At 39.6% G+C, this 57671-nt stretch carries 51 protein-coding genes, 1 tRNA gene and 2 pseudogenes (2 of these 54 cut by a window edge); 29 read left to right on the forward strand and 25 right to left on the reverse strand.

Annotated features, from left to right (window positions below):
• From OK344_RS07280 to OK344_RS13465, 3 genes and pseudogenes are all read left to right on the forward strand, one after another.
• Nucleotides 1–331, forward strand: the 3' portion of a protein-coding gene (locus OK344_RS07280; RefSeq protein ID WP_265144175.1) for a cation:proton antiporter domain-containing protein. It extends 29 nt beyond the left edge of the window; the window shows 331 of its 360 coding nt (coding positions 30–360); its start codon lies off the left edge, out of view; the stop codon is at nt 329–331.
• 347 nt (nt 332–678) lie between these two features.
• Entirely contained in the window at nt 679–1905 is a 1227-nt protein-coding gene (locus OK344_RS07285; RefSeq protein ID WP_265144176.1) for a cation:proton antiporter, read from the forward strand.
• Between the two features lie 280 nt (nt 1906–2185).
• Nucleotides 2186–2512: pseudogene (locus tag OK344_RS13465) on the forward strand (IS982 family transposase); the annotation flags it as partial.
• A 38-nt stretch (nt 2513–2550) separates the two neighbouring features.
• Here the strand turns inward: OK344_RS13465 and OK344_RS07290 are convergent.
• Nucleotides 2551–3513, reverse strand: a complete 963-nt coding sequence (locus OK344_RS07290; RefSeq protein ID WP_265144177.1) for an SPFH domain-containing protein — start codon at nt 3511–3513, stop codon at nt 2551–2553.
• A 762-nt stretch (nt 3514–4275) separates the two neighbouring features.
• Entirely contained in the window at nt 4276–5190 is a 915-nt protein-coding gene (locus tag OK344_RS07295) for a M23 family metallopeptidase (RefSeq protein ID WP_265144178.1), read from the reverse strand.
• 211 nt (nt 5191–5401) lie between these two features.
• On the opposite strand from OK344_RS07295, the gene OK344_RS07300 reads away from it, so the two are divergent.
• From OK344_RS07300 to OK344_RS07320, 5 genes are all read left to right on the forward strand, one after another.
• Nucleotides 5402–6409: an NAD(P)H-dependent glycerol-3-phosphate dehydrogenase gene (locus tag OK344_RS07300; RefSeq protein ID WP_265144179.1), complete on the forward strand. Its 1008-nt coding sequence runs from the start codon at nt 5402–5404 to the stop codon at nt 6407–6409.
• A gap of 81 nt (nt 6410–6490) precedes the next feature.
• Nucleotides 6491–7996 (forward strand): malate dehydrogenase (quinone), encoded by a 1506-nt coding sequence (gene mqo / locus OK344_RS07305; RefSeq protein ID WP_265144180.1) that lies wholly within the window; start codon nt 6491–6493, stop codon nt 7994–7996.
• A 51-nt stretch (nt 7997–8047) separates the two neighbouring features.
• On the forward strand, nt 8048–8437 hold the full coding sequence (locus tag OK344_RS07310; protein WP_265144181.1) for a hypothetical protein: 390 nt from the start codon (nt 8048–8050) through the stop codon (nt 8435–8437).
• Between the two features lie 68 nt (nt 8438–8505).
• Nucleotides 8506–9120 (forward strand): DUF1684 domain-containing protein, encoded by a 615-nt coding sequence (locus tag OK344_RS07315; protein ID WP_265144182.1) that lies wholly within the window; start codon nt 8506–8508, stop codon nt 9118–9120.
• Nucleotides 9121–9177: 57 nt separating this feature from the next.
• On the forward strand, nt 9178–9333 hold the full coding sequence (locus OK344_RS07320; protein ID WP_265144183.1) for a hypothetical protein: 156 nt from the start codon (nt 9178–9180) through the stop codon (nt 9331–9333).
• Here OK344_RS07320 and mtaB read toward each other — a convergent pair.
• The 3 genes from mtaB to OK344_RS07335 form a co-directional block, all read right to left on the reverse strand.
• A complete protein-coding gene (gene mtaB / locus OK344_RS07325) occupies nt 9330–10679 on the reverse strand; it encodes a tRNA (N(6)-L-threonylcarbamoyladenosine(37)-C(2))-methylthiotransferase MtaB (RefSeq protein WP_265144184.1) in 1350 nt (449 codons plus the stop codon). The genes OK344_RS07320 and mtaB overlap by 4 nt on opposite strands.
• 127 nt (nt 10680–10806) lie before the next feature.
• Nucleotides 10807–11388 (reverse strand): cysteine dioxygenase, encoded by a 582-nt coding sequence (locus OK344_RS07330; RefSeq protein ID WP_088469439.1) that lies wholly within the window; start codon nt 11386–11388, stop codon nt 10807–10809.
• A gap of 94 nt (nt 11389–11482) precedes the next feature.
• Nucleotides 11483–12073 carry a DUF1572 family protein gene (locus OK344_RS07335; protein WP_265144185.1) on the reverse strand — a complete coding sequence of 197 codons (591 nt, stop codon included), beginning with the start codon at nt 12071–12073 and terminating at the stop codon, nt 11483–11485.
• A gap of 200 nt (nt 12074–12273) precedes the next feature.
• On the opposite strand from OK344_RS07335, the gene glgP reads away from it, so the two are divergent.
• Nucleotides 12274–13944, forward strand: a complete 1671-nt coding sequence (glgP, locus tag OK344_RS07340; RefSeq protein ID WP_265144186.1) for an alpha-glucan family phosphorylase — start codon at nt 12274–12276, stop codon at nt 13942–13944.
• A gap of 70 nt (nt 13945–14014) precedes the next feature.
• Here glgP and OK344_RS07345 read toward each other — a convergent pair whose 3' ends face one another.
• A complete protein-coding gene (locus OK344_RS07345) occupies nt 14015–14800 on the reverse strand; it encodes an SDR family oxidoreductase (protein ID WP_265144187.1) in 786 nt (261 codons plus the stop codon).
• 104 nt (nt 14801–14904) lie between these two features.
• Here OK344_RS07345 and prfB point away from each other — a divergent pair, with 104 nt between their 5' ends.
• Both prfB and OK344_RS07355 read left to right on the forward strand, forming a co-directional pair.
• Nucleotides 14905–16017, forward strand: coding sequence for a peptide chain release factor 2 (prfB, locus tag OK344_RS07350; RefSeq protein WP_265144188.1), 1113 nt, complete (start codon nt 14905–14907; stop codon nt 16015–16017).
• 64 nt (nt 16018–16081) lie between these two features.
• Entirely contained in the window at nt 16082–16765 is a 684-nt protein-coding gene (locus OK344_RS07355; RefSeq protein WP_265144189.1) for a DedA family protein, read from the forward strand.
• A 71-nt stretch (nt 16766–16836) separates the two neighbouring features.
• Here the strand turns inward: OK344_RS07355 and OK344_RS07360 are convergent, their stop codons facing one another.
• The 8 genes and pseudogenes from OK344_RS07360 to proS form a co-directional block, all read right to left on the reverse strand.
• Nucleotides 16837–17691 carry an alpha/beta hydrolase gene (locus tag OK344_RS07360; RefSeq protein WP_265144190.1) on the reverse strand — a complete coding sequence of 285 codons (855 nt, stop codon included), beginning with the start codon at nt 17689–17691 and terminating at the stop codon, nt 16837–16839.
• Between the two features lie 99 nt (nt 17692–17790).
• Entirely contained in the window at nt 17791–18900 is a 1110-nt protein-coding gene (gene dnaJ / locus OK344_RS07365) for a molecular chaperone DnaJ (protein ID WP_265144191.1), read from the reverse strand.
• A 69-nt stretch (nt 18901–18969) separates the two neighbouring features.
• Nucleotides 18970–19509, reverse strand: coding sequence for a nucleotide exchange factor GrpE (locus OK344_RS07370; RefSeq protein WP_088469432.1), 540 nt, complete (start codon nt 19507–19509; stop codon nt 18970–18972).
• A gap of 73 nt (nt 19510–19582) precedes the next feature.
• Nucleotides 19583–20092: pseudogene (locus OK344_RS07375) on the reverse strand (transporter); the annotation flags it as partial.
• Between the two features lie 15 nt (nt 20093–20107).
• Entirely contained in the window at nt 20108–20329 is a 222-nt protein-coding gene (locus OK344_RS07380; RefSeq protein WP_265144192.1) for a hypothetical protein, read from the reverse strand.
• Complete coding sequence (locus OK344_RS07385) at nt 20326–21657, reverse strand: Nramp family divalent metal transporter (RefSeq protein ID WP_265144193.1); 1332 nt, start codon at nt 21655–21657, stop codon at nt 20326–20328. Before OK344_RS07385 ends, OK344_RS07380 begins: the two co-directional genes overlap by 4 nt.
• A gap of 106 nt (nt 21658–21763) precedes the next feature.
• Nucleotides 21764–23050 carry an OmpA family protein gene (locus tag OK344_RS07390; protein ID WP_265144194.1) on the reverse strand — a complete coding sequence of 429 codons (1287 nt, stop codon included), beginning with the start codon at nt 23048–23050 and terminating at the stop codon, nt 21764–21766.
• A gap of 125 nt (nt 23051–23175) precedes the next feature.
• Nucleotides 23176–24651, reverse strand: a complete 1476-nt coding sequence (gene proS, locus OK344_RS07395) for a proline--tRNA ligase (protein ID WP_265144195.1) — start codon at nt 24649–24651, stop codon at nt 23176–23178.
• Between the two features lie 145 nt (nt 24652–24796).
• On the opposite strand from proS, the gene OK344_RS07400 reads away from it, so the two are divergent.
• Nucleotides 24797–25759: a prolyl-tRNA synthetase gene (locus OK344_RS07400; RefSeq protein WP_265144196.1), complete on the forward strand. Its 963-nt coding sequence runs from the start codon at nt 24797–24799 to the stop codon at nt 25757–25759.
• Nucleotides 25656–27182 carry an OmpP1/FadL family transporter gene (locus tag OK344_RS07405; RefSeq protein WP_306400453.1) on the forward strand — a complete coding sequence of 509 codons (1527 nt, stop codon included), beginning with the start codon at nt 25656–25658 and terminating at the stop codon, nt 27180–27182. The genes OK344_RS07400 and OK344_RS07405 overlap by 104 nt, the downstream gene beginning before the upstream one ends.
• 63 nt (nt 27183–27245) lie before the next feature.
• Here OK344_RS07405 and OK344_RS07410 read toward each other — a convergent pair whose 3' ends face one another.
• On the reverse strand, nt 27246–27938 hold the full coding sequence (locus OK344_RS07410; RefSeq protein WP_265144197.1) for a ZIP family metal transporter: 693 nt from the start codon (nt 27936–27938) through the stop codon (nt 27246–27248).
• A 62-nt stretch (nt 27939–28000) separates the two neighbouring features.
• Nucleotides 28001–28738: a class I SAM-dependent methyltransferase gene (locus OK344_RS07415; protein WP_265144198.1), complete on the reverse strand. Its 738-nt coding sequence runs from the start codon at nt 28736–28738 to the stop codon at nt 28001–28003.
• Nucleotides 28739–28872: 134 nt separating this feature from the next.
• On the opposite strand from OK344_RS07415, the gene OK344_RS07420 reads away from it, so the two are divergent.
• The 3 genes from OK344_RS07420 (at nt 28873) to prmA (ending at nt 32047) form a co-directional block, all read left to right on the forward strand.
• Complete coding sequence (locus OK344_RS07420) at nt 28873–30036, forward strand: THUMP domain-containing class I SAM-dependent RNA methyltransferase (protein ID WP_265144199.1); 1164 nt, start codon at nt 28873–28875, stop codon at nt 30034–30036.
• Nucleotides 30037–30070: 34 nt separating this feature from the next.
• The gene (locus OK344_RS07425) at nt 30071–31072 is read left to right on the forward strand and encodes a glycosyltransferase family 2 protein (protein ID WP_265144200.1); all 1002 of its coding nucleotides are present in this window, start codon (nt 30071–30073) and stop codon (nt 31070–31072) included.
• Between the two features lie 147 nt (nt 31073–31219).
• Nucleotides 31220–32047 (forward strand): 50S ribosomal protein L11 methyltransferase, encoded by an 828-nt coding sequence (gene prmA / locus OK344_RS07430; protein WP_265144201.1) that lies wholly within the window; start codon nt 31220–31222, stop codon nt 32045–32047.
• Nucleotides 32048–32074: 27 nt separating this feature from the next.
• On the opposite strand, the gene OK344_RS07435 is transcribed toward prmA, so the two are convergent.
• Nucleotides 32075–32148, reverse strand: a tRNA-Arg gene (locus OK344_RS07435).
• 46 nt (nt 32149–32194) lie between these two features.
• Between OK344_RS07435 and OK344_RS07440 the strand changes: the two genes are divergently transcribed.
• From OK344_RS07440 to OK344_RS07450, 3 genes are read left to right on the forward strand one after another with little or no spacing between them, the layout of a single operon-like run.
• Complete coding sequence (locus OK344_RS07440) at nt 32195–33241, forward strand: ABC transporter substrate-binding protein (protein ID WP_265144202.1); 1047 nt, start codon at nt 32195–32197, stop codon at nt 33239–33241.
• 40 nt (nt 33242–33281) lie between these two features.
• Complete coding sequence (mtgA, locus tag OK344_RS07445) at nt 33282–33926, forward strand: monofunctional biosynthetic peptidoglycan transglycosylase (protein WP_265144203.1); 645 nt, start codon at nt 33282–33284, stop codon at nt 33924–33926.
• 18 nt (nt 33927–33944) lie between these two features.
• Complete coding sequence (locus OK344_RS07450) at nt 33945–35978, forward strand: transporter-like protein (protein WP_265144204.1); 2034 nt, start codon at nt 33945–33947, stop codon at nt 35976–35978.
• Here the strand turns inward: OK344_RS07450 and OK344_RS07455 are convergent.
• Genes OK344_RS07455 through OK344_RS07465 form a run of 3 tightly spaced genes read right to left on the reverse strand, consistent with a single transcriptional unit; the run spans nt 35956 to nt 38090 of the window.
• Entirely contained in the window at nt 35956–36249 is a 294-nt protein-coding gene (locus OK344_RS07455) for a hypothetical protein (protein ID WP_265144205.1), read from the reverse strand. The genes OK344_RS07450 and OK344_RS07455 overlap by 23 nt on opposite strands.
• The gene (gene recF / locus OK344_RS07460) at nt 36246–37331 is read right to left on the reverse strand and encodes a DNA replication/repair protein RecF (RefSeq protein ID WP_265144206.1); all 1086 of its coding nucleotides are present in this window, start codon (nt 37329–37331) and stop codon (nt 36246–36248) included. The genes OK344_RS07455 and recF overlap by 4 nt, the downstream gene beginning before the upstream one ends.
• A 3-nt stretch (nt 37332–37334) precedes the next feature.
• Entirely contained in the window at nt 37335–38090 is a 756-nt protein-coding gene (locus OK344_RS07465; protein ID WP_265144207.1) for a UbiA prenyltransferase family protein, read from the reverse strand.
• A 61-nt stretch (nt 38091–38151) separates the two neighbouring features.
• On the opposite strand from OK344_RS07465, the gene OK344_RS07470 reads away from it, so the two are divergent.
• The 8 genes from OK344_RS07470 to OK344_RS07505 all read left to right on the forward strand — a co-directional run bounded on the left by OK344_RS07470 (nt 38152) and on the right by OK344_RS07505 (nt 49929).
• Nucleotides 38152–44025, forward strand: coding sequence for an alpha-2-macroglobulin family protein (locus OK344_RS07470; protein ID WP_265144208.1), 5874 nt, complete (start codon nt 38152–38154; stop codon nt 44023–44025).
• 112 nt (nt 44026–44137) lie between these two features.
• Nucleotides 44138–45544 (forward strand): TolC family protein, encoded by a 1407-nt coding sequence (locus OK344_RS07475; protein WP_265144209.1) that lies wholly within the window; start codon nt 44138–44140, stop codon nt 45542–45544.
• 36 nt (nt 45545–45580) lie between these two features.
• Nucleotides 45581–46540 carry an HlyD family secretion protein gene (locus OK344_RS07480; RefSeq protein ID WP_265144210.1) on the forward strand — a complete coding sequence of 320 codons (960 nt, stop codon included), beginning with the start codon at nt 45581–45583 and terminating at the stop codon, nt 46538–46540.
• A gap of 23 nt (nt 46541–46563) precedes the next feature.
• Nucleotides 46564–47769, forward strand: a complete 1206-nt coding sequence (locus OK344_RS07485) for an ABC transporter permease (RefSeq protein WP_265144211.1) — start codon at nt 46564–46566, stop codon at nt 47767–47769.
• Nucleotides 47770–47850: 81 nt separating this feature from the next.
• The gene (locus OK344_RS07490) at nt 47851–48411 is read left to right on the forward strand and encodes a Crp/Fnr family transcriptional regulator (RefSeq protein WP_265144212.1); all 561 of its coding nucleotides are present in this window, start codon (nt 47851–47853) and stop codon (nt 48409–48411) included.
• 108 nt (nt 48412–48519) lie between these two features.
• Nucleotides 48520–48975 (forward strand): DUF1569 domain-containing protein, encoded by a 456-nt coding sequence (locus OK344_RS07495; protein ID WP_265144213.1) that lies wholly within the window; start codon nt 48520–48522, stop codon nt 48973–48975.
• A 17-nt stretch (nt 48976–48992) separates the two neighbouring features.
• Nucleotides 48993–49460, forward strand: coding sequence for a hypothetical protein (locus tag OK344_RS07500; RefSeq protein WP_265144215.1), 468 nt, complete (start codon nt 48993–48995; stop codon nt 49458–49460).
• Between the two features lie 25 nt (nt 49461–49485).
• The gene (locus OK344_RS07505) at nt 49486–49929 is read left to right on the forward strand and encodes a VOC family protein (RefSeq protein ID WP_088469410.1); all 444 of its coding nucleotides are present in this window, start codon (nt 49486–49488) and stop codon (nt 49927–49929) included.
• Between the two features lie 241 nt (nt 49930–50170).
• Here OK344_RS07505 and pcaF read toward each other — a convergent pair whose 3' ends face one another.
• The 3 genes from pcaF to OK344_RS07520 all read right to left on the reverse strand — a co-directional run bounded on the left by pcaF (nt 50171) and on the right by OK344_RS07520 (nt 53854).
• Nucleotides 50171–51388 carry a 3-oxoadipyl-CoA thiolase gene (gene pcaF, locus OK344_RS07510; protein ID WP_265144216.1) on the reverse strand — a complete coding sequence of 406 codons (1218 nt, stop codon included), beginning with the start codon at nt 51386–51388 and terminating at the stop codon, nt 50171–50173.
• Nucleotides 51389–51689: 301 nt separating this feature from the next.
• Nucleotides 51690–52691: an alpha/beta fold hydrolase gene (locus OK344_RS07515; protein ID WP_265144217.1), complete on the reverse strand. Its 1002-nt coding sequence runs from the start codon at nt 52689–52691 to the stop codon at nt 51690–51692.
• A gap of 71 nt (nt 52692–52762) precedes the next feature.
• Nucleotides 52763–53854, reverse strand: coding sequence for an MBL fold metallo-hydrolase (locus OK344_RS07520; protein ID WP_265144218.1), 1092 nt, complete (start codon nt 53852–53854; stop codon nt 52763–52765).
• Between the two features lie 189 nt (nt 53855–54043).
• Here OK344_RS07520 and OK344_RS07525 point away from each other — a divergent pair, with 189 nt between their 5' ends.
• Nucleotides 54044–54469 carry an SRPBCC family protein gene (locus tag OK344_RS07525; protein WP_265144219.1) on the forward strand — a complete coding sequence of 142 codons (426 nt, stop codon included), beginning with the start codon at nt 54044–54046 and terminating at the stop codon, nt 54467–54469.
• 128 nt (nt 54470–54597) lie between these two features.
• Here the strand turns inward: OK344_RS07525 and tatC are convergent, their stop codons facing one another.
• On the reverse strand, nt 54598–55410 hold the full coding sequence (tatC, locus tag OK344_RS07530; protein WP_265144220.1) for a twin-arginine translocase subunit TatC: 813 nt from the start codon (nt 55408–55410) through the stop codon (nt 54598–54600).
• Nucleotides 55411–55546: 136 nt separating this feature from the next.
• Nucleotides 55547–56506, reverse strand: coding sequence for a KpsF/GutQ family sugar-phosphate isomerase (locus OK344_RS07535; RefSeq protein WP_088469403.1), 960 nt, complete (start codon nt 56504–56506; stop codon nt 55547–55549).
• Between the two features lie 226 nt (nt 56507–56732).
• Between OK344_RS07535 and recQ the strand changes: the two genes are divergently transcribed.
• Nucleotides 56733–57671, forward strand: partial view of a DNA helicase RecQ gene (gene recQ / locus OK344_RS07540; RefSeq protein WP_265144221.1) — the 5' end (the start) only. It continues 1266 nt past the right edge of the window; the window shows 939 of its 2205 coding nt (coding positions 1–939); it begins with the start codon at nt 56733–56735; its stop codon lies beyond the right edge, outside the window.

Below are 57671 nucleotides of genomic sequence, written 5' to 3' on the forward strand. Positions count from 1 at the left end.
GCGAAAGGATTCGCGCGGTAGCGGGGGGATCCCGTTTGAATTATCCTTTCTTTATGTTGGGCTTTTGGTTATAATTATTGTCATCCTTAGCCGTTTCATTTCCCTGGCAGCACCTTCATATATTTTTAAACTGAAATATGAGTTTCCCAAGAAAACCTTCTTAATAATGACCTGGGGTGGCCTTCGCGGTGGCATATCTATAGCATTGGCATTGTCTCTGGCGTCAAATATGGAGCGGAATCTGATCGTTTCTATTACTTATATCGTTGTTCTGTTTTCTATAATTGTTCAAGGACTCACCTTGGGGAAATTAGTCAAAAGGCTGAAATAGAAGGGTTTGATAAGGGTTTTTCTTTGTCGCTAGCATTGGTAAGGTTAAGAAGAGCACAATACGAAATATAGATCATGTAAGCGCCGCAAAACAATTTTATGAGCCCTGACATCGATCTTTAATCATTTTTACATTATTAGCACAAAAATAAAGGCGTGAACAGGTACTGATTATAATTTTTAATTATTGTTCTGCCGGAGTTCTAATTTCAAAAACAGTAAAATAAGCCGTGGCGGGATATTTGATATTTCACCTCAAGCCGCTTGAGTATTTCAGCTTCGCCTAAACGTACTGAATATTACAGCAATTCAAAAAATACTTTTAGCAATAATAAATTTACGTTCTCTATGGATCAATATCTGATTATTTTAGTAATACTCGGCGCTGCCATTTTCAGTGTGACATGGATGCCCAAAATTTCAAAAAAAACTGGCATCTCGTACTCTATTTTTTATGTAGCAACAGGGTTTGCACTTTATCTACTGGCTCCCGATCTTCTGCCAAACCCAATGCCTCAAAAAAATGAAAATCTGACGCTTCATTTAACCGAGTTGATTGTTATTATTTCGCTTATGGGTACTGGGATCAAGATCGACCGAAAATTTTCTTTTAAAACCTGGTCATCCCCGTTGAAACTTGTAAGTTTTACCATGTTATTGTGTATTGGTGTAGCAGCGGTAATGGGCTATTATTTTTTAGGTTTCAGTCTTGCTTCAGCAGTACTTCTTGGTGCTGTTCTTGCTCCGACGGATCCTGTCCTCGCATCGGATGTACAGGTGGGACCTCCAAATGAGGGAATGAAATCAGAGACCAAATTTGCGCTCACGTCAGAGGCTGGACTCAATGACGGAGTCGCTTTCCCATTTACCTGGCTTGCCATTACTATTGGTCTTATGTTCACAGGCAAAGAAAGCAGCTTTTTAGAGTGGTTTGCTCTTGATGTTATCTACCGAATAGTTGCCGGTATTGTGATCGGATTTCTATCAGGCAAAGGTTTTGGCATTTTGTTATTCAGAGTGTCCAAAAAATATGAGATCCTAAGAACCAGAGATGGTCTGGTGGCAGTTGCTGCTACTTTACTAGTGTATGGTATAACAGAAATTGTTCATGGTTATGGATTTATTGCAGTTTTTATCTGTGCAATCACACTAAGGCATTTTGAGAAAGATCACCAGTATCACGATACACTTCATTCTTTCACCGATCAGATAGAAAGGCTGCTAGTCTGCCTGCTACTGATTATTTTCGGAGGAGCATTAGCAATGGGTATTCTAGAACCCATAACTTTGAAAATGGTTGTGTTTTCGGTAACTTTCCTGCTAATAGTAAGACCTGTCTTTGGATGGCTGGCATTGAGTTCCTCAAAAATGAAAAACAAAGAAAGGCTGGCGATCGGATTTTTTGGCATCCGTGGGATGGGTTCGATATTCTATCTTGCATTTGCTTTCAGCAAATATAATTTTGAACATCAGGATGAATTGTGGGCTGCTGTTTCTTTAACGATCCTCTTTTCAATTTTGATTCATGGCCTTACGGCGACGCGTGTTATGGAATATCTTAAAAGAGAAGCATAGGATCAGTAATACAGGGTTCTACAGAAAAAAACCTCACATTTTAAGAAAATATATTGTTCCTGACCGCAGTAACGTATCCTTAGCGTATTGATGGCCTTGAATTCAATTATAATGATTTTGAATCTACATAATAAATTCTCTGTAATACTAAATGATATATTAGCGCACCTGAAAAGTAGCAGATAATATACCTGTTGTGCATTTAGGAATTAAAAAAAAAAAAGATTGTCCATTTGATTAAAAAATCGTATATTTAATTGATTACCAAGTCATTAAATACATGAACAATCTTATTCAAAACTACAAAATTATTTTAAAAGAATTGACAAACACCTGTAAATACATTACTACAAGTAAGCAAATTAGGCTTCCAAAAATGTCTGATTTGGAACTTGTGGCACTCAACCTCACCGCAGAATATATGTCTATTAACTCTGAACTACAGTTATTTAGATACATTTCAGGGACTGATTTGGAGGGAAGAATTGAAAGGAGTGTCTACAATAAAAGGAAAAGAAAACTTTTTCCCTACATTGAAAAAATCAGAGAAACCTTGAGCAGCAAGTTTTCGGATTTCACCGATGTCTTTATTGTGGATTCCACCCCCGCTGCCGCACGAATCCTTTCGTGTGGCCTCAAATTATACTACTTCAAATTCAACAGCGTCCCACTACCACTCCCCAGCGTGGTCGTCGGCATCACGCCGTCCCATTTCAGCACGCGCTGATATTCCACATAAGTAGGGGTAATTTCCTGCTGCTTCAGGCTGATCGCCTTGGCATCGGCCTGCGCCCGGATTACAATAGAGGCTGAATCTCCTTTTGCCAGCTGGATTTTACGCTGCGCATCGGCCTGCGCGACACGTGCCTGAGCTTCCGCTTTAATCGCGTCGGCATCGGCAGTTGCCTTGTCTTCAATCGACTGGCGGATGGCTTTCGGCGGCTGGATATTGGTCTTCAGCTGCGAAACCATAAACCATTTTCCGATTCTTTTATTCACTTCCGACAGGATTTCCGCTTCATAGGTTTCCCGGTTGTTGAAGAGGTAATCAATCGAATGCCTGTTCGCCACATCATTGATGGCCCCAATGATGGCGTTGTTCAGCCAACCGTCCTGAATGGCTTCCAGTCCGCCTTTTTTATAAGTGGACCTAAGATTGGTAAACATATCCGACGCCGTAGATTCCTTCACCGAATAGTTGAACGAAGGCTTGATCGGGCACGGGAAACCGCCTTTGGCCACGATAATGGATTCTGGATATTCGATATGGCGCTGGTCGAGCGGAATTTCCTGGATTTCCTGGGTGTATTTGTTATAGAACACGACGCCCGAAACTTCTTCGGTATCGGAAACCCCTCTCCGGTCGCCGAGCAAGTTGATGAGCAGGCCTTTGTGTCCGACGCTGATCACGTCGTAATTCATGGGCTGTATGAGTGCCGCGAGTGCCGCCAGCAGGATAAAGGTGACGGGTTTCCATTTCACGCCGTTGGGCATCTGTTTGCCGTTTTTATCGGGTGGGGAGTAGGTGAGGATATCAAGTTTTTTGGTAATGATTCCGATGGTCACCACAAGGGCGATGAGGACAAGAAGCAAAAATGTTAAGGACATAAATAATTTTTAAAATGTAAGTCTTAAAGATAATCATTTCGCCGAATCCTGCAAAAAAGGCAAACCGTAACACCTGACATCAACTGACGCTGCCGAACGTTTACCGCAAAAGGAACAAAACGCTGACGCGTGAAAGCTTGAAAGCGTGCAAAAAATTTAGGGATATGGAATTTTTATGGATGCTGGATGACCGCAAAAGAGGCAAAAGGCTGACGGGTGAAAGCTGTTCAAAAGCGTGCAAAAAATTTGGAATATTGAATTTTTACGGATGATGGATGACCGCAAATGAGCAAAAGACTGACGGCTGAAAGCTGGTCAAAAGCGTGCAAAAAATTTAGGGTTATTGAATCCTTATGGATGACTGCAACAAGCTCAAAAACGGAAGAAATTCTCAGCCGTCTCAACCGGATTTTCTGAGTCTGAAAAACCCTCCAACATCGAACAGTATACGAACAGTGGATATACAATGGATATAGAAAGGATATAGAAAGGATATACAGATTATGGGTCAACTACGGCTCAACCTCAGCTAAGTCTTTGCTGTAAGTCGTTTTAAAGGATTTAATGGGCAGAAAACAGCAGTTTTGGGAATGATGATGAAAACATCAGCTGCTATGAAATCAGAAGGTGTAAAAATAATAAATATTTGTCGGTTGTAAAGATTTTTTGTTGTTAGAGCCTTTATTTTCACTGCTCTCCTAAAAGTAGTGCAATAAAAAAACGCCCTGCAGGTGCAGAGCGTTTTAGCAGTATGGCTATTTTCTAAAGACTCATGAAGAGTTTTGGATTTACCGGTGTATTGTTTTTGTGCACTTCGTAGTGAAGATGAGGTCCTGTAGAACGTCCGGAATTACCGGACTTCGCGATTACCTGATTTACTTCTACCGTTTCGTTGGCTTTCACGCTGATGGTAGAAAGGTGTCCGTATAGCGTGGCAAGACCGTTGCCGTGGGAAAGGATCACGCAGTTTCCGTATCCGCCTTTCTGGCCTGCGAAAATCACTGTGCCTCTTGCCGCAGCACGTACATCGGTGCCGTACGCCACCGCAAAATCCATCCCTTTGTGGAACTGGATCTGCTCCGGTTCAGCAGGTGTGTTATTCTTTTCATTCTTCGCTTCCGGTGCTTTTACCAGTGTTTTTCTAATGATGTTTCCGGCGCTGTCTTTTTCCTCAATATACTGCGGTTCAGCGGTGGTTTCTTTTTTCGCGGGCGTTAACGATGCGAGCAGAATATTTCTTACCGGGATCGGGTTGATTCTTTTCCCGAAATTCGAGGAAATATAACCTTCGGTTGGGTTACCCAGCGGCACCTGCTGCAGTTTGTTCTGCAGATCCATTAGGTATTGGCTATAGCGGTTGGTCTGTTTTGCAAGATATACGGCATTCGAGATGCTGTCCTGCGCCAGGGTGGCAATTTTACCGTCGGTAATGTCTTTTGCAGCAAGAAATGAGTTCAGTTCTCTTACGGTATAATCTACCAGGGCGAGGTTGTTCTTCATTTCCAGATAATCCACACTGTCTTTCTGGGTATTGATCTTTACCAGATTCACTTCATAGGATTTATCATCTTTCTCTGAGTAGAGTTTGCCAATAAACAGTGCCTGTCCAAAAATAATGAGTAAAAATGCGCCTAAAAGCACGTTTACTTTCTTTTTGTTGCTTAAAAAATTCTTCATTCTTTAGAGTTGGGGTACTTTAATTCTTAATTTTTCGGATGCAAAAATAAATAAAAATATTTAATCGCATATAAAGCTTTAGATGTCAATCTATTATTAAAGATTCTGAAGAAAATGTTAATGATTTAATAAAAAATGACCGGTTTTATTTTCGTTGCAAATCTTTTGTTTAGTTCCGCACTTTCGTATCTTTGTAAATCAACTGATCATTATGGCTAAAAAAGAAGAAACGCCTGAACAGGTGGTAGGCGTGGTAGGGAGCGGCAGTTTTGCGACTGCTATTGTGAAGATGCTTACAGAAAACTGCAAAGTGGTGCACTGGTGTGTACGGAACGAATTTGTAAAAGGAGCGATAGAGCTGCGGCACCACAACCCAAATTATCTTACCGCGGTAAGGTTTGATATTAAATCCCTGAAACTTACCACCGATATCAACGAATTGGTTTCAGCCTGCGATATCGTAGTGTTGGCAACACCCTCCATTTACCTGGCGGATACCTTAGATAAAATGACCTGCGATTATAGCGACAAAATCTTCGTTTCCGCCATCAAAGGTATCGTACCGAAAGTAAATGATGTAGTGGCCCATTATCTGCGCGATGAATTCAAGATTGGGTTCCGCAACCAGGCCGTAATTGCAGGGCCGTGTCATGCAGAAGAGGTGGCCATGGAAAGGCTTTCTTACCTTACCATTGCTACGGTAGAGGATCATAAAAAGATGCTTCACAATAAGTTCGCCTCCCATTTTATCAAAGTGAACTGCAGTTGCGATATCCTGGGGAATGAGTACAGCGCGATTCTTAAAAATATTTATGCCATCGGTGCCGGTATCGCGAGCGGACTGGGATATGGCGACAACTTCACCGCGGTTTTTGTATCCAATGCCATCCGCGAAATGGAAGTGTTTCTGGAAGGAATCCATGAGATGCCGCGTGATGTGAATGAAAGCGCCTATCTGGGCGACTTACTGGTAACCGCTTACTCGCTGTTTTCAAGAAACCGAAGTTTGGGAAACCTTATCGGGAAAGGCTATACTGTAAAATCAGCCATCCAGTCGATGAACATGATTGCTGAAGGGTATTACGCAGCAGATTCCATTTACAAAACGGCAAAAGAGAAGAAGATGAAGACGCCGATTATCGATACGATTTACGCCATCCTTTACGAAGGGAAAAACGCCGAGAAACAGTTCCGCAAACTCACGACGAAACTGAACTGACAGTGATCACCAATAAACCGCGATTTTTTTTAACACTTTTTAAAAATTAATCCTTTGCTTTTAAAATAAAAGAATACCGTTATGCCAGATTCTCTTACTAAAAAAACACCAAAGCCCAAATACGATGTAATCCTTATTGGAGGTGGAATTATGAGTGCAACGCTGGCAACCCTGCTTCACGAATTCGAACCGGGGCTTAAAATTGCTATTTTCGAAAGGCTGGGGCGTTTTGCTCAGGAAAGTTCAGCTGCGTGGAACAATGCCGGTACAGGGCATTCCGCCTTCTGCGAGCTTAATTATACCCCTATAAAAGAAGACGGAAGTATCGATATTTCCAAAGCTGAAGAGATTGCAGAACAGTTTGAAATCTCCAAACAGTTCTGGGCCTATCTGGTAAAGAAAGAATATATCCAGAGTCCGAAACAGTTTATCACATCGTGCCCGCACATGAGTCTCGTATTTGGGCCTTCGGATGTAGAATTCCTGAAGAAACGCCATGAAGCCATGACTCAGTCGCACCTCTTTCAGGGGATGGAGTTTACTGCCGATCACGACCAGCTCCGCGAATGGATTCCTCTGGTGATGCAGAAAAGAAACAGCCACGAAATACTGGCAGCTACCAAAATGGATATGGGCACCGATGTAAATTTCGGCACGCTTACCAGAAAGCTGGGGCGTTTTCTGGCAGATGATTCGAATGTGGATGTGTTTCTTTATCATGAAGCCAAAGAACTCGAACTGCGTGATGACGGAAAATGGGCCGTAGAAGTGCGCGACAGGCTTCACCAGCACAGCCAGGAAGTAGTGGCCGATTTTGTATTTATCGGGGCCGGCGGTTATGCATTGCCGCTGCTGGAAAGTTCGGATATTCCTGAAAGTGAAGGCTACGGTGGTTTTCCGGTTTCCGGGGAATGGCTGGTGTCCCATAATCCGGAACTTATAGAAAAACATCACGCAAAAGTGTACACCCTGGCTTCCGTAGATGCACCGCCAATGAGCGTTCCGCATCTGGACTTACGGGTAATCGACGGCAAGAAAGCCTTGCTCTTCGGGCCTTTCGCAGGCTTCTCAACCAAATTCCTAAAAGAAGGCAGTTACCTGGATCTACCGGAAAGCATTAACTTCAAAAATATCCGCTCGCTGTTTGGTGCGTGGTGGCATAACCTGCCTTTAACCCAGTACCTCGTGAGACAGGTCGCCATGACCAAAGCCCAGCGGGTACAGCATCTGAGGGAATTCATTAAGGATGCCAATGAAAAAGACTGGGAGCTGAAAGTAGCCGGACAACGCGTGCAGATCATCAAGAAAGACGAAGAACTTGGTGGAAAACTCGAGTTCGGTACTGAAGTGGTGGTGAATCAAAACGGGACCATTGCATCACTTTTAGGCGCATCACCCGGTGCATCCACTGCAGCACACGCTATGATTCAGGTGCTGGAGAAATGTTTCCCCGAAAAGCTGCAGAATGAATGGAGAGAGAAGCTGCTCGAAATCATTCCCACTTACGGACAGAAACTGACCGACAATCCGGAACTTACCGCGCAGGTACGCAGATACACCAAAGAAAAACTGGAGCTTGATTATTAAGTTTAACCACTAATTTAACTGTCGTCTGCTCATCACTCATCAATTTTACCAATGCCCACCATCACCAAACCCGAAATCTGCCAGGAAATACTGGAAGCCCTTCAGACCGAAGTGCAGGAAGAGAAGCAGGTGATTGTTCACTGCTGTTATCCCGCAACTTTTTATGTTGGCAATTTAATCCGCATCTGGCAGTCGACTTTTCTGGTTGATGAGCGCTTACATCACAAGAGCCACCTTATTCATCATGAAAACATCAGCCTCTTCCCGTACTGGACTCCCGTGCCACCTATGAAAGATTTCTGGTTCACCCTTATCTTTTCCGGACTTCCGAAAGAATGCAGAAGCTTCGATTTAAGAGAAGAGATTCCTGAAGAAGGCGGTTTCCTGGTGAAAAACATCAAGAGAAACGCGACCGATGTGTACCGTGTAAAGATTTCGTGAAGACTAAAATTAAAAAAACCTAACGCCATATTCCATCTCCTGTGCTGAATGCCAAACCCTCGCTTATTATGAAAAAACTTACGGTAATCCTGCTGCTGATATCCACCTTCGCCTTTTCCCAATCCGAAAAGAAACAGATCGCGGAGATAAGGAAATTCCAGAAAGAACTCAACGATGGGTACACGAATAAAAAAGAGACTCCTTTGCGGGGCGATAATTACACCAATTTCACTAAACATCCGTTCTTTCCGATCGATTTAAAATACAGGATTAACGCGCAGTTTGCGAAAACAGAAAATGCTGTTCCTTTCGATCTGCCGACGTCTTCCGGAAAAACAATGCCGTACAAAGAATATGGGAAAGCAACTTTTGCACTGAACGGCGCTACTTACATTTTGAGTATTTACCAAAGTCTGGATCTGGTGAAGACGCCCGGCTATGAGGATTATCTTTTCCTGCCGTTCCGCGATGAAACCAACGGGACCGATACCTATGGCGGCGGAAAATATCTTGATTTAAGAATCCCGAAAGGGAAGGAGATCGTTATTGATTTTAACCAGTCGTACCAACCTTACTGTGCTTACAATGCCTACGATTACAGTTGCCCGATTGTTCCTGAAGAGAATTTTTTACCTGTGAAAATTGAGGCTGGGGTGAAATATGAAGATGTTTACCATCACTAAGGATTTTTCATGGCATAGAAATGGCTTTTCCATCCCATAATTAAAAAAAAATAAACGATGGAACCTAACAAACGAAACAAACCGGCAACACTTATCATTATTGCTGTTGCCGTAATCGCAATGCTGATTATCTTCTATTTTATACTGCTTGCCATATTCCCGGATCTTTTCCAGACCTTGCCGACCGGCGAAGTACAGCCGGTTACGAACTAAATTTTTGCGAGAAACTCTTCAAAAGCGGGTACTGCAGATACCGTACCGTCGCTCTCAATTTTGTTGAGCTTTAAGGTTTCTATGGTGTTGATAGAATTTTCATCGAAAGGTTTCTGAACCCGGACATAATTTTCTGTAAAGCCATACATCACCCCATTTTTGTTTTCGTGTTCCCAAAGAACGGGTAAGGTTTTGCCTATTTGGGTGCGGTAAAACGCCATTTTCTTTTTCTCGGAAAGGATTCTGAGCATCTTGCTGCGCTGTTTTCTTTCAGGAATTGGTACCACGCCCTGCATTTCAGCAGCTTCCGTGTTTTCTCTCTCAGAATAGGTAAAAACGTGCAGATAAGAAATCGGAAGTTCATTCAGGAAATTATAGGTTTCCAAAAACTTCTCTTCGGTTTCGCCCGGAAATCCTACAATTACATCGACGCCAATACACGAGTCCGGCATTACTTCTCGGATTTTTGCAATTCTGTCGGTATACAGTTTGGTAAGATAACGTCGTTTCATAAGCTTCAGCAGGTCATCGCTTCCGCTCTGTAACGGAATGTGAAAGTGGGGTACAAAGCTTTTGCTTTTTGCAACCAGTTCAATGCTTTCGTCCTTTAGAAGATTCGGCTCAATGGAAGAAATCCTTATTCTTTCAATCCCTTCCACCTTATCAAGTTCTGAAATTAGGTCAAGAAACGTATGTTCGTGTTTTTTATTTCCGAATTCACCTTTACCGTAATCGCCGATATTTACACCGGTTAAAACGATTTCCTTAATTCCTTTGCTGGCGATTTCCATAGCATTTTTCACGACATTTTCAATGGTATCGGAACGGGAGATTCCACGCGCCAAAGGAATGGTGCAGTAGGTGCATTTGTAATCGCAGCCATCCTGAACCTTAAGGAAGGCACGGGTACGGTCGCCAATCGAGTAGCTTCCGATGAAGAAATCAGCTTCATCGATTTCGCAGGAGTGAATGAGGCCGTGGCTTTCGGTTTTCTGCAAGTCATCAAGATAACTCAGGATGTTGAATTTTTCTTTGGCTCCCAAGACCAGATCTACGCCTTCAATAGCAGAAATCTCCTCAGGTTTCAACTGGGCGTAGCAGCCCAAAATCACCACCAATCCGTCGGGGTTGGCTTTCATGGCCCGTTTTACGTGAAATTTACATTCGCGGTCTGCGTTTTCGGTCACCGAACAGGTGTTGATGACATATACACTGGCTTTCTCATCAAAGCTTACCTTTTCATAGCCTGCGCCGGTTAGCTGGCGGGCAATGGTTGAGGTTTCTGCGAAATTTAATTTGCAGCCAAGGGTGTGAAAAGCAGCGGTTTTGGGGGTTGAATGTTCCATAATATGAGGGTGCAAATTTACGATTTTTTTTTAACCCGCTTCAGAAGTCGGGATACAGAAAAAACCACAAGGGCTTTGTGGTTTTAACTGAATGAAAAAATTATGAAAAAGTTACTTTTAAAGTCTATTATACCTGAATGATTTTGGTATACGCCTCGGCTTCTAAACCCCATGCACACGATTTTGCTTCGTGGGACAAATAAGCGATTTTGCGGTGTTCTGTATCGAAAATCCTTACGCCTTCCAGATTAAGTTGGTCGCTTCTGTAGAGGTGAAGGCTTACCGAAGTATCGTCTTCATTGTTAATAATGGAGTGGATGCCCGCGAGTTCCTCCGTAAAAATGTCGCCTTCGCCGCCTACCGACAGGGAATTGAATTCGATGAAATTTGAGTTTTCCCGGTAGTTAACAACCCCGAGGCTGCCTTTGAGGATTTTTATTCTGCCGTCGTAGTTTCCGTGATCGTGAATCGCAGTACAGCTGTCGCTTCCCCAAACGGTAAGTACAGCAAACGGGTCATCTTCGAAAACAGGGATTCTGATAAAAATTTCTTCGCTAACTTTTCTTTCGGAAAGGTGGAAAACTGAATCAAAATCGCTGTAGGAAAACGTAAAGAGCAGATCACAGATTTCGTTAAAATTCAGCCGCTTCTTGATCCTTAGATCATCGAGAACATGGCTTAAACCGGGATCATCGAATGGAGTTTTCATCACTTAAAATTTGATACCGTAAAGTTACGTACCCAAAATCTTAAGCGCTGAAAATCAGATGTGATTTATATCAACGCTGACTTTTATCACTCGTTTAATTTTTATATTCATCGCGCACTTCCGGATCCTTTGCGTAACACACCGGAGATGAATTCTGAGGGATTTCTTCAGGTTCTTGTTTCTTCAGCATTTCACTATGATGTTTACCTGATTTGGATTTCGGGATAAAGCGGTTTTTCCAGTCGTCGTTTTTAATAATTTTAGCCGCGTAAATAATCTGCCCGATATGATACGTATAATGTGCCAGCTGCTGGAGAACCGCATCCAACACGGTATGTTTCTCGCCGCGGATTGAAATGCTGTTATGAATATTCCCGTCGGTGATTTGATTTAAAGCTTCCAAAAGTACCGCCCAGCCATTTTCCCAACATTTGAGCATTTCTTCTCTGGACTGGAGTTCAATGATGAATTCCGCATCGCGGTTGCGCCATGATTTATCGCCGTCTTCGGTAACGAAATCTGTCCAGCGTGAAATTAAGTTTTCCGAAATATGCTTTACGATTACCGCAATGGAATTGCTCTCCTGATTCGGCTGCCAAAACAGCTGTTCATCACTCAGCTGTGCAAAGGTTTCATCGCCCAGCGCTTTGTAGTAAAGAAAACGTTTGATAAATAATTCTTTCATGGGGTGTCTTTTTGAACGGCCCTGAATCAAAATTACGGAATATTTCCAAACCAAAAGCATGATGAGGTTAGTCCGTACGGGAAATCTGTTTCCGTTCCCGTAATATCCAAAGAAATATGATAAGAATTATGATTAAGGAAATTTAAACCTGAATAATTTTCAGCAGCAATTTAAATATTTACCTTTGTAGCTTAATTTTTATGAAAAGAGATATTATGGATTTTAAAAATTTTACAATGCCCTTCAGCATTAACCCTGAATATTCTAAAAAAGTAGCTTATTTCTCCATGGAATTTGCGATTGATCAGGCGCTGAAAATATACTCCGGCGGACTTGGGTTTTTAGCAGGCTCGCACATGAGAAGTGCCTATAATCTGAAACAGGATCTTGTGGGGATCGGAATTTTATGGAAGTTCGGTTATTATGATCAGGCAAGAAACCACGACCAGACTTTGCAGCCAACATGGACCAAAAAAATGTATTCGTTTCTTCAGGATACCGGAATCAAATTCCAGATCGAGATTCACTCTGCGCCGGTTTGGGTAAAAGTTTGGTATCTGGATCCCGAAACTTTCCATACGGCACCCATGTTTTTACTTTCCACAGATGTTCCGGAAAACGATCACGTTTCAAAAACTATTTGCCACAGAATTTACGATGCCAACGAATCTACAAAATTGGCGCAGTATATTCTTTTGGGTAAAGGCGGCGCGAAGTTGCTCGATATGATGAATTTTGAAAGAGATGTTTACCATCTTAATGAAGCACACGGGCTTCCGGCAGCATTCTATCTGCTGAAAAAATTTGGCGGCGATTTAGAGAAAGTAAGAGAAAAACTGGTATTCACCACCCACACCCCGGAAGAAGCCGGAAACGAAAAACACAACCTTCATTTATGTCACGATATGTCGTATTTCTCCGGTCTTACGACGGAAGAAGTGAAATCTATTGAAGGAGTGGAAGATGACCGTTTTAACCATTCACTTTGCGCTTTAATAATGGCAAGAGTGGCCAACGGTGTTTCCCAGCTGCACGGTGTTGTTTCGAGAGAAATGTGGAGCAAGTATTCTAAAATCTGTGAAATCAAAGCCATTACCAACGCACAGGAATTTAAATACTGGGCAGATAAACCGCTGTACGACGCCAAAGACGAGAATGATGATATGCTTTTCGATTTCAGAAAAAAACATCTGAAGAAAAGAATGTTCAGAATTGTAGCCGACCAAACCGGAAATCTCTTCGATCCCAATGTTTTCACCATCGTGTGGGCCAGAAGATTTGCAGGTTATAAAAGAGCCGATTTGCTTCTTCACGACAAAGAACGTTTCGAAAGGCTTCTGAACAACCCGAAATATCCGGTTCAGATTATCTGGGCAGGGAAACCATATCCGATGGATTACAGTGCGATTTCAACCTTCAATACCCTGGTTGAAGAAAGCAAATACTATAAAAATATGGCGGTACTTACCGGCTACGAACTGGCTTTGAGTAAATCACTAAAGCAGGGTTCTGATCTGTGGCTGAATAATCCAAGAGTTCCGCGGGAAGCTTCTGGAACTTCAGGAATGACGGCTTCTATGAACGGATCAGTGAACCTTTCTACCGATGACGGATGGATTCCTGAATTCGCCAAAAACGGCGTAAACGGGTTCGTAGTTCCGCAGGCAGATTACAAAAACGACAGCGTGTACGATCAGGATAACTTCGATCTGGAAAACCTGTATAATATTCTGGAAAATGAAATCCTGCCGATGTATTACGACCGACCTGATGAATGGAGAAAAATTCAGCACAACGCGATGGAAGATGTTAAAAGAGATTTCAACAGCGACCGTATGGCAGACGAATATTACAAACAGATTTACGCATAACCGCTGAGGTTATCCAAAAATTCAATATTAAAATCCGGGAAAAACTTCCCGGATTTTGTTTGTTGGGTAGCTAAATAAAATCTGAATGACCGCCATCCAGCGGAATCGTGGCTCCGGTAAGATAGGCTGCAAGGTCTGAAGCCAGAAAAGCAGCAAGATAACCATATTCTTCGGGTTTTCCGGCGCGTTTCATCGGAGTCTGGCCCAGCATTCTTTTTTTGGCTTCCTCGGTAGAAATATTTAGTGTTTCGGCATTTCCGGTGTAGAGGCTTTTCATTCTTTCGGTATCAAAAAGTCCGGTAAGCACTGTATTGACGGTAATATTTTCTTCAGCAACCATTTTCGAAAGCGTTTTCATCCAGCTTACTACCGCAATCCGCATTGTGTTGCTCAAAACCAAATGATCTGAAGGTTGTTTCACATATTTTGAGGCCACATTGATGATTCTTCCAAACTTATTTTTCTGCATTTCCGGAAGGGCTGCCTGTGTTAGATAAACCGTGTTCTGAAAGAGCAAATCGAACGCCTGCTGAAAATCTTCTGTGGAATTTTGGAGTGAATTTCCGGTTTTGGGTCCGTTGGTATTGTTAACCAGAATGTCGATGGAGTTTAGTTTGAAATAATCATCATAAACCTTTTTCGTTCCTTCAAAATCCATGTAATCTGTCACGAGATACTGATGTTTCTGGCCGTTAGAGGAATCCAGTTCTTCAAGAACGTTTTTAAGTTTATTTTCATTTCGGGAAACAATGGTCACTTCAGCACCCAGTTGTGCGAACTGCAGTGCAACTGCTTTTCCTATTCCGTCTGAAGCTGCGCCGACCAAGGCTTTTTTTCCGGCCAAATCAATAATCATATCAAAAATTTTCTGTCATAAAAGTAGGTATTCCGAACAGTTTTAAAAAAGTTTTTAAGATTTTTAACAATCAATTTTGCGCATCAAAATCTTATATTTGCATCATGATTAACAGCGACCAGGTTAAAGACATCAAATCCAGGATTGAGGATTTGTATAAATATCTTCAGATCGAAAAAAAGAAGATCGAAATCTTCAATGATGAAGAGAAAACCGTTTCACCGGAATTTTGGGACAACCCGAAAGAGGCCGAAGCGTTTATGAAACAGCTTCGCTCCAAGAAAAAATGGGTGAGTGATTATGAAGAAATCTTCACACGGTATGAAGATTTGCAGGTTCTGATGGATTTTGCGAAAGAAGACCCCGATTCCGAAAAGGAACTGGAGGAAGCTTTCCCGCTTTTGGTTCAAAAAGTTGAAGACCTGGAATTCAGAAATATGCTTTCCAATGAGGGTGACGAGCTTTCAGCGGTGCTGCAGATTACCGCCGGCGCAGGCGGAACAGAATCCTGCGACTGGGCATCAATGCTGATGAGAATGTACACGATGTGGGCTGAAAAGCAGGGTTACAAGATCCGGGAGCTGAATTATCAGGAAGGCGATGTTGCCGGCGTGAAAACGGTAACGCTGGAAATCGACGGTGAATTTGCTTTCGGTTATCTGCGCGGTGAAAATGGTGTTCACCGTTTGGTAAGAATTTCACCTTTCGATTCCAACGCAAAAAGACACACCAGCTTTGTTTCTGTGTATGTTTATCCTTTGGTTGACGATACGATAGAAATCAACATCAATCCGGCGGATATTTCCTTTGAAACCATGCGTTCGAGTGGGGCAGGAGGGCAGAACGTAAACAAGGTGGAAACAGCAGTACGTCTGCGTCACGCGCCTACAGGCATTATCATCGAAAACTCCGAAAGTCGCTCCCAGCTTCAGAATAAAGAAAAGGCGATGCAGCTTTTACGTTCAAGACTTTATGAGATGGAGCTTGAAGAACGGATGAAAGCGCGAAACGAAATTGAAGCCGGGAAAATGAAAATCGAGTGGGGCAGCCAAATCCGAAATTACGTGATGCACCCTTACAAACTCGTGAAAGATGTGCGCTCCGGCTACGAAACTTCGGATGTGGACGGGGTGATGAACGGAGACCTGACCCCATTCCTTAAAGCCTTCTTGATGGCCGACGGAACCGCTGCGGCGGCCGATGATTTCGACCTTTAAGTTTTGGGAAACTTTAACAAATTATTAATCTTATAAAAACCCCTCTTTTAGTATCTTTGCGAATATGGAACATTTTGAGAGTTGGAAGGATTTACTTAATCCTGAATTTTATATAAAAATGGGCGGTTTCTGGCTCATTTTGTTTATTATTTTCGCGGAGACAGGATTGTTTGTGGGGTTTTTTCTTCCAGGTGACAGTTTGCTCTTTGTATCAGGAATTTATGCGGTAGAGATTGTAGATCAGGCGATCGGCTCCACCGGAAGTGATTTTTTAGATACGACGATACTGGCTACGGCCATTGCGATTGCTGCGGTGATCGGAAATGAAGTGGGCTACTGGTTTGGCCGAAAAACGGGGCCTGCGCTTTATAAAAAAGAAGATACATTCCTCTTCAAGAAAAAATATCTGTTTCAGGCTCACGATTTCTTTGAAGAACATGGCGCGCTTGCTGTAATTATGGCGAGATTTCTGCCTGTGGTGAGAACATTTACCCCGATTGTTGCAGGGATTGTAAAAATGGACAAAACCCGCTTTTTGATCGATAATATCATCGGGGCGTTCCTTTGGTCTTTTTCGCTGATTTTTGCAGGACATTATCTCGACCGGCTTTTCATGGACCAGTTCGGGATTGATCTGAAATCGCATCTTGAGATGATCATCATAATTATCGTACTGATCACTACAGTTCCTATCATTGTTAAATTCTTCTTTGGCAAGAAAAAGGAAGAAACACATATTGAAGAGTAAGAAACGATCATCCAATATAAAAAAAAGCAATCTGGTTATTCACATTGCTTTTTTTTCTTATTCAGACAGAATTATTGCTTTATAAAGTCCAGTATGTTTGGATAAATGAGACTGTCTCTCTTTTTCTTTGAAAATCTTGGGGCGTGACCAGTTTTTTTCATCAGAACAAATTTGTGCTCAATATTTTTACTGGTCAATGCCGAATCGAGTGCTAGGCCCTGGTTAACATCGACTAAAAAATCCCTGTTGCCCTGAAAGTGCAGCGTAGGGACATTTGAAGCCTGATACACCGGGCTGGCTTGTTTAAATGCTTCTGCGGTTGCTGAATTATATTTCTCGCCCACTACCTTTTGAAAAATACGGTGTGATCTTTTGAAATATTTTGAATTCCTGTAACGCTGAGAATAAAAGTCGGCAGGACCGCTCAAAGAGATTATTTTCTGAACCTGGTCTTCATTTTTGTATCCATAGAGTAGGGCCAAATGCCCACCCGCACTTTCGCCCAGAAGGATTATTTTGTTAGAAGTTAGATTCCAGTCTTTACCGGAATTGCCGATGTACTGAACAGCTTTAGAAATGTCTTCTAAAGCAGCCTTGTAGGTTGTAGTTTTGTTTACCAGCCGGTAATTGATGTTTGCGGTGGGAAAATTATTCCGGTAAAGGAATTTCTGCACTTTGCGGAGATGGAGTTTGCTGCCAAAAATCCAGGCTCCGCCATGAACCATCATGATTAATGGCGTATCGGGTGTGTATCCTGCAGGCAGAAAAACATCCATCACATTCCTTTTGTTTTCGCCGTATTTTACATTGTAAATTTTCTTTCCAAAATTTCCGTCGTTTTTTATCCTGTAGCGTGTGGAACAGGAACTCAACAAGGCAAGAAAAAAAGCGGTAAAGATAAGCTGAAGAATTACAATTTTTTTCATTGCCGGTGAGTGTGAAAATTTCGAGCCATCATGAGTATTTGAATGTCTTTCCGTTATGTATCAAATAAAAAAAGAGATTTAAAAAAATCTCTTATGTATTCAATTGAACAGGTCCCGCACTTTATCAAAAAAAGTTTTTTCTTTTCCTGAAGGTTCTGCGATCATGTCTCCGTTTTTAATTTGCTTTTCGAAAAATTCCCGCTGTTCTGCTGACAAATGTTGCGGTGTCCAAACATTGATATGAACAAACATATCCCCTTTGCCATAACTGTCGATGCTTGGTAATCCTTTGCCGCTTAATCTGAGGATTTTTCCTGACTGTGTGCCTGCATCAACTTTTATTTTTACTTTTCCGCCCACGGTTGGGATTTCTTTCTGTGTTCCCAAGGCAGCTTCAGCGAAAGAAATGTAGAGTTCCTGGTGCAGATTATCGCCTTCACGCTTAATCGCAGCATCCACTTCTTCTTCCACCACAACCAACAGATCACCAGGATTTCCTCCAAACGGTGCATCGTTACCTTTGCCCCGTACATTCAGCTGAATTCCTTCTCTTGCGCCTGCCGGAATGTTGATGGTAACTTCTTCATCTTCTTTGATCAATCCCTGGGCATTTGCGCCTGCAGGAATTTTATCTGCAATTCTGCCAATTCCCTGACAGGTAGAACAGTGCGTCTGCGTCTGCATCTGGCCGAACATGGTGTTCATTACTTTTACCTGAACACCGCTTCCGTTACAGGTAGGGCAGGTTTTGGAAGTAGCGCCCGGCGCCATTTTCATTTTCTTGACCTTAATGGTTTTCTGGGTTCCGTTCACCATTTCCTCAAGATTAAGTTTTATTCTTACGCGAAGGTTGCTGCCACGCTGCTGCTGTCTCTGCGCGCCGCCGTCGCCGCCGAAATGTCCGCCGAAGATATCACCAAACTGGCTGAAGATATCTTCCATATTCATTCCGCCACCGAAACCGCCGCCAAAACCGCCACCTCCATTCATTCCGGCATGGCCGAACTGGTCGTAACGTGCTTTTTTATTATCGTCGCTTAAAACTTCGTACGCTTCTGCCGCTTCCTTAAATTTTTCTTCAGCACTTTTATCCCCCGGATTTTTGTCGGGGTGATATTTCAGCGCCATTTTTCGGTACGCTTTTTTTATTTCGTCGGCCGAAGCATTTTTAGCAACACCCAGTACTTCGTAGTAATCTCTTTTTGACATTTTATAGTATGATTGATAAAGATAAAAAGATAACTGAGTGTTTTCAATTACCTTTTTTTATGAATGTTTTTAGTTTCCTGTAACAACTTTTGCGAAACGGATTACTTTGTCGTGCAGTGTGTATCCGGTTTCGATGACATCTACAATTTTGCCTTTCAGGTCTTCTGAAGGTGCAGGAATCTGTGTAATGGCTTCATGAAAATCTACATCGAAACTGTCACCTGGCTTTACCTCCATGGCTTTCAAACCTTTTTCGGTGAGCTTTCCTTTGAATTTCTGATAAATAAGTTCTACCCCCTGTAAATCTGCTTCGTTGCCGGTTTTTGCGATTTCTTTCAAAGCTCTTTCGAAATCATCCAGGATAGCCAGCATGGAAATCATCATGTCCTGATTGGCATACTGGAAGAACTCCATCTTCTCTTTGGTGGTTCTTTTTTTATAGTTTTCGAATTCTGCGAAAAGACGTACGTAACGGTCTCTTTCTTCTGCCAAAAGTTCCTCTGCAGAGGGAGCGGCTGTCACATTCTCGTTAGATTCAGTTTCAGGGTTTTGAATGTTTTCTTCCTGAAGATTTGCATTTTCTTCGTGTATATCTTGATTTTCCGACATAATACTACATTTTAGTACTCATCAATTCACAAAGATTTTGCCAAATAGGGTTTTAGGACAATTAGTCAGTTTCTTACTTTGTACTGAAGCGGTATGATACCCCTGCAGATACAAAATAGTCTGGTGAGATTTTAGAAATTCCTAAACCGGCAGAGGTATCTACCTGAAAATTGTTTCTGATGAGATAAGTGAAGCCCGCATCGAAACGGTGGTCAGCTTTTTCAAATTTATTCAGGTATCCATAAAATTCAGCAAACATGCCCATCTTTTCATCAAATGAATATGAAGTTGAAACTGTGTAAACTCCTGTAACATCTGGTGTAACACCGTTCCATTCCGCACCTAAGTTGTAGCCAAGATTCACTTTATCCGATAGGGTGTGATTAAAAAGTAACCTGAAAGATGGTGCAGTATAAGGAGTTTTAAAATTTTTAGAAGCCAGCCTGTTCAATGTAAGTTGCCCCAGAAAAGCGATTGCCGGCATAAATTTTTTTTCCTCCATGATTTTCGCTTTAAATCCTAACGTAACGGGTGAAATTCCGGAATTTCTCTCATGGTATACTGTTTCTGAATTAAAATCGGTGCCTACCCTAAGTTCTTAATTTTTATTCACCCCATATTTTATCAATAAAGTGGGTTGAGAAATATTTCTTGATTCAGTATCAGTTTTTTCATAAAAAAATCCTGATTCCAGCTGAAGATTGCTTTTAGGTGTGATTGATGTTGATTCTGTTTGATCGGGTCTGTCGGTCTGGATGGTTTCCTGAGCATATAGAACCTGAGTAACGATTAGAAGCAGTGATGAATATCGTTTTTTCATGATCCAAAAAATGTTTCTACGAGTAAATACAAATTCAATGCAATAATGATGGCGGCAATGATCCAAACTGAGATTTGCAGCCAGGGTTTGTTTACAAATTCGCCCATTTTTAATTTAGATCCTGTAAACATTACCAAAGGAACAACCGCAAAACTCAGCTGCATTGACAGAATTACCTGACTGAGAACCAAGAGATCTGTGGTGCCCTGTTCGCCGTAAATTATTGTAACAATAAGGGCGGGAATAACAGCAATCAACCTCGTAATCAATCTTCTTAACCAGGGTTTTAGGCGGATATTCAGGAATCCTTCCATCACAATCTGACCAGCCAGCGTTCCTGTTAAAGTTGAATTCTGTCCAGATGCCAGCAGCGCAACTGCAAAGAAAATACTCGCAAATGTGGTTCCTAAAATTGGCGCGAGCATTTTATGGGCATCATGAATATCTGCTACATCCTGGTATCCGGTGGTATGAAAAGTCGCCGCCGCTACGATTAAAATTGCTGCATTGATGAAAAATGCCAGGAATAGCGACGCTGTACTGTCGATGGTGGCGAATTTTATTGCTTCTTTTTTTCCGAAAGACGTGCGTTCGTAATTCCGGGTCTGGATGATGCTGCTGTGCAAATACAAGTTATGAGGCATAACCGTTGCACCCAAAATTCCAATGGCAATATAAAGCATCGAGGGATTGGTAACGATTTCTTTTTGCGGAACAAGGCTGCTAAGAATCGGGAAAATATCCGGTTTACTTAAAATGATTTCATAAATAAAACAGCCGAGAATAACGAATATTAATCCTGCCACAATGCTTTCCAGATACCGGAATCCTTTTGCCTGGAGAAATAATATCAGAAATACATCAATTACTGTAATTACAACACCCCAGGTGAGCGGAATGCCGAAAAGCAGATTCAGTGCGATTGCGGAGCCAATGACTTCTGCAAGATCACACGCAGCGATGGCAATTTCACAAAACACCCACAGTATAAAATTGGTAGTAGGATTAAAATGATCCCGGCACGCTTGTGCGAGGTCCCGCTCCGCAACAATTCCCAACTTCAAAGAAAGATGCTGAAGAACGATGGCAAATAAATTGGAAATAAGGATCACTGACAATAAAGTGTAACCAAACTGAGCACCTCCGGCGATATCGGTCGCCCAGTTTCCGGGATCCATATAGCCTACTGCGACCATAAGTCCCGGCCCTGCAAAGGCGAAAAGCTTACGCCAAAAACCGGCATCTTTTGGAATATTGATACTTGAAAATACTTCTGGGAGCGAGTTTGAGTATTTTTCTCTTTGCCAGCCTTTATTGATGTTTTTCACAAATGTTAGATTAGGCTAACAAAAGTAAATAAATATATCTAATTTCCAAACCTAGAATAAAAAAAATCCCGACAAGTTGCCGGGATTTGGTATAATTTGAGGAAGATTATTTCGCAAATCTCACCGCCATTTTTCTGTCGATTGCTCTTTCAGCGTCAGATGCAGTAGCTGCAACGGTAGCGAATTTACTTCCGTAACCTTCGGCACCAATCACCTGAGCGCCAACACCAGCTTTCTCCAGAGCAGATTTTATATAATTTGCTCTTGCAGTAGAAAGTTTTACATTATTTGCTTCGTCGCCAACTTTATCTGTATACCCGCCCACTTTAATTTTTGCATCAGGATACGCTTTGAAAATTGCTACAAGGTTATCTAGCTGAACCTGCGAGCCCGCTTCAAGTTCTGTAGAAGAGCCCATTTTGAAATTTACTTTGTCGAAAGTATACCAGGTGTCTTTCAGTACAGCATCATCTGCGGCATTGGTGTATCCGCCGGATTTAAGGAAAGAAATCATTGAATCTTCCATCCCGCCTCTGTATCCTTTCAGTGCAACACCATTCAGATCAATATCTTCATCAACTTTGTTTGTGCTAACCATTGCGGAATCTGTAGGCATCATCGTGGAAACAGAATCTGTTACAACAGCTGTTGAATCTGTTGTTGCGGTTGTCTGTTCTGCAGGTTTGTTGCACTGTTTCCAAAGGAACCACGCGGCAAGTGCCAGCAGTAATAAAGGCAGAAGCCATTTCCAGATAGATCCCGCTTCGTTATCATCTTTACGGTCAACATTTACGTGGGTGTTGCCTCCTCTGTTTACCTCCACTTTCGGTTCATCATAAGAAGTTACCTTCACTTTTTCAGTGGCAAGATCGGGAGTACCTCCCCAATTTCCTAAACCAAGTGAAGCTAACGAAAGCCCAGCCGGAAGTAAAGAAGACACTATTCCTTTCTGATCCGAAAGCAGGCCTGACAAGCTGTTTCTGTCGAGATTATGATCTGCAGCATATTTGCCCAGTGAGCCTAACGCAGCACCAGCAACCATATTCAATAATGAACCTGAAGTTGAATTGCTTACTCCTGAATAGCCTGATACCGCATTAATCAGTCCATTGATTTTATCTCCAAAAATTGCAGACAGTACACTGCTAACCAATGAATTATTAGAAGAGCCTCCTAAAAGGTTTCCCAACAAGCCTGTGGATTGCGACCCAGTAATTGCATCCAGCAAAGCTGGCTGATTAGCGTTATTGGCCATTCCGCCTACAACCGCCGGCAACAAACCACTTATTGCTTTTGAAATACCCGATTCGCTTTCTCCGTACTGCGTGGCAGCCTGAGATACTAATGCCGGACCCAATTGTCCCTTGATAAGATCGATAACGTTTAATGACATAATAGTTTATTTTTAAATTTAACTTTAACAACAAAAGCAAATATCAATCCAAAAGAGTTGTATTTTGTGTTGTTTATATTAAAATTAACATTCTATTACATCATTATTAATAATAAACCAAAGAACTAGTATGATTTTGCAAATATTACCCGCTGATTTGATGGTTTTCCCGAAATCATTGAAATACCTTCTTCCATTTGATTGTCTAAAGGAATACATCTGATGGTCGCTTTGGTTTCATTTTTAATCTGCTCTTCTTCTTCCGCAGTACCGTCCCAATGAGCAGAAATAAATCCACCTTTTTTCTCTAAAACCTGCTTGAACTCTTCGTAAGAATCTACTTTTGTGATATGTTCGTCGCGGTAGGTTGCTGCCTTTCTATAGATATCTTCCTGAATGGTTTTCAGCAGATTTTCAATATAGACATCAAGATTTTCAAGCGGTTTAGTTTCCTTAGTTAAATTATCTCGTCGGGCAATCTCCACCGTTTTGTTTTCCAGATCACGGGCGCCTATCGCGATGCGAACGGGTACACCTTTCAGTTCGTACTCGGCAAATTTCCAGCCTGGTTTGTTCTCTGTACGGTTATCATATTTTACTGAGATTCCTTTAGCTTTCAATTTAGACTGAATTTCATATGCAACTTCGTCAATTTGCTGCAGCTGTTCTTCTCCTTTGAAAATCGGTACAATTACTACCTGAATCGGTGCTAGAGATGGTGGTAAAACCAAACCTAAATCATCGGAATGCGTCATGATCAATGCTCCCATTAATCTGGTAGAAGTTCCCCAGGAAGTTCCCCAGGCGTGCTCGATTTTACCTTCTCTGTTGGTAAATTTAACATCAAAAGCTTTCCCGAAATTCTGTCCCAGGAAGTGAGAAGTTCCTGCCTGAAGGGCTTTCCCATCCTGCATTAACGCTTCGATACAGTAGGTTTCATCAGCACCCGCAAATCTTTCAGATTCTGTTTTAAGTCCTTTGATTACAGGTATCGCCATGAAGTTTTCAGCAAAATCTGCATATACGTGGAGCATTTTTTCTGTTTCTTCAATCGCCTCATCTTTGGTAGCGTGTGCGGTATGGCCTTCCTGCCAGAGGAATTCTGCAGTTCTTAAAAACAGACGCGTTCGCATTTCCCAACGCACAACATTCGCCCACTGATTGATGAGAATAGGCAGATCACGGTAGGACTGGATCCAGTTTTTATAGGTATTCCAGATGATGGCTTCGGAAGTTGGCCGTACGATAAGTTCTTCCTCGAGTTTAGCTTCGGGATCAACGATGAGTTTTTTAGGATCTTCCGGATCGGTTTTCAGTCTGTAGTGGGTAACTACAGCGCATTCTTTTGCGAAACCTTCGGCATTTTTTTCTTCAGCTTCAAATAAACTTTTCGGGATAAAGATAGGGAAGTAAGCATTTTCGTGACCTGTTTCCTTGAATTTACGGTCCATCTCGTCGCGCATTTTTTCCCAGATTGCATAGCCATAAGGTTTAATTACCATGCAGCCGCGAACTCCGGAATTTTCTGCCAGATCAGCTTTTACGACCAATTCATTATACCATTTACTGTAATCTTCGGCTCTTGAAGTTAATTTTGCCATTATATTATATCTTTGATTTAACTTTTGTGTAGTACTTGTATCTAATTCTAAAAAGTGTATTTTTACTCAAAAATTTACCACTGTTAATGGTATAATTTTGGTATAAAGTGCAAATATAATTCAAATTAAAACTTTTCACCTTATCATGGAAAAAATTACTTATAAAAATTTACCTCAGATCCTGAAATCTAAAGTGGTTTTAGCGCTTGCCGGAGGTTTAATTTTAATGTCCTGCGGTTCGCAGATGGGTGGTTATAGCGAAACCGACGGAGTATATTACGACCCAAACAGAGATACACTGCCTGAAGGTACTGTGATGAACAGTGGCAACAGGGTAGGTGAATATTATGATTATCAGGCAACAGATGATCAGAATAAATACCTCAATTCTGAAAACAGAAACGAAAGCTGGAAAGACCAGAATTCCGACTGGGGAAATTATGCAGGTACCGATATTTTCTATAATGATACCTGGGGCTATCCGTACGGAATGTATTCAGGTTGGGGACTGAATTTCGGTTTCGGACCTTACTGGGGTTACGGAGGTTATTACAGTCCATGGGGCATGGGATATAATCCTTGGTACGGTTATTACAGCCCATGGTATGGATACTACAGTCCTTATTACGGGTATTATAATCCTTATTACGGTTACAGTCTTTACGGATATTATTCCCCTTACGGATATGGTTACGGAATGGGATATAACAGCTATAATGGCGGATTTACCTATAAGAGAAGCGGTGCAGACGGTGGTTTCAGGAATTCTTTAAGAAACTCCACTCCAAATTCTACCATTAGAAATAATAATTATAATTCCGGCTTCAGAAATGATACGCCAAGAATGAATTCTACACAACCCAACAATCCGAGATATAACCGGCCTGAAAATAGTACTCAGCCACGATTGAGAGCAACTCCAAGGCCTGATTCAAGTCCAAGACAGACTACTCCGAGACAAAGCTCTCCGAGCTATAGTGAGCCGAGAATCAGAAGCAATTCAAATGACGGGGGCTTCCGTTCAGGAAGCAGCGGTGGCGGATTCAACAGCGGCTCATCCAATACAAGTTCAGGGTCATCTCGGTCAGGCGGCGGTTTCAGAAGATAACTTAAAAAACTCATATTTTAAAATGATTAAAAATTCTTTAATAGTTTTAAGCCTTTCTGCTGCATATTTTGTAAATGCGCAGGATGTTTCAACCCTTAGAAACACAGTTGAAGTGTATTCAAACAGCTCACTGAACGGTTCATCAAAATACAATGCTATGGCAGGTTCTATGGGAGCATTGGGAGGAGATTTTTCTACACTTACTTCTAACCCTGCGGGTATTGGTGTGAGTATCGCCAGTGAATTTTCGGGAACATTAGGGATAGAAGCCAATAAAAATACCACTACATATGCAGGCAAATCTGCAGATTACAAGGTCAATAATACTGATTTAGGAAATGTTGGAGGTGTGGCCGTTTTTCCTGTGAGCGGCTCTACGCCATGGAAATTTGTGAATGTAAGTGTAAACTATTCGAATCAGTCGATTGAGAATTACTCCGAAACTCCGGGAAACAGCAATCTTATTTATGAAATCAGAGACGCGGACAATGCGCTTGTTGATGAACTTGCTTTTGCCGGCCACGCTTATAACCGATACGGTAATCTTTCCAAAACGAGTATCGGTGTTGGGGGAAATTATAATAACAGACTGTATGTAGGTGCCGGATTGAATTTCCACAACTCGGTGCTCGATCAGTATGACTCCGCAGCTTTTACAGACAATACCAATGTAACTGATGTTTATGACAAACAGTATACTCCTTTTTCGGAGTCTGCCAACGGTTTCTCGGCTTCTGTCGGAGTAATCGGTAAGATTAATCCACAGTTCAGATTAGGTGCTTCAATCGAAACACCCACCTGGTGGAGCATTGCAAGAGTTTACAGCGAATATGAAAATCCAGTAGACGGAACGTATACCGAAGACCGCAGACTTTCTTCACCTATGAAAGCAACTTTGAGTGCAGCGTACGTACCCAACAAAAATTTTGCTATCAACGTAGATTATTCTTTGGGACTTACAAAACCTAAATATAAAGTGTATGGCGATGCTGAAACGGAATTGAACAGCTTTTTTGATCAAAACTCTAAAAATCTTTCGGAGGTAAAAGTAGGTGCAGAATACCGTATTGCTGCTTTCAGATTGAGAGGAGGTTACGGATTTGCGTCAAGTCCATTTGATTCGATGTCGATCAGTACATTATCGGATATCGGAACATCAGCAAATACATCTTACGACAATTTGATTTTAGGAAAAAGAAATACCGTGGGTGCTGGGATTGGTTATGATTTCAAATCATTCTTTATCGACGCAGCATACCAGAATGTAAATTCAGAATATAGCAGCCCGTTTTTACGGGGTTCTGCAGCAAATAATATGGGATATTTTTCAAACAATTATATTGTTGAATCTGATGCATCAGTAGTTTCAAACGTAAAAAATACAAAAGACAATTTCTTTATAACACTAGGCTGGAAATTCTAAATTTCCGGAATTAAGTGAAATAATGATGGGAGGCTTCGGAGAAATCCGGAGCCTTTTTATTTATTAATGATCATGGAACAAATGTCCCACCAGCGCTAAAATTACACCGCAAATCACCATAAGAATTTTCCACCAGTCAATATTATGATTTTTGTTGCTTTCGAAGATTATAACCGAGGAAATGTGAAGAAAGATTCCGCCTACAAGAGCCAGAAAATAGACTTTAAAATCGGGGTTAAAATAATTTCCCGTAATTAATCCCAGAGGTGACGCAATTGCAAAAAAGGCAATGATCAGCCAGGAAGTCGTCGTAAATTTCTGTTTCTGAATCAGAAATGCGCCCAAAACAAAGGAAATCGGAAGGTTGTGAAAAAGAATTCCCATTAAATAAGGATTGAAAACATCGGTTTCGTTTGCCAGAGGAATTCCTTCCAAAAAGGCATGAATAAACATCCCGACCATAAGTGCTACCGGTAGAATGTTTTTCTCTTCGTGATGATGGTGAAAATGGCCGTGTTCGAATCCTTTTGTGAGATTTTCAAGCAGCATTTGCAAAAGCACTCCGGCGATTACAAAAATACCGATGTTGGAATTTCCTTCGGCATACACTTCCGGGAAAACATCATTAAGACAGATGGTAATTAGAAAACCGGCACTTAAAATCAAGAGATTTTTTGCAAATTTCTGTTTCACACCAAAATATTTTCCGAGAAATACTCCGGCCAGAACACTTAATATTAAAAGAAAAATAATCATGAATCTTTCTGATTGTGGTTTGTGATAAAATTACCGCTAAAAATTTTTAGTTCGAAATCTTTTTAAAGTTTTCTGAAAACGTTAATACAACGCGGAGAAGTATCCCGATCGAAAGTTCCGAGATTATAATCTCCGTAAGTTTTTACCCTTTCAAATCCAAATTCCGCGGCATAAGAACCAATCTCTTCCAAAGTGTGAAGTTTCACCTTTTCGAAAAAGTGGAAATCCTCACCCTGATCTTTAAAAACAATATCTTTTATAACATGTTGGTCTTCGATTCTTTTGGAAATATGAAAATCGATGTTGCCTTTTGTGGTTACCGCTTGCGCGACCAACGTATTTTTTACCCACTTCTCGTTCAGGAAATCGAGAACGAAAAATCCCTTATCTTCCAGTACATCAGCAACAGATCTAAAGACTTTTTTGTCATCATCTTCACTTTCGAAATATCCGAAGCTTGTAAAAAGATTACAAACTGCGTCAACTTTCATCTTCGAGATTTCCGGATATATGGGGTCCCGCATATCATGAACCTTGAATTTCAATTTATCGTTCTCGAAGATTTTATTCTGCGAAATACTTTCTTCAGAAAGATCGAGTCCTAAAACTTCAAAACCCATTTTATTCAGAAAAACAGAATGCCGGCCTTTTCCGCAGGCTAAATCAATAATTTTTGAATGTTTCGGAATCTGCAAATCGTTGATTAGCAGCGATATGAAATATTCTGCTTCTTCGAAATTTCTGTCCTTGTAAAGAATATGATAATAAGGGGTATTAAACCACGTTTCAAACCATGCCATTGTGCAAAAATAACTAAATTTGCATTTCTTAAACTACAAATCATAAAAGATTTCTCTTTAAAAGGCAAATGCAGAATTTCAAATGCCCAGGAATCATTACCAATCAACTTTAGGGTTTAGATACCCAGACTTATATGAATACAGAAAATTTACAGATACAGATTAAAACTTTTTTCGGACTGGAAGAAGTGTTGGCAGAGGAAATCAAGAAACTCGGCGGTACGAACGTGGAAATTAAAAACCGTGCGGTAAACTGCGAAGGTGATCTGGGTTTTCTATATAAAATCAATTACTCCACGAGAACCGCGCTGAAAATAATGATTCCGGTGCTCACCTTCAAAGCCTGGGACGAAAGCCGTTTTTACGATAAACTTTTTGCTTTTCCGTGGGATGAATATATGGATGTGGACCAAACTTTCGCAATCGACGCGACGGTTTATTCCGATCGGTTCAGACATTCTCAGTTTATGTCGCAGAAAATGAAAGATGCAATTGTGGATTATTTCAAATTCAAGCACAGAAAACGCCCTAATGTTGACACTCAGGATCCTGATATTAAGTTCCATCTGCATATCGACCGAGAATTGGTGACAATCTCTTTAGATTCGTCAGGTGATCCTTTATTCAAGCGTGGTTACCGAAAAGAACAGGGTGAAGCTCCAATTAATGAAGTGTTGGCCAGCGGAATGCTGCAGCTGGCAGGCTGGGAAGGGAAAGGGAATTTTCTTGATCCCATGTGCGGTTCCGGAACTTTGCTGATTGAAGCAGCCATGATCGCCATGGATTTGCCTGCGCAGATTTTCAGAAAGAAATTCGCTTTCCAGAACTGGAAAAATTATGATGCAGAACTTTTCCAGAAAATAAAAGAAGTAAGAATCAACCGAATCAAAGAATTCACCGGCAAAATTGTAGGTTACGATTTGGATTCTCAAATGTTGAACGCGGCTCATCTCAACATAGAAGCTGCAGAAATGGAAGATATAATCGAAGTAAAACGACAAGATTTTTTCGAGTCTAAAAAAGAATTATTCCCATTGATGATGGTTTTCAATCCGCCTTATGATGAGAGAATTGAAATTCAGGATAATGAATTTTACAAGAAAATCGGCGATACTTTCAAGAAAAATTATCCAAATACTTTGGCGTGGTTTATTTCTTCAGACCTTGATGCGGCCAAAAAAGTTGGTTTAAGACCTTCCCGAAGAATAAAGCTCTTCAATGGAAAGCTGGAATGTCGCTTTCTTCAGTTTGAAATGTATGAAGGCACAAAGAAAATTCATAAACTCGAAAAGCAGTAAAAGTTCCTCGCTAAATCATTCAGAAATCAGTCCATTGAATTCCATCTCGCTCATCATCGCCATTTATAACCGCAAAGACGAACTTTTCGAGCTGCTCAATTCATTGTCTCATCAAACCGATAAAGATTTTGAAATCATTATTGTTGATGATGGTTCCAAGATTGATCTGCGGCCAACGACCACACTTTTTCAGGAAAGTTTAAATATTCAGTTTTTCAGAAAAGACAATTCCGGACCAGGTTTGAGCAGGAATTATGGCGCAAGAAGAGCAAAAAACGACTGGCTTGTCTTTGTAGATTCCGACGTGATTGTCGAAAAAGATTATATCGAAAACATCAAAAAAAATATTACGGAAATTCCCTGCGACGCTTTTGGCGGGGCCGATAAAGCTCACAAAGGTTTCAACCTGATGCAGAAGGCGATTTCCTATTCCATGACCTCAGTTTTCACTACAGGCGGAATTCGCGGAAACAAGAAAGCGGTCACCAAATTTCAGCCCCGCAGTTTTAACATGGGGGTGAGAAAATCTGCCTTCGAAACTGTTGGCGGATTTTCAGAAATGCGGATTGGCGAAGATCCGGATCTCTCGATGACGCTTTGGGAAAACGGTTTTACAACGGCCTTTTTTGATGATATTGGGGTTTACCATAAGCGGCGCGTCGATTTCGGGAAATTCTCAAAACAGGTCTACCAATTCGGTTGCGCGAGACCTATTCTTAACCAGCGTCACCCGAAATATGTGAAGATTTCGTTTGCATTTCCCTCAGTTTTTCTCATCGGTTACATTCTGGGTTTTATTGAATACTTTCTCTTTCAGAAAGGACTTTTCCTTACGATGTACGGGTTGTATACTGTGCTTGTGTTTTTTCATGCGCTGTATAAGACCAAAAATATCAGCATCGCTTCATTTGCTGTAATTTCCACCTATATCCAGATGTTTTCTTACGGTTACGGATTCCTGAAATCGTGGATTCTGCTCAATATTTTCCGTCAGAAACCGGAGGATGCATTTCCTTCTCATTTTCACAGGAATTAATTTGGGCGCACATTTCCGGCTTTCACTACTCGCTTTTTTCCGGCGGCGGCGAAGCCGCCGCCGGAAAAAGAGCTCAAACATGCCGTTCAATCCGGGGCGCAGTTCCCTTATCAATAGAAAAATAGTTATTTTTACAAAAAATTCACCATGAACAATTATTTAGAATTCAACTTCACGATATCGCCGCTTCAGCCTTGGAACGAAATCCTGATGGCAGAACTCATCGAAATCGGTTTCGACAGTTTTACGGAGGAACACGAGGGAATTCTGGCCTATATTCAGAAAAACCTTTTTAATGAAAAGCAACTTCAGGAAATTAATATGTTTTCAAATGAAGCAGTAGAAATTTCCTATACCTATCAGGAAATGCCCAATATCAACTGGAATGAAGAGTGGGAGAAGAATTTCGAGCCGATTAATGTAGAAAATCAGTTGTCGATCCGGGCAGAATTTCACGAAAACCAAAATCTTCCGCACGAAATCATCATTCAGCCGAAAATGTCCTTTGGAACTGGTCATCACGCAACGACCTATCTCATGATTCAGCAGATGCTCGACATGGATTTTGAAAACAAAACCGTGCTCGATATGGGCTGCGGAACTTCGGTTCTTGCCATTTTCGCGAAACAAAAAGGAGCCGGAAAAACCGTTGCCATCGATATCGACGAATGGTCGGTAGAAAATTCAAAAGAAAATGCAGCAAGAAATAATGTAGAACTTGAGATTTCGCAGGGAACTGCGGATAATTTAGGTGCCGAAAATTTTAATATTATTCTGGCGAATATCAACCGGAATATCCTGATTTCAGATATTCCGACTTACGTTTCAGTTTTAAATAACGGCGGACAGCTCGTGCTTTCCGGATTATGTTTCTTTGATGTTGATGATATCATGGAGGTTTGTAATGAACAAAAACTCACGTTAAAAAGAAAACTGCAGCGCGAAGAATGGGTTTCTTTACTGCTTGAAAAATAAAAAACCCTGCGCAATGCAGGGTTTCTGTGACCTCGACAGGATTCAAACCTGTAACCTTCTGAGCCGTAATCAGATGCGCTATTCAGTTGCGCCACGAGGCCTTTTTTTAGGTCTGCAAATATAACACTTTTTTATTTCTTTCAAAAAATGAAACGTACTTTTTTTGCATTTTTATTTCTATTTCTGCTTTTGTCGTGTAAAAAGGAGGAAAAATATACGCTTAACGACTGGCAAAAAATTTCGGAAAATGTCGCATTCAAAAGTGTCGGCGATTTTGTAAAGTTAAAATCGGGTAAATTTAATTACAATATTCCTGTTTCGAAACTGCCTTTTAAAAAAGTAATGTTGCTTAATGCAAGTTTGGTAGGGTACTTTACAGAATTGAGTTTAGAAGATAAAATCATCGGAATCTCCAGTCCGGAATATATTTATTCGGAGAAAATTCATAGTCTCATTTCAGAGGGAAAAATTCAGAACATCGGAAACGAGCAGAAATATGATGTCGAAAAAATTATCGCATTAAAACCCGACGCGGTCTTTACGAATTATATTGCAAGTTTCGATAATACCTACGATCTCATTAGAAAAAACGGAATCGAAATTATTTTTCTAGATGAATATTTGGAGCAGAATCCTTTGGAAAAATCCAAATATCTTATGGTTTTCGGAAGACTTTTAGGGCCCGAAGAAGCTTCAGTTGTGCGTTTTAACGAGATTCAGAGTTCCTATGATTCACTGAAAGCTTTGGCACAAAAAGCACAGAACAAACCTGTTGTTCTTGCCAATGAAATGTACGGAAACCAATGGTTCTTACCCGGCGGAAAAACAAATTCAGCAACCCTGATTGCAGATGCAAATGCAAAATATATTAACGCTGAAAACTCCGATTCCAATGCGGTTCCTTTAAGTTTTGAAGAGGTTTTCGCTAAGTCGCAGAACGCTGAATTTTGGGTGAATGTGGGAAACCATAAGACAAAGAAAGAACTATTGCAGATCAACCCGAATTACACGAAAATGAATGTATATCATCACGGAAAACTCTACACCGTGAGCGGGAGAGAGAAGGGAAGTGCGAATGATTTTTTCGAAAGCGGAGTAGTCCGTTCTGATTTAATTCTGAAAGATTACATCAAAATTTTTCATCCCGAATTGCTGCCCGATTATAATTTAACATACCTGAAAGCGCTTAAATAATTTATATTTCTATTTTTGCAGGCTATTATCTGTGCTAAATATGTGGAAGAAAATCAAAAAACTGTTTTTTATCTTAATCCTCGCCAACATTCTGTTCATTGTCTGGGGAAAATTCTTTAATCCGCCCATTACGCTGACCCAAATCGGAGGTTTGCTGGAGTACGGAAAACTTAAAAGAGATTATATCTCTTACGGTGAAATGGGAACCCACGTGAAAAAAGCGGTAATCGCATCAGAAGATCAGGCATTTTTCAGCCATAACGGTTTCGATTATAAGGCGATTGAAAAAGCGATGAAACATAACGAACAGGGCAAAAAACTGCGAGGCGGAAGCACCATTTCCCAGCAAACCGCTAAAAATGTGTTTCTCTGGCAGGACCGCAGCTGGATCCGTAAAGGGTTGGAAGCTGTTTATACATTTATTATTGAGCTGGTGTGGAGCAAAGATATCATCCTTGAGCGTTATCTGAATTCTATTGAAATGGGGCGCGGTGTTTTCGGTGTAGAAGCAGCTTCCGAATATTATTTCAACAAAAACGCAAAAAACCTTACCAAAAGTGAAGCCGCGTGGATTGCCGCGATTCTGCCGAACCCAAAGAAATACGATCCCAAAAATCCATCGGCCTATCTTAAGCGAAAACACAGCTGGATCATGCGTCAGATGAATAACGTCAATTTGAAATAAATTATCTTTGTAGGCAATATGTCTTTATACAAAAGAAATAAAACAGGTTTTAACACCGTACTTTCCAAATATTTCAGTTTCCGGAACGAGACGAAATCTTTGGAACCTCTTTCTGAACTGCTGATGAATCTCCGCGGATCTGATTTTGGCGAAATTCTTGATTTTCTGCGTACCAATCCCGATGTCACAGAGAATTTCGGGTACTATATTAACTATCTTTTCGAAGGCAAACCCTTTAATCTTTCCCTTACAGAAGCTAATATTTTATCTGAAAACGCTTTTTTTCCGGAATTCAAAAAAAGACTCCTGAACAAAATTCTGCCTGCAGTAGAACACGAAAATACGGTATGGTTTCTGGTCGATGCGATTTCGGTAAGAACGGGCAAAGACCTACAGTATTTCCAAAGTATCCCGGAGGAACAGCTCACCGAATTTTTCCAACTGCTAAGGATCGATGATATAATCATCCGTCCTAAGGTGAAAAATGAGTTGCTTTTTTCCATGAATATTCTTGCCTGGCGAGTCATCGGAAATGCAATGGACGTGGAAGTGGTAAATATGGCGCCGGAATACCGCAAATTCGATAATCCTTTTCTGGCCCTGCAGAATGAACTCGACCGCCTGAATGAAAATTTCGCTGAAAATCCTGAGTTTATCCTGAATTCCAAAGACGTACATTATAAGCAGATTAAAGTGTATCTCGAGCAATGTCTCGATTTTGTGACTTTAGCCTTTAAAAACTCAGCGAAATACGGGATATCGAGTAAAATTAACCAGTCGCTGCTCAAGATCAGGCAGCAGCTGAACCGCATGAGCGATATTCATCAGGTGATGGTGATTGATGAGGAAGATGATGTGGTGCGTAAATCTAAACAGCTGTTTTTCAATATCCTGAATTATAAATCTCACAAGAATAACCTGCTGGATTTGGTTTCTGACAGCACCCGGCTGATGTCTCACCTAATTACCAACCATACGGCAGAAACAGGAACGCATTATATCACCAATTCCCGTCGGGATTATATGAGCATGTTCCTGAAAGCCAGTGGCGGCGGAATTATCGTGGGCTGTCTGGTGGTATTAAAGCTTTTTTACGGATCACTTCCGGGTAGCGATTTTTCTCACGGAATCTTATACGCCTTTAATTACGCGATGGGATTCATTATGATTTATCTGATGAGTTTTACTTTAGCCACAAAACAGCCGGCAATGACGGCCGCAACCATGGCCAAAGTACTTTCTGAAGGCGAAAATACCCAGAAAAATTATGTGGATTTTGCGCATCTTGTTTCTAAAGTTTTCCGTTCTCAGTTTATCGCTTTTATGGGAAATGTGGCGCTGGCTTTTCCTGTAGCGCTTGCCATTATTTACGGTCTTGATGTGCTTTTTCAACAAAATTTTGCAGCAGAAAAAGCCTCAAACATACTTCAGGATCACGATCCTTTCAAATCCAAAGCTATTTTCCATGCGTGTATTGCAGGTTTTTTCCTTTTCATTTCGGGAATTATTTCGGGAAATATCGGAAACAGTTCGGTGTTTTACCATATTCCGAAAAGAATTGCCAAAAATCCTTTCCTGAATTATTTTCTTGGCAAAAAATCAGCACAAAATATTTCAGATTATTACGCAAAAAATGCCGCCGGAATTATTTCGAACTTCTGGTTTGGCGTGTTCCTTGGGATTACCGGTCCTGTTGGCCTTTTTCTGGGTCTGGATCTGGACATCCGACACATTACATTTGCCGCCGGGAATATCGCACTGGGCTTTTATGGAAAAGGATTTGAGGTTCATACCTATACCGTAGTGATTTCTGTGATCACCGTATTTTTGATTGGATTCTTTAATTTTGCGGTGAGTTTCGGACTTTCTATGGTTCTGGCTTTCCGGTCCCGAAAAGTAAATTTTGGGGAAGTGACTGAAATTTACAAAGAAATTTTCAGGTATTTTATGAAAAATCCTTTACAGTTTTTCCTGCCCATCCGTTCAGAACTCGACAGCAGCGCAAAGGAAATGGTAGAAAATACGGTAGCTACGAAATCTGAAGATCGCTGATATTTTCTTCGCCGAATTTCTCTTTAAATTTATTTAGGAAGAAGCTTTTACGCATCCGGAAATCATTTTTTAGCAGTGGCGATTTGATGCGGATTTCTAAAATTTTCCTGTTCAGATTTACCGATTCAATTTCGCTGAACAAGGCGTCATTAAGATATTCATGCAGAAAATCCTTTATCTCAAAAGCAAGCAGCTTATCCTCAAAACCATAAATTCGGGCAAAGGATTTCACCAGTTCGGATGACTGAAATTCGCGTTTTTTCTTTCTCATGGTTCAATTTCAAAAATTCTGCTTTCTTCATTAATTTTCTTCACCACTTTTTCCGTACGTTCCCTGTTCGTGTCGGTGATAAAAATCTGGCCGAAATGCTCCTGGTTAACAAGTTCTATTAATTGTGAAACCCGCGTGTCATCGAGTTTATCAAAAATATCATCCAGCAGAAGAACCGGTGTTTTTCCCGTAAGTTCTTTAATTCTGTTCATCTGTGATAGTTTCAGTGCGATTAAAAAAGATTTCTGCTGTCCCTGGCTTCCGATTTTTTTTAGCGAATTACCATTCATTTCAAAAATAAGATCATCTTTATGAATGCCTTTCGAGGTATAAGTAAGCATCCGGTCTTTTTCGCTAGTGTGGTGCAGAAGATTCTCGAAACTGTCTTCCTGTAAATCTGAGTGGTAATTTACCGATACTTTTTCATTTCCGTTCGAAATTATTTCGTAATAATTCTGAATCAGCGGCACGATGGAGTCTGTAAACTGTTGTCTTTTTTCAAAAATCCGCGTTCCGAATTTAATTAAAGGTTCATTGTAAATCTCCAGATTTTCGGCATCAAAATACCTGTTTTTAGCAAAGCTTTTTAATAAGGCATTTCGCTGCTGCACGGTTTTTTGGTACTGAATCAGATTAAAAAGATAATCGGCATCCGTCTGAGAAATCATGGCATCCAGAAATCTTCTTCTGCTTTCACCCGAATCGGAAATTAAATTGGAATCGTAAGGAGAAATAATGACACTCGGCAAAAAACCGATGTGATCCGCCAGCCTGTCGTAAGACTTGTCATTCTTTTTGATGATTTTCTTCGCCTCTTTCGGCATCTGGATTTTAATGATATTTTGCTTTTCACCATCATAAATTTCACCTTCGATTGTGAAAAAATCTTCCCCGCTTTTTATGTTGTTGATATCGGTATTTCCCAGAAAACTTTTGGCCACGGAAAGGTAATGCAATGCATCTACCACATTTGTTTTTCCCACGCCGTTGTTGCCTACAAAACAGTTGATTTGTGGTGAAAATTCAAAGGTTTTTTCCGGATGGTTTTTGAAATTGATTAAATGAAGTTTCTGGATAATCATTTGTCAAAAATACTTCATTAAAATCAGAAATAAAAGCGGCAATCCGGAACATGCTTCCACACCGAACGAAAAGTACGCATCCGGCTTTTGATTTTCAGAAAAATAAATGAAAAGAAAAGTAATGGCACAAGTAAGAAAAAAAGCAATAGCAAAATTGAATTTAAGTGTAAAAATCGCTATCAACAAACTAAAAAAAACCAGAAGATAGGCAAGGAATTTAGTTTTTTCAACACCAATTAAAATAGGAAAGGTAATCACTTGATCGTCTTCCATATCGCGGATGTCAAATGGCAAAACAAGTGCTGTTATAAAGAATAAACTAATAAAAAAAATCTCTGGTTTAAATTCGGGTACGATAAGCCAAGAATTGATTAAAGCCCAGGTTAGACCTACATAGAAAACCTTTAGCAGTGGAATTTTCCGGATATAATTTTCTAAAAAAGAGGTGTTGTAAAGCAAGCCTAAAATTACAATTAAAAACCATTTTACAAGCCGAATTTCATTGTGATTCAATAAAATAAGAACCGCTGAAACAATGCCACAACATATATTGAAAACCAATATTTTCCAGAAAAACCTATGGTGTTGGTATTTGGTGTAAAGATAGCCGCTGAAATAAGTGATGAAAATTAAAATCACCGTAGGCAAGCGGAACAAGTTTTGCTCGAGCATAAAAAACACTGCCAAAAGCGTTCCCATCAATGAAACAAAAATTTGGCTGTCGATGATATATTTTTTCAGTAAATTTAGAATCTGCATCTGCGCAAATTTAACCAATAAATTGTTTCGCCATCCTAAAGCTAATTAGCACCAATTTTTTATGAAAAATCTCACCAAAATCTTCAGTTTTTTTCTTTTGATAATGTTCTTTGCGCCGCTTTTTGGACAGAAGTATTATGATGACCAGTGGAAAAAAGTCAGCGATAATTACAAAACCGGAAAGTACAAATCCAACCTTCCCATTATTTTAGAAATCCAGAAACAAGCTATGAAAGATGAAAATATTAACCAATTGATCCGCTCGCTGAAGGCGGAATTCAGTATTTCCAACCAAACGTATGATGATGGTGACAATGATGCTACGAGCCGTTTTTTCAAGAAACTTTCAACATTCGGGGAAACACTGAAAGGTGATCAGAAATTGGTTTTTCAGGTTTTATTGGGAGAATTTTTTTGGGATTATTACCAAAATAATTCTTGGGAAATCAACCAAAGAACGAATTTTGATAACCAAGATTTTGCACAAATCGAAACCTGGAGCAAATTGGATTTTAAAAATTTTCTAACTAAAAATTTTTCGATTTTAAATGCAGAAAAAGATCATTTAAAGAAAATAAAAACCTCGGATATTAAAGAAATTTTCGAAAATAAAAATGATTTGGAATATTTTCCAACTTTATTTGATTGGAGTTTTTCTAATGAAATTGAATTTCTAAAAAACAATGATCTTTTCACTCCGAACGAATTAAAACAAAATCAAGCCAGAATTTTATCAAATTATGAGGAATTGATTTCCATAAATTCCGGGAATTCAAAACTCTATTTTCAGCATAAAAAACTGAATGATGAATGCGGATTTACGAATTGCAAAAACCAATTTTTGCAGCTGCAAAACCTTGCGAAATCCAATATTGAAGGCGATTACAAGTTAATGATTATTGCGGATATTGTGGATCTTTTAACGGCAGATAAAAAATTCGCAGAAGCGCTGCAATGGATTGAAGATGGGAAAAAACAGTATCCAAAATCGCAGTTTTATAACAATTTGGAAAACAGAAAGAATCAGATTATCAATCCTACTTTAGCCATAAAATATGAGAAACATACGCAGGCAAATTTGCCGATTCATTTGCTTGCTACAGGGAAAAATGTAAATCAGTTTTCCTTAAATATTTATGAGGTGAAAGATGATGTAACCAACTTCCTGAAGTACGTTTCAAATTCTTATGATAAAAATAATTTTTCAGCAATTAAAAAATCGTTGGTGAGAAAGGAGATTTTCAGACTTCCGAACTTGAATGATTTCCAAAATCACCAAACTTCATTAGAAATAAAGCCCCTCCCGTCGGGAATTTATTTGGTGGAATATGTTGTAGAAAACGCCATTCAGGAACATTTTTACTTTATTGCGACTTCTTCTAGATTGATTTACGACCAAAAAGATGAGAGAAAATCCATTGAAGATCGACTAAAATTAGTCCATCGGGAAAACGGAAAACCGATTTCTAATGAAGGTTTGAGAATCTTCGAATATTCTCGTGGAAAAACCGTCAATACCTATAATATCAATTCCGATAATGCTGCGAATTTCAAATTTCCGGTTTCTAAAGATAAAGAGTATTATCGCTATTTTTTGGTACAACAACCGAAAACCAACGATTACAATTTGATTCAAGCTTATGGAAATCAATACTACGGAGAAAATAAAATTGAGGACAGAGAACAGGCACAAATTTTCCTAGATAGAGCAATTTATAGACCTGGACAAACCGTTTATTTTAAGGTAATTAATACGAAAATCAATAAAGAAATAGAAAGTATTTCCGCGGGAATTTCACAAAAAATCACACTTTACGATGCAAACGATGAGGAAATTTCTTCACAGAATTTCAAAACCAATGAATTTGGTTCATACAATGGAAATTTTATTTTGCCCAACGGGAAACTAAATGGCAGTTTTTCTCTTCAAGTTGAAGGAAATAATATAGATTCCTACAAATCATTCCAAGTTGAAGAATACAAAAGGCCAAAATTTGAAGTGACTTTTGAGCCTGTAAAAGATGAATATAAATACGGGCAAACCATTGAACTGAAAGGAAAAGCAATGATGTTTTCCGGAGTTCCATTGAGTAATGCAACCGTAAATTACGAAATCAAAAAACAGAATATTCGTTGGAGATATTTCTGGTGGTATCCTCGTGGAAATGACAATGAAAACTCAATTCTTGGCGAAGTAAAAACGAATGAAAAAGGTGAATTTACCATAAAACTACACCTTAAAAAAGATGAAACTTTAGAAGGAATTCAGATTGATAATTATCAAATTAATGCTTCGGTTACCGATATTAACGGCGAAACGCAATCTGATCAAACCAATCTGAAAGTGGCTTCGGTTTCACACTACATCAAAGTTGATGATATGAAAGATACATTTGCCGGTGAGAATTTGAAAATTAAAGTTGAAACCAAAAATTACAATGACCAGAATTTAAATAAATCATATCAGGTAAAATTGTCGAAACTGCAACCGAAAGAAAGAATTTTCCGAAGCAATTTCGAGAATGAGATTCAGGATTTGCCGCAACTTTCGAAGGCAGAATTTATGCAAAAATTCCCACATGATTATTTTGACAAATCGGAGAAAGAAAATAGAGTAGAAAAAGTAATTTTTGAAAAAAATCAAGAACCGAAAACCGATGCTTCGGAATTAAAAAATCTTGATTCTAGTGTCTTGAATCTTGGCTCTTTATCAGCAGGAAAATACAAACTCGAGCTCTATAACATCGAAGGAAAAGACACGATAAAAACCGAAAAAACTTTCGAGGTTTTCGATAAAAGATTCCTCACCGATTCTCAAAAACCTTTCCTGAAAATCATTCAACCAAAATTGGAATTTCACCGAAATGAAAAGGCGACTATCTACGCTTATTCGGCAATTCCAAATGCGTTGGTCTACATTTATGTGCAGAATGGAAATGGAAAGACGGTAACCGAACAGAAAACTTTCAAAAATGGAGTTTTACCGTACGAAGTAGCGTTCCCGAAAGACGAAAACATCGATCAGATCAATGTTCAGTTTCAGTTGGTAGCTTTCAACGATGTGCAAACTGAATCGGTGAATCTGAAAATTAAGTCTGATAAAAAGCCTTTGAGAATTGAAACGGAGACTTTTCGCGATAAACTGCAACCTGGTTCAAAAGAAAAATGGACGGTAAAAATTCTCGGGGAAGATAAAGAGAAAATCAATGCTGAAGTTTTGGCCAGTATGTACGACAAATCTTTGGATCAGTTTTCAGCCAATTCTTATTCGTGGCAGCAGTTGTATCAGCGATATTTTCTGATGAATTCTTATGGAATTAATGAAAATCTTGCTCAGGAATTTTACAACAGACGAGTTCCGTATTTAAAGCAGAAAAGTGTGAATTTCCCTAATTTTAATTGGTTTGATGGTGGAATTTATGGAAGAATTGTTCGTGAGCAAATGGTTACGGCTTATGCTGAAGAAGCGAAAATGGAAAAAAGTAATGTAGTTATCAGAGGAGTGAGATCACTTTCGGATTCTGCAATGAAAGTTGTTCAAAATATAGTTCCTGAACCTGTTAAAGCGCCAAAAGTTGAAACACCTCCGCCTCCAAATAGTAAGGAAAATTTAGACGATCTTCAGGTTCGTCAAAATCTCAACGAAACCGCGTTTTTCTATCCAAATTTAATGACGGATGTAGACGGAAATGTCACTTTTGAATTTACTTCTCCGGAAGCTTTAACCCAATGGAAATTGATGTTTTTGGCGCATACCAAAGATGCGAGAGCTGCTGTTTTGGAGAAAGAAGTGGTTACGCAGAAAGAATTTTCGGTAACACCTAATTATCCTAGATTTTTGCGTGAAGGTGATGAAATGATTTTTAAATCTAAATTGAGCAATTTAACAAATCAACAACTCAACGGTTTTGCGAATTTGCAAATATTAGATGCTTTTACCAACGAAGATATTTCTTCTCAGTTTGATTTAAAAGAGATTCAAAAATCATTTACATTAAAAGAAAACGGAAGCACAACTGTTCAATGGAATGTAAAAGTTCCGAACGGAGTTTCCTCTATCATCATTAAAAATGTTGCGAAAGCTGGTCAATTTTCGGATGGCGAACAAAAAGCAATTGCGGTTCTTCCAAACAGAATGTTGGTGACTGATGCCGTTCCGGTTTTTGTGAAGGAAGGTCAAACCAAAACCTTTGTTTTAGAAAATCTGAAAAATAATTCTTCTAAAACAGCGACCAATGTTTCCAATACATTAGAACTCACTACCAATCCAATTTGGGAAGTGATTTTTGCGTTGCCAAGTCTTAAGAATGATAATAATCTTTCTGCGGATGTGGTTTTCAATAAATGGTTTGCCGATGTTTTGGCGTCTGAAATTTTCAAAGCCAATCCGAAAATGAAAACTGTTTTTGATGAATATCAATCTAAAGGTTTATTGAATTCAAATCTCGAGAAAAACCAAGAATTGAAACAGTTGTTATTGGAAGAAACACCTTGGGTTTTGGATGCTAAAAACGAAACCGAACAAATGGCAAAATTAGCAAGATTGTTTGATGCGAATTCCATGCGAAATTCAATCAATGATGATTGGAGCGAACTGAAAAAACTGCAAAATCCTGATGGTGGTTTTTCGTGGTACGCTGGTTACCCAAGTTCTTACTACAATTCGCTTTATATTTTGAAAAATTTAGGCAGAATTAATGAATGGTTGACAGGAAATTTAGCAGATTATCAATCTTCTGAACAAAAAGTAATGGTTGCTCAGTTGGTGAGATATGTGGATAATGAAGTGAGTAGATATTATGAAGTGAAAAAGGAAAATGTTTGGAGCAATTATGTGTTAGATTATTTGGATACCCGTCATTATTGGGAAAAAGAATATCCGCTGAAAGGTGATGGCAAGAAAATGAAAGATTTAGTGATTTCAAAAGCCAAAACTGCAAAAATTTCTGATTTTACTTTTTTTGGTTTGCATAGAGCAGCTTTACTTTTTGATGCTTACCATTTAAAAGATATTTCTAAAAAATTGATGACTTATTTGAAAGAAACTTCCGTGCAAAGCGAAACTCAAGGGGTGTATTGGAAACAAAATCTCAACGATTGGGGTTGGTATTCTTCTAAAACCGTAAATCACGCTGGTGCTTTGGAAGCGTTTAATAAATTGACATCTGACCAAAATTTTGTAGAAGAAATGAAAATTTGGCTGATTACGCAGAAAGAAGTTTCTAATTGGGATACTTCTAGAAGTACAGCCGAAGTGATTTACACGATTCTCAATTCCGGTAAATCTTGGACTTCTGCGGAATCTGATAAAGCCACCATCATTTGGGGCGGAGAAGAACTCACCAATCCTGATACAAAAGCAACTGGTTACGTAAAATCTGCGGTAAATTCAGATAAATTAGATAAAAATTTGGCAACGGTTACGATTACAAAACCAGGAGCTGGAATTGTGCAGGGTGGTTTATTTTGGCAATATTATGAGGATCTAGACAAAATTAAATCTTCTGAAACTTATATTTCCATCACCAAAGAATTGTACAAAAAAGTAAAAACCGTAAATGGTGAAGAATTGCAAAAAATTACAGGAAATTCACCTTTGAAAATCGGCGATAAAGTAACGGTAAGAATGATTCTGAACACCGACAGAAATATGGAATTTATTCACCTTAAAGATATGAGAGCCGCAGGTTTTGAACCGGTTGACGTACTTTCTGGCTATCAATGGAAAAATAATTTGGGCTATTATCAAGTCACCAAAGATGCTTCTACCAATTTCTACATCGAATATATGCCGAAAGGAAAATACGTTTTCGATTATGATTATATTTGTAATGCAGCGGGAACTTTCAGCAACGGAATTACCACCTTGCAGAATTATTACGCGCCGCAAATGAATGCGCATACACAGGGAACGAAAGTTTCTATTTCTGAATAATTGAAAATAAAATCGCCCACAAAAAATTTGTGGGCGATTTTTTTTTTTGACAAATGTCAAAGCATTTTTTTTTCATTCTTCGCAACTTTGCATCTGTAAACAAACATTAAAAATGAAAAATTATAAAAAATTATTTTTTGCTGCCATACTTGGGTTTCCGCTATCCTTCTCAGCGCAGATTGCTCCTTCCTTCCAGGAATTGGTAGACGCTGCGATGACTAAAGATGCGGCCATAGAACAACAAAATTTAGAATCTAAAGCAAACGAATTAGATCAAGAAAAACTTAAAGATATTTTCTTGCCAAAGGTGGAGATTTCTGGTAAAGCTGGATACTTAAACGCTACGACAAAGGTAGTTTCCCCAGAAATTGCGATTCCTGCAATTACCCCTCTTTTTCCCGGTGCCGTTTTCCCGGAAGGAACTTTTAACAATAATTTTAATTTGTCAGGTTTTGATGCCGCGGCAAAAATCGAAGCAACAGCGGTTCTTTATTCTGGCGGAAAAGTAAAGTATCTGAAGCAAGCTTTGATTGAAAAAGACAATGCCAATAAAGCATTGCAGGTTAAAAATGAAGACGAAGTAATTACGCAGATCTCTAAAGCGTATGATCAGTTTGCACTGGTAGCAGAGTCGAAAAATGTGTTGGACGAAAGCAAAAAACGTCTCGATGCCAATAAAAAAACAGCTGAAAAAGCTCTTGGTTATGGATTAATCACCCCGTACGATTACAAAAAAATAGAACTGGCCCAAGCTACCTTGGATTCTAAAATGGTAGAATACGAAGGCAAAAAAGAGTTGCTGATAACGCAATTGCATCTTTTAACAGGAATTGATAAAGAGCGAATTGCCTTAATCAACCCGAATCTAGAAAAAATTGAGTATTTGGTAACCGATGAAACCATCGATAACAGAGCGGAATTGAAAGCTTTGGACTTTGGTATGAAAGCGATTGATGCGAAAATTAAAGCAGAAAAAACGTGGTGGATTCCGAAAGTTCAAGCGATGACTTCTCTTTCATACATGGGATTTTATAACACCAATATTTCTTCCTCTAAAGTATTAATGCCGCGAACTGGTGCAAAGTTAGATAATGACTTGACGAATCTTAATTTACTGCCCATTTTTCAAGCGGGAATTGGTTTTAAATGGGATGTTTTTGATGGAAATGAAGGAAAACATGAAGTAGAAAAAGCAAAAATTGATAGAGAAATTTTAGAAAGTAAAAAATCTGATGCCGAAAGAAAATTGCAACTCAATTTAGCGAATAACCAAACCAATTATAACATCGCAAATGCCCAGGTTGACCTAAAAGCGACTGCGAAAAAAATTGCTAAAAATGCATTGACACAAGCCGAAAAAGAATTCAGATATGGTTTGATTAAAGCAACCCAATTAATTGAAGCGGAAAATGATTTGGAAGTCGCAGAATTGGACTATCAAACTGCTGTTTTCAACCAAAGAAGGGCAGCGATTGAAGTGATGAAGTCTACACAAAATTTAAACGCAGAAAAACTATAAAACGATAAACATTAAACAAATAAATATATTAATCCGATGAAAAACTATATTGCAATATCTTTATTTTTAGTAGCCTTACTTTCTCTGGGAGCTTGTAAAAATGAAACTCCGCAAAAGTTAACCGAAGGTAAAACCAAAAAGGAAATTGTTTCTTTCGCACCAAAAGTTACCGGTAGAATTTTAAAAATTTATGTAGAAGAAGGACAAACGGTTAAAGCAGGAGATACCCTCGCAATGTTAGACGTGCCCGAAGTTACAGCGAAAATTGCTCAAGCAAAGGGCGCAACTGCCGCCGCCGCCGCACAAGCACAGATGGCGAAAAATGGCGCAACTGCAGACCAACTTCGTCAGTTAAGAGCCAAACAAAAGGGTTTAGCAGAACAATATCAGTATGCCCAAAAATCCTTTAGAAGAGCCCAAAATATGTATAAAGACAGTTTGCTTTCTCCACAAAATTATGATGAGGCTTTCGCAAAATTACAAGGTGCAAAAGCCCAATACGACGCTGTGAATGCAGAACTTCACGATGTGGAAGTTGGTACAAGATTAGAAAAAATAGAAATGGCAATTGGCCAGGAAAATCAAGCCAGAGGAGTTCTCCAGGAAGCCAATGTAGCGTATTCTGAAAGATATATCATCGCAACCAATGATATGGAAATTGAAACCATTTCTCTAAATGTAGGCGAATTGGCAACTGCCGGTTATGCACTTTTCAACGGCTATATTCCGAATACAACTTATTTTAGATTTACCATTCCGGAAAGTAAAATTTCAAAATACCAAAAAGGAATGACCGTCGATATGAAATCTATTTACGGTAATCAGGAGTTTTCGGGAAAAGTAGTTTCCATCAAACAATTGACAAAATATGCAGATATTACCACAGCATTCCCAGATTATCAACCAGAAGATGCAGTGTATGAAATTAAGGTAATTCCTACCGATCGAGCGAAAGTGAATAATATCTTGGTGAATTCTAGCGTAACTTTAAAATAATCTTGACTTAAAAATTTATAAAAATGAAACAGTTAAGATACCTTTTAAAAAGAGAGTTTCATTTGTTCTTCACGAACAGAACGATGCTTTCTGTATTTTTTATGGCGCCCATCTTCTACGCGCTGCTCTTGGGCTTTACTTATGAAAAGGGAAAAGTAACGGATATTCCTGTGATTGTGATTAATCATGACCAAACTCCTTTGTCTAACCAAATTGTAGACATGTTAGGGGATAATAATACCCTGAAGGTGCTGAATTATGTAGAAGAACCGGCGATTTTGAAAGATGAGGTCATCAAAACAGAAGCAGGAGCAGTAGTGATTATTCCAGAGCGTTTCGAAGCCAATATGTTGCAAAAGAAATATCCCGAAATCAACGTCTATGTCAATACGTCGAATGTGTTGACGGCTAATTTCGCTTCAAAAGCAATTCAGCTTACCTTGGGAACTTTTTCTGCTGGTGCCGAAATGAAAGCTTTGCAAAAAAAAGGAATGAATGCAGACCAAGCCAAGGCCAATATCGAACCCTTTAAAGCGAATTATATTACGCTTTTTAACACCACGAGTAATTACCTGATTTTTATGTGGCCAGCAATGATGGCGGTGGTTTTACAGCAAGTGATTCTTTTGGCAATGGCGGTTACGTTTTCGGAAGAATTTAAGCGGGATTCTTTCATTAAAGATTTCGCAGGGAAACACAAATATGCAATTTTGGTAATGGCGATTAAATGTTTACCTGTTTGGATTTTATCCAATTTACATATTTTATTCTTTTACTTGTGCAGCTTGTATTTTAAAATTCCAGCTCCAGAAAACGCTATGAATTTCTTTTTGGTAACTTCAATTTTTGTAGTAGCAGCAACCAATTTAGGCGTTTTAGTAAGTATATTAGTTCCAGATGCTTTGAAGGCCACGCAGATTTTAATGGTAATTGCTTCGCCTGCGTTCATCATCAGTGGATTTACATGGCCTAGTTATGCCATGCCGGATTTCATTACCTACTTTACCAAAATTATTCCTTTAACTCCATATTTGGAAGCGCTGAAAATAATGGTGGTAGAAAAAGGTTCCGATTATTTAACCCAAAAATATTTCTGGCACTTATTTATTCTCGGTTGGGTTTATTTTCTTTTAGGTTGGATAGCTTTGAAAATCAAAATTAAAATGCTGTTCAAAGAATATAATCTGCCCGAAGATTATGAAGAGGAAAATTTCGATAAATCAATATAGTTTTTTTTTAATGTTTAGGAGAAGGCGTTTCAGTTTACTGAAGCGCCTTTTTTGTTTACTTTTGTAATAAATCCAGTATGCATGAAACTAATTCAAGAACTTAATAAGCACATTAAGGTAGATGCAGAAATAGAGCGTTTTCTAAATGAAGAATGTGAAACAAAAGTCTTTGATAAAGGTGAAATATTGAGCAAGCAAAATCAATACAACCATACTGTTTTCTTTGTAGATGATGGTTTGCTGAGAATGTTTTACTACGAAAACGGAAAAGATATCACCACCAATTTTTATTCGGAAGGCAAGATTACGGCCAATATCGATACGCTTTTTAAAAACCAACCTACTCGAAATAACATTGAAACATTAGAAAAATCGGTCATTACCACCTGTAATTTCAACAAATTAGAGGAACTATGTTCGGTTTCGCTTACTGCGGCAAATTTCAGCAGATATATTTTAGGAAATTTAATGATAGAGATGTCTCACAGAATTTCGTCGCTGCAATTTATGACGGCAAAAGAAAAGTACATCCAACTTTTAGAAGAAAATCCTAACATCATTCTCAGAGCTCCACTTGGTATGATTGCTTCATATTTAGGCATTTCACAAGAGACTTTAAGCCGAATTAGAAGTGATATTTAAATTTAAACGATGTTCACATCTTCCCAATTTTATTATATTTTTTTATCCTGTTTTTGCTGAAGTTTTAGAAGTTTCAATTAATTTTATATTACTTTTAAAATAAATTCCATGCAAAATATATTTGATGCAAAAGTCGCGCAAGAATACATCAACAGAATCAATAACTTAACACCAGAAACCCAAAGAAAATGGGGCAAAATGAGCGTTGATCAGGTTTTGGCGCACCTTAATGTTGCCTATTCCTTTATTTTCGAACCGGAAAAACATAAAAAACCTTCTTTCATCGCAAAATTTCTGCTTTCCAATTTTGTGAAACCGAAAATCGTCAACGATAAACCATACAAACAAAGTTTACCAACTTCGCCTGTTTTCATTATTGCCGATCAGAGAAATTTTGAAGAAGAAAAGAAAAAGCTCATTGGAAACATTCAGCGCGTTCAACAACTCGGCAAAGAAGCTTTTGACGGTAAAATGTCGCATTCTTTCGGTAAACTTACGGCTCAGGAATGGAACAATATGTTGGCGAAACACCTCAATCATCATTTGGATCAATTTGGCGTTTAACCTTAAAAATACACTTGATGAAAAAATTTCTTCTCTTATTTCTTTTTATGTCGGGTTTCGCATTTTCCCAAATGCCTAATATAGAACAGGTGTGGATGAATAAATCGCAGCCTTACACAGGAGTAATTGGCAACGGGAAACAGGAAATAAAAGTGAAAGTTAATATTTCCGAGCAGAACAAAAAAAATGATCAGGAATATTTTCTTGCAGGATATTCAATGGTTGAAAAGAACTATTCAAAATTTGAAGGTAAACTTAAAATAAACCAATACCGGGACGGTAAAAAGCGCAGCACCGTTTTCGGTGAATATGAATTGGCAGAAGAACCGAAAGGACAGCATTCTGGCATCTTCACCGGTAAATTTATTTACACTTTTATGTGGAATAAAAAGACCCAGAAAATCGACAACCAGTTCATCGAATTCATAGGGAACTGGAAAAGCTACGATGGAACTTTAACTTATAAAACCAACTGGAAAAATTGATTTTTAACTTCGAAAAATTAAACAAATGGCACAGGTAAATGCGTACTTAACCTTCAATGGAAACTGCGAAGAAGCTTTCAATTTTTACAAATCCGTATTCGGCGGAGAATTTCCTTATATGGGGCGTTTCGGAGATATGCCGCCCGCGGATGGTAAAGACGTTCCGGAAGCCGACAAAAATAAAATCATGCACGTAACGCTTCCTATTTCTCAGGAAACCGTGCTTATGGGCAGCGATACCGCCGGCGAATGGGCTTCCCAATTCAATGCGGGCAACAACATTTCCCTCTCCATCAACACCGATTCCAGGGAAGAAGCCGACCGGCTTTTCAGCGGACTTTCCGAAGGTGGAGTAGTCACCATGCCTCTTGCTGAAACCTTTTGGGGCGCTTATTTCGGGATGTGGACCGACAAATTTGGCATCAATTGGATGGTGAATTACGACGACCCGGCAAAGCAACAGCACTAATTTTTTTCGGAGCAAGAAAACTCGTAGCTCTTCCGAAAACCCGTCCCGCTTTCCGCACTCGCTTTTTCGGCGGCTGCGAAGCCGCCGCTGAAAAGAGCTCAAACAATTGCTCCAATCGGGGCTAAAACAGCATTCAGGTGTTTTATCATAGATTTCAAAAATCAGCAGCGATTATAAAAAAATAAAAACCCTTTCAACTGCAAGGGTTTTTATTTTTAGGCCTCTAATTATTCGAAAATCATTAAATATTTACATTTTCCAAAATCACTGCATAGCCTTGTCCGACGCCAACACACATCGTTGCCAACGCATATTTTTTGCCGGTTTTATGCAGTTCCAACGCTGCGGAATAGGTTATTCGTGATCCACTCATTCCCAGTGGATGCCCCAATGCGATAGCGCCACCGTTTACATTCACTCTTGGATCGTCATTCGCAATTCCGAGTTCTTTCAAGCACGCTATACTTTGTGCGGCAAAGGCTTCATTAAGTTCAATAATATCAATTTGATCCAATGTTAAGCCAGCTCTTTTTAAAGCTAATTTTGTTGCGTCAACCGGACCAATTCCCATGATTCTCGGTTCTACACCGACTACAGCAGAACAAACAATTTTCGCCAAGGGTTTTAAACCATAACTTTTCACTGCATCCCCCGAAGCTATGATCATTGTAGCAGCTCCGTCGTTCAGTCCGGAAGCATTTCCTGCCGTTACCGTTCCATTTTCTTTCACGAATGCAGGTTTAAGTTTTCCTAAAATTTCTAAGCTACTGTTCGGTTTGATGAATTCATCTTTGTTTACCAGAATCGGGTCGCCTTTTCTTTGTGGAATTTGGATGTCGGAAATTTCCTCCGCCAATCTCCCGGATTCCTGTGCTTTTGTGGCTTTCATTTGAGAATTCAAGGCAAATTCATCCTGTTCCTTTCTCGTGATTTTATACATTTCAGCGAGGTTTTCAGCGGTTTTTCCCATCGCTTCTACGCCGTATGTTTTTTCCATTTCCGGATTTACAAAACGCCATCCGAAGCTGGAATCGTACATTTTCTGATCGGTTGCGAACCCGCTTTCCGCCTTAGAAATCACAAACGGACCTCTGGACATTCCTTCCACGCCTCCTGCGATGAAGAGATCGCCTTCACCGGATTTTATCGCCCGCATCGCCTGTGCCACCGCACTCATTCCCGAGGCGCAAAGTCGGTTCACCGTTTCTCCCGGGACACTTTCCGGTAGTCCGGCCAAAAGCACCGCCATTCTTGCGATATTTCGGTTATCTTCCCCGGCTTGGTTGGCGCATCCTATGATCACATCATCTATTCTGTCCAAAGGCAATTCCGGATTTTTTGCGATAAGATTTTTAATGACGGAAGCTATTAAATCGTCAGTTCTCACGGCGGCGAGGCTACCTTTAAAGTTTCCGATTGCACTGCGAGTGCCGTCTATAATATATGCTTCTTTACTCATTTCAAGTTCATTTTTTTTATGGGTAAAAAGATACGCTTTTTATTTATTTTTTGATAAACGTTCTCCTGTTTTTGCGGAATTTCAGTATTACCATTTTCCGATTTGCTTTTGGAAAAACTTAATGAAGGACAAAAAAATGATGGTAACCAATATGCCAATGAAGCGGCCGTCCACTGAAGGACTAACAAACCATTCTAGAGGTTCAATTTTACCATCTTCGGACTTTTCAATCAATAAAAATTGTTGAAAACTGAAAATGTAGGAATAGGGAAATTATTTTCTTTAAAAAGATATTAGAATTTTAATGAACAAATTCGAGCAAAGGTATAATGAACCGATCAAAAACCTCGATATGTGGCGAATGACCCACGTTTTCAAGTTCCACCAATTTTGAATTTTTGATTTTCTTTTGGGTTTCTTTGCCTAAATTTTGGTAAAGTCCCATCAAAGGTTGTAATTCTGTCGGTGCATTTGCCTTTCCAATTGCTGTTCTGTCGCGTGTTCCTATGATAAGTAGAGTGGGGGCTTTGATGTTTTCAAAGTCGTAAACCACGGGTTGTGTATACACCATATCGGTCGTAACTGCTGCATTCCAAGCGGTTTTCGCGAAATCCGGATGAATCGTCCACCCTGCGAGCAAATTCAGCCATTTGTCATATTCGGGTTTCCATTTTCCGTCATAGTAAAATTTTAACTGATATTCTTTGTAGGACTGATAGGTGTTTTTCAGCTCGGAAGCGTAGAGTTTATCGATGTTTTGATAAGGTGAAAATTTCCGGTAATCTTCCAGACCTATTGGGTTTTCCAAAATCAGCTTTTCGATGCTGTCGGGATACATTACGGCCATTTTCGTGGCGAGCATTCCACCCATCGAATGTCCTAAAAGAATGAATTTTTCTATTTTTAAATCATCCAGAATAGTTTTCGTATTCTCTGCCAATTGCTGAAAACTGAACTGATACTGCTGGGGTTTCGATGATTTTCCGAAACCGATCTGATCCGGCATAATCACCCTGAAACCTTCTTTTAAAAGGACTTTTGCAGTTTGCTCGAAATAGTATCCGTTAAAATTTTTGCCATGAAGCAAAACGATGGTCTTACCGTTCGGTTTCGCAGGTTTGGCATCCATGAAAGCCATTTTCAAATCCTGTCCCTGTGTTTTCAATATTTTAAAAACAACCGGAAAAGGATATTGCACTGTAGATAGTTCTGAATCCAAAGCCTCAATTTTTGGCTGAATTTGTGCATTGAAAAATGCACTGAAAATCAAGAAAATGGAAGAAAACATGGATGCTAATTTCATTTCGAAAACGTTTTTACAAAATTACAAAATTAAAAAAAGAGTCGCGAACGACCCTTTATTTTATCAGTCTGTTAATAGGATTTCCACCACTGGTCATAGTTTTCATCATCATTCAGATAATCTGTTTTTTCGCCAATATTCGGGGTGAGGATTCTCTTATTTTCGGTATTAAGTTCCATTATTTTTTCAAGCGGTTCCTTCCATGGATGTGTTGCCAGAGCGAATTTCGAGTTGTGGACCGGAATCATTCTTTTGGCATTGAGATCTTCCATCGCCTTGATGTGGTCTCCGGGCATCATGTGGATGTACCGCCAATCTTTGTTGTATTGTCCGTTTTCAAGAATTGCCAAATCAAAACTTCCGTATTTCTCACCAATCTTTTTAAAATGATTATCGTAACCGCTGTCGCCACCGATGTACACTCTTTGGTTTGGTGTTTCAAATACAAAACTTGCCCAAATCGCCTGATCACGCTTTAAACCACGCCCGGAAAAATGCCTTGCCGGTTCTGCAGTAACTTTAAATCCTTCACCTAAATCTGAACTTTCAAACCAGTCGAGTTCAACGATGTTTTTCGGATTGTAGCCCCAATACTCTAGGTGTTCACCGGTACCAAGGCCGGTAATGATCTTTTTGGTTTTCGGAAAAAGCTTAAGAACAGTTTCGTAATCCAAATGATCCCAATGATCGTGAGTGATAATCAAATAGTCCAATTCCGAAAAGTCATCTGTGGTATAAAGGTCTGTTCCCTCAAAAGCCTTTGTTGTAAAAGAGAAGGGCGACGCATTACCGCTGAAAACGGGATCCACGAGGATTTTTTTACCGTCAATTTGTAGGAAATAGGACGAGTGTCCCATCCAGATGAATACATTTTCGTTGGGATCCAAAGATTTCAAATCTGTCTTTTCAAAGTTAAAAGGTCTTTGCGGAATTTTATTGGGAAATTTTCCGAAAAGAAAGCGGAACATTACTTCCGGCATCGAGGTATCTTCTGCCAATTGCGGAGTAGCATTTAAGTTGTCGAAGCGTCCGTTTTTGTAATGAGGAGATTTTAAAATTCTTTCCAGTCGTTCACCGGAAGGAGCTTTACCAAATTTTGCCTGTCCTAAGACAATATAAGCTGTCACCATTACAGCAACCGCCAGCATAAGAATTATAATCATAAGTTTCTTTAGAATCTTCATTTTTATTCGGGTTTCACTGGTTTTAAGTCGAGTAACCAGTATGGAATTTATTTTACAAACGCCTGCAAATGTAAATTAAAATTAAAGGAATGAATAAAATCATGGGAATAATTTTATCTATCATTGAAATAAGTGTTAACTTTAGTACAATCAAAAAAATTAAATATTATGCACGAAAATGTAGTCATTAAACAAAGAGTGAACGCGCCTGTAGAAAAGGTTTGGAACGCTTTGACCGATAAAGCGCAGATGAAGGAATGGTATTTTGATATCCCTGATTTCGAGCTGGGACTTCATAATGAGTTCAATTTTTTTGAACCCGGAGGTGAAAATAAGTATCATCACCATGGTAAGATTCTGGAAGTAATTCCAAATCAGAAATTTAAGCATACCTGGTCTTATCCGGAAATCTCTAAAGAGCAGACGATTGTGAGATGGGAGCTGGAAGAAGATAACGGAGGCACTTTAATTACCCTTACGCATAAAGGTTTGGAGAATTTCAACCATTTGGGTACAGACTTTCAGAAAGAAAGTTTCGAAAACGGCTGGAATGGAATTTTAGGGCAGAGCTTGAAAGAATTTATAGAAAAATAGATTAATATTGATTGAGGGAAACACGCCGAGAGGCGTGTTTTTGTTTTTTTAAACAATGTTTGCAGATGTTTAATTTAAATTTAAAAAAAATGAAAAAAAGCTTTTGGTGTCTTTGATTTTAAAGTCTATCATTGCTGGTTCGCACGCTGCTCCACTTTTTTGTAGGTGTAAGCGCTCATCATAATACTGAATTCATACAGCAGAAGAAGAGGGAACGCTGCCATCAGCATACTCAGTACATCAGCCGGAGTAATAATTGCCGCAACAACCATAATTAAAACAATCGCATGTCGGCGGTAAGTTCGCATGAACTGTGGCGTTAAAATTCCTATTGAAGTCAGGAAATAAACGATCACCGGAAAGAGGAACACAAGCCCCATCCCAAGCACAACCTGCATAAAAAGGGTAGTATAATCACTGAGATCAAATAGCTGAGTGATTGAATCTGAAATCGTAAACAATAACCCGAAATTAATCGCAAAAGGAAGGATGAGGAAATATCCGCATAAAATTCCTACGACAAAAAGAATCCACACAAAATTAATCATGAAAACTGAGTTTTTGCGCTCGTTTGGGTGTAGTGCGGGCGAAATAAATCTCCAAAGTTCCCATATGATATAAGGAAAAGCCGCAACAATTCCACCGAAAATAGAAACCGACATCATTACATTAAACTGCTGGAAAAGTTTCTTCTGCTGCACCGCGAAATGTTCTGGCAGGGTAATACTGTCTTCGCCGATAAGTTCGCGGGAAAAATGATTTACCACTCTAAAGGTAAAGAAGTCGTTGCGTGTAGGCCCGAAAAAAATATGGTCCATGATCCAGTTTACATTCAGTCCCACTACAATGGCGCCTATAATAATGGCAATGATGGAGCGGATCAGGTGTCCTCTCAATTCGCCGATGTGTCCCCAGAATGACATTTCTTTTCCCTCACTCATTTTAAAAATTCAAGATTTAAAATTCAAGATTGCGAAATTACTGAATTATTGCGTAAAACGGGAAACCGGGCGAAAACTATTTCGCCTTAAAATCTCAGTATTTCTGTGGATGCGATGCACCAAATTTTCCTGGATTTTAGTTAATTCCTTCATCCAGTAGTCGGTGGATGTCAATAATTCCGTGGTATTTGCCCTGTTCGGTCACAATGAGCTGGCCGATATTTTTGTCTTTCAGAATCTGCATGGCTTCTTTGGCCAGTGCATTTTTATCAATACTTTTTGGATGAGCGCTCATGATATCTTTTGCGATAATTTTAGAAAGATCCTGTTCGCTGAGCAGCATTCTGCGAAGATCGCCATCGGTAATCACGCCAGTAATTTTTTCGTTATCTGTTACTACCGTAATTCCGTGCGAAGAACCGCTAACCGAAATAATAATCTCCCGGATATTGGCATTTTCAGAAACCTGCGGCTTTTGAGAGGAAAGAAACTGCTCTACCTTTGCCGTAAGGTTTTTGCCTAAACTGCCCCCCGGATGGAATTTTGCAAAATCATTTTCTTTAAAGCCGTTCAGTTCCATAAGGCAAACTGCCAAAGCGTCGCCCAAAGCCATTTGTACTGTTGTGGAACTGGTTGGCGCTAGTTTTATCGGGCAGGCTTCTTTTTCTACCGAAGAATTTAAAATAACATCCGAAAACTCGGCCAGTTTCGAGTTCATATTTCCCGTCATTCCTATTAATGCGGAAGAATAGTCTTTCAGAAAGGGAAGTAGGTTTACAATTTCCGGCGAATTTCCCGAATTGGAAATGCAAAGCACCACATCAGTTTTCTGAATAACGCCCAAATCTCCGTGAATCGCTTCAGAAGCATGAAGAAACTGTGATGGAGTTCCGGTAGAATTCAGCGTTGCGACGATTTTGTTGCCTACATGGGCAGATTTTCCGATCCCGACGATAATGAGTTTTCCCGCCGCCGAGTTGATGAGTTCTGTCGCTTTAAGAAAGTTTTCATCCAGGCGGTTTTTCAGATTTTCAAGTTCTTTAATTTCAATGGAAATTGCATTTTTCGCTATTTGTAGAATTTCAGGATGATTCATCGGTGCTGATTTGAAAAAAGGAAATTTTTAATCCTATTAATATACGGAAATATTTTATTTTTCTGATGCTCAAAATTAAAGGTGTATTTTTTAATTTTGATTTTTATTTTCTAACTTTGGGTAAAATGCAAATTTAGTAAAGAATTTAAGACAGACTGCCAGAGATAAAGAATTTTCAAACAATAAAATAAAGTTCTTTCTTTAGCGATACAATGAATAATAAAAGATGAAAACAAAAAACGCCGATTTATCAAAAGAACTCAAAAAATATTTCGGCTTCTCAACATTTAAAGGTCAGCAGGAAGCGATTATAAAAAATTTACTCGACGGGAAAGATATCTTTGTACTTATGCCTACAGGGGGCGGAAAATCGTTGTGTTACCAGTTGCCGGCGCTTATTTCCGAAGGAACTGCCATTGTGGTTTCGCCATTAATTGCGCTGATGAAAAACCAGGTAGATGCTGTTAACGGGCTTTCTTCCGATCTTGGCGTTGCCCATGTTTTGAATTCTTCCCTCAATAAAACCCAGACCAAACAGGTTTTCGATGATATCAAAGCCGGACGCACCAAGCTGCTATATGTTGCCCCGGAATCACTGATTAAGGAAGAGTATCTGGATTTTCTGCGGGATGTGAAAATCTCTTTTGTAGCCATTGATGAAGCGCACTGTATTTCGGAATGGGGACACGATTTCCGCCCGGAATACAGAAACCTGAAGCTTATTATCGATAAAATTGCAGATGTTCCGGTGATTGCTTTAACTGCAACCGCAACGCCAAAAGTTCAGGATGACATCCAGAAAACGCTGGGAATGACGAATGCGTTGGTTTTTAAAGAAAGCTTTAACCGTCCGAACCTCTTTTACGAAGTTCGCCCGAAAGTTAATATCGACAAAGAAATTGTAAAATTCATCAATCAGCATAAAGGAAAATCGGGCATTGTTTACTGTCTCAGCAGGCGGAAAGTTGAAGAGTTTGCGCAACTGCTGCAGGTGAACGGAATCAATGCGCTGCCGTATCACGCAGGTCTTGACCAAAAAACCCGTGTTGCAAACCAGGATAAATTCCTGATGGAAGAATGTGATGTAATTGTCGCTACCATTGCTTTCGGAATGGGAATCGATAAGCCGGATGTAAGGTTTGTGATTCATTACGATATTCCAAAA

Origin of the sequence: Kaistella yananensis (genome assembly GCF_026107505.2) — a bacterium.
Taxonomy (GTDB): Bacteria; Bacteroidota; Bacteroidia; order Flavobacteriales; family Weeksellaceae; genus Kaistella; species Kaistella yananensis.

What these genes read in the sequence shown, in the direction of transcription:
- OK344_RS07285 (WP_265144176.1), top strand. Translation starts at nt 679, where the DNA reads ATGGATCAATATCTGATTATTTTAGTAATACTCGGCGCTGCCATTTTC.
- OK344_RS07290 (WP_265144177.1), bottom strand. Translation starts at nt 3,513, where the DNA reads ATGTCCTTAACATTTTTGCTTCTTGTCCTCATCGCCCTTGTGGTGACC.
- OK344_RS07295 (WP_265144178.1), bottom strand. Translation starts at nt 5,190, where the DNA reads ATGAAGAATTTTTTAAGCAACAAAAAGAAAGTAAACGTGCTTTTAGGC.
- OK344_RS07300 (WP_265144179.1), top strand. Translation starts at nt 5,402, where the DNA reads ATGGCTAAAAAAGAAGAAACGCCTGAACAGGTGGTAGGCGTGGTAGGG.
- mqo (WP_265144180.1), top strand. Translation starts at nt 6,491, where the DNA reads ATGCCAGATTCTCTTACTAAAAAAACACCAAAGCCCAAATACGATGTA.
- OK344_RS07310 (WP_265144181.1), top strand. Translation starts at nt 8,048, where the DNA reads ATGCCCACCATCACCAAACCCGAAATCTGCCAGGAAATACTGGAAGCC.
- OK344_RS07315 (WP_265144182.1), top strand. Translation starts at nt 8,506, where the DNA reads ATGAAAAAACTTACGGTAATCCTGCTGCTGATATCCACCTTCGCCTTT.
- OK344_RS07320 (WP_265144183.1), top strand. Translation starts at nt 9,178, where the DNA reads ATGGAACCTAACAAACGAAACAAACCGGCAACACTTATCATTATTGCT.
- mtaB (WP_265144184.1), bottom strand. Translation starts at nt 10,679, where the DNA reads ATGGAACATTCAACCCCCAAAACCGCTGCTTTTCACACCCTTGGCTGC.
- OK344_RS07330 (WP_088469439.1), bottom strand. Translation starts at nt 11,388, where the DNA reads ATGAAAACTCCATTCGATGATCCCGGTTTAAGCCATGTTCTCGATGAT.
- OK344_RS07335 (WP_265144185.1), bottom strand. Translation starts at nt 12,073, where the DNA reads ATGAAAGAATTATTTATCAAACGTTTTCTTTACTACAAAGCGCTGGGC.
- glgP (WP_265144186.1), top strand. Translation starts at nt 12,274, where the DNA reads ATGAAAAGAGATATTATGGATTTTAAAAATTTTACAATGCCCTTCAGC.
- OK344_RS07345 (WP_265144187.1), bottom strand. Translation starts at nt 14,800, where the DNA reads ATGATTATTGATTTGGCCGGAAAAAAAGCCTTGGTCGGCGCAGCTTCA.
- prfB (WP_265144188.1), top strand. Translation starts at nt 14,905, where the DNA reads ATGATTAACAGCGACCAGGTTAAAGACATCAAATCCAGGATTGAGGAT.
- OK344_RS07355 (WP_265144189.1), top strand. Translation starts at nt 16,082, where the DNA reads ATGGAACATTTTGAGAGTTGGAAGGATTTACTTAATCCTGAATTTTAT.
- OK344_RS07360 (WP_265144190.1), bottom strand. Translation starts at nt 17,691, where the DNA reads ATGAAAAAAATTGTAATTCTTCAGCTTATCTTTACCGCTTTTTTTCTT.
- dnaJ (WP_265144191.1), bottom strand. Translation starts at nt 18,900, where the DNA reads ATGTCAAAAAGAGATTACTACGAAGTACTGGGTGTTGCTAAAAATGCT.
- OK344_RS07370 (WP_088469432.1), bottom strand. Translation starts at nt 19,509, where the DNA reads ATGTCGGAAAATCAAGATATACACGAAGAAAATGCAAATCTTCAGGAA.
- OK344_RS07380 (WP_265144192.1), bottom strand. Translation starts at nt 20,329, where the DNA reads ATGAAAAAACGATATTCATCACTGCTTCTAATCGTTACTCAGGTTCTA.
- OK344_RS07390 (WP_265144194.1), bottom strand. Translation starts at nt 23,050, where the DNA reads ATGTCATTAAACGTTATCGATCTTATCAAGGGACAATTGGGTCCGGCA.
- proS (WP_265144195.1), bottom strand. Translation starts at nt 24,651, where the DNA reads ATGGCAAAATTAACTTCAAGAGCCGAAGATTACAGTAAATGGTATAAT.
- OK344_RS07400 (WP_265144196.1), top strand. Translation starts at nt 24,797, where the DNA reads ATGGAAAAAATTACTTATAAAAATTTACCTCAGATCCTGAAATCTAAA.
- OK344_RS07405 (WP_306400453.1), top strand. Translation starts at nt 25,656, where the DNA reads ATGACGGGGGCTTCCGTTCAGGAAGCAGCGGTGGCGGATTCAACAGCG.
- OK344_RS07410 (WP_265144197.1), bottom strand. Translation starts at nt 27,938, where the DNA reads ATGATTATTTTTCTTTTAATATTAAGTGTTCTGGCCGGAGTATTTCTC.
- OK344_RS07415 (WP_265144198.1), bottom strand. Translation starts at nt 28,738, where the DNA reads ATGGCATGGTTTGAAACGTGGTTTAATACCCCTTATTATCATATTCTT.
- OK344_RS07420 (WP_265144199.1), top strand. Translation starts at nt 28,873, where the DNA reads ATGAATACAGAAAATTTACAGATACAGATTAAAACTTTTTTCGGACTG.
- prmA (WP_265144201.1), top strand. Translation starts at nt 31,220, where the DNA reads ATGAACAATTATTTAGAATTCAACTTCACGATATCGCCGCTTCAGCCT.
- OK344_RS07440 (WP_265144202.1), top strand. Translation starts at nt 32,195, where the DNA reads ATGAAACGTACTTTTTTTGCATTTTTATTTCTATTTCTGCTTTTGTCG.
- mtgA (WP_265144203.1), top strand. Translation starts at nt 33,282, where the DNA reads ATGTGGAAGAAAATCAAAAAACTGTTTTTTATCTTAATCCTCGCCAAC.
- OK344_RS07450 (WP_265144204.1), top strand. Translation starts at nt 33,945, where the DNA reads ATGTCTTTATACAAAAGAAATAAAACAGGTTTTAACACCGTACTTTCC.
- OK344_RS07455 (WP_265144205.1), bottom strand. Translation starts at nt 36,249, where the DNA reads ATGAGAAAGAAAAAACGCGAATTTCAGTCATCCGAACTGGTGAAATCC.
- recF (WP_265144206.1), bottom strand. Translation starts at nt 37,331, where the DNA reads ATGATTATCCAGAAACTTCATTTAATCAATTTCAAAAACCATCCGGAA.
- OK344_RS07465 (WP_265144207.1), bottom strand. Translation starts at nt 38,090, where the DNA reads ATGCAGATTCTAAATTTACTGAAAAAATATATCATCGACAGCCAAATT.
- OK344_RS07470 (WP_265144208.1), top strand. Translation starts at nt 38,152, where the DNA reads ATGAAAAATCTCACCAAAATCTTCAGTTTTTTTCTTTTGATAATGTTC.
- OK344_RS07475 (WP_265144209.1), top strand. Translation starts at nt 44,138, where the DNA reads ATGAAAAATTATAAAAAATTATTTTTTGCTGCCATACTTGGGTTTCCG.
- OK344_RS07480 (WP_265144210.1), top strand. Translation starts at nt 45,581, where the DNA reads ATGAAAAACTATATTGCAATATCTTTATTTTTAGTAGCCTTACTTTCT.
- OK344_RS07485 (WP_265144211.1), top strand. Translation starts at nt 46,564, where the DNA reads ATGAAACAGTTAAGATACCTTTTAAAAAGAGAGTTTCATTTGTTCTTC.
- OK344_RS07490 (WP_265144212.1), top strand. Translation starts at nt 47,851, where the DNA reads ATGAAACTAATTCAAGAACTTAATAAGCACATTAAGGTAGATGCAGAA.
- OK344_RS07495 (WP_265144213.1), top strand. Translation starts at nt 48,520, where the DNA reads ATGCAAAATATATTTGATGCAAAAGTCGCGCAAGAATACATCAACAGA.
- OK344_RS07500 (WP_265144215.1), top strand. Translation starts at nt 48,993, where the DNA reads ATGAAAAAATTTCTTCTCTTATTTCTTTTTATGTCGGGTTTCGCATTT.
- OK344_RS07505 (WP_088469410.1), top strand. Translation starts at nt 49,486, where the DNA reads ATGGCACAGGTAAATGCGTACTTAACCTTCAATGGAAACTGCGAAGAA.
- pcaF (WP_265144216.1), bottom strand. Translation starts at nt 51,388, where the DNA reads ATGAGTAAAGAAGCATATATTATAGACGGCACTCGCAGTGCAATCGGA.
- OK344_RS07515 (WP_265144217.1), bottom strand. Translation starts at nt 52,691, where the DNA reads ATGAAATTAGCATCCATGTTTTCTTCCATTTTCTTGATTTTCAGTGCA.
- OK344_RS07520 (WP_265144218.1), bottom strand. Translation starts at nt 53,854, where the DNA reads ATGATTATAATTCTTATGCTGGCGGTTGCTGTAATGGTGACAGCTTAT.
- OK344_RS07525 (WP_265144219.1), top strand. Translation starts at nt 54,044, where the DNA reads ATGCACGAAAATGTAGTCATTAAACAAAGAGTGAACGCGCCTGTAGAA.
- tatC (WP_265144220.1), bottom strand. Translation starts at nt 55,410, where the DNA reads ATGAGTGAGGGAAAAGAAATGTCATTCTGGGGACACATCGGCGAATTG.
- OK344_RS07535 (WP_088469403.1), bottom strand. Translation starts at nt 56,506, where the DNA reads ATGAATCATCCTGAAATTCTACAAATAGCGAAAAATGCAATTTCCATT.